The organism is Marisediminitalea oceani, from assembly GCF_003731635.1.
GTDB lineage: Bacteria > Pseudomonadota > Gammaproteobacteria > Enterobacterales > Alteromonadaceae > Alteromonas > Alteromonas oceani.
The window spans coordinates 115,343-172,598 of record NZ_RCUA01000012.1 but is presented as its reverse complement, the minus strand read 5'-3'; the positions used below and the strand labels follow the sequence as shown (position 1 = coordinate 172,598).

45 protein-coding genes (1 of these 45 only partly in view) are annotated in these 57,256 nt (G+C 50.0%); 16 read left to right on the top strand and 29 right to left on the bottom strand.

The window, feature by feature from the left end; translation table 11 throughout:
• Window positions 1-9: 9 nt before the first annotated feature.
• From D9T21_RS04155 to phoB, 13 genes are all read right to left on the bottom strand, one after another.
• On the bottom strand, window positions 10-1,338 hold the full coding sequence (locus tag D9T21_RS04155) for an IS4 family transposase (protein WP_105934698.1): 1,329 nt from the start codon (window positions 1,336-1,338) through the stop codon (window positions 10-12).
• Window positions 1,339-1,473: 135 nt separating this feature from the next.
• Window positions 1,474-2,793: a tetratricopeptide repeat protein gene (locus D9T21_RS04150; protein ID WP_241155613.1), complete on the bottom strand. Its 1,320-nt coding sequence runs from the start codon at window positions 2,791-2,793 to the stop codon at window positions 1,474-1,476.
• A 1-nt stretch (window position 2,794) separates the two neighbouring features.
• Complete coding sequence (locus D9T21_RS04145; RefSeq protein ID WP_123323854.1) at window positions 2,795-3,406, bottom strand: energy transducer TonB; 612 nt, start codon at window positions 3,404-3,406, stop codon at window positions 2,795-2,797.
• 13 nt (window positions 3,407-3,419) lie between these two features.
• Window positions 3,420-3,827, bottom strand: coding sequence for an ExbD/TolR family protein (locus D9T21_RS04140; RefSeq protein ID WP_105932915.1), 408 nt, complete (start codon window positions 3,825-3,827; stop codon window positions 3,420-3,422).
• Between the two features lie 60 nt (window positions 3,828-3,887).
• A complete protein-coding gene (locus D9T21_RS04135) occupies window positions 3,888-4,403 on the bottom strand; it encodes a MotA/TolQ/ExbB proton channel family protein (protein ID WP_105932916.1) in 516 nt (171 codons plus the stop codon).
• 5 nt (window positions 4,404-4,408) lie between these two features.
• The gene (locus D9T21_RS04130) at window positions 4,409-5,773 is read right to left on the bottom strand and encodes a MotA/TolQ/ExbB proton channel family protein (RefSeq protein ID WP_123323853.1); all 1,365 of its coding nucleotides are present in this window, start codon (window positions 5,771-5,773) and stop codon (window positions 4,409-4,411) included.
• 13 nt (window positions 5,774-5,786) lie between these two features.
• Window positions 5,787-6,542: a DUF3450 domain-containing protein gene (locus tag D9T21_RS04125; protein WP_123323852.1), complete on the bottom strand. Its 756-nt coding sequence runs from the start codon at window positions 6,540-6,542 to the stop codon at window positions 5,787-5,789.
• Between the two features lie 153 nt (window positions 6,543-6,695).
• Window positions 6,696-9,449, bottom strand: a complete 2,754-nt coding sequence (locus D9T21_RS04120) for a TonB-dependent receptor domain-containing protein (RefSeq protein ID WP_123323851.1) — start codon at window positions 9,447-9,449, stop codon at window positions 6,696-6,698.
• A gap of 105 nt (window positions 9,450-9,554) precedes the next feature.
• Window positions 9,555-13,619, bottom strand: coding sequence for a hypothetical protein (locus D9T21_RS04115; protein ID WP_123323850.1), 4,065 nt, complete (start codon window positions 13,617-13,619; stop codon window positions 9,555-9,557).
• A 214-nt stretch (window positions 13,620-13,833) separates the two neighbouring features.
• Window positions 13,834-14,652, bottom strand: a complete 819-nt coding sequence (locus D9T21_RS04110; protein ID WP_123323849.1) for a prolyl hydroxylase family protein — start codon at window positions 14,650-14,652, stop codon at window positions 13,834-13,836.
• Complete coding sequence (locus D9T21_RS04105; RefSeq protein ID WP_123323848.1) at window positions 14,652-15,605, bottom strand: PstS family phosphate ABC transporter substrate-binding protein; 954 nt, start codon at window positions 15,603-15,605, stop codon at window positions 14,652-14,654. The genes D9T21_RS04110 and D9T21_RS04105 overlap by 1 nt, the downstream gene beginning before the upstream one ends.
• Window position 15,606: 1 nt before the next feature.
• Window positions 15,607-16,911 carry a phosphate regulon sensor histidine kinase PhoR gene (gene phoR, locus D9T21_RS04100; protein WP_123323847.1) on the bottom strand — a complete coding sequence of 435 codons (1,305 nt, stop codon included), beginning with the start codon at window positions 16,909-16,911 and terminating at the stop codon, window positions 15,607-15,609.
• A 67-nt stretch (window positions 16,912-16,978) separates the two neighbouring features.
• Entirely contained in the window at window positions 16,979-17,668 is a 690-nt protein-coding gene (gene phoB / locus D9T21_RS04095) for a phosphate regulon transcriptional regulator PhoB (RefSeq protein WP_123323846.1), read from the bottom strand.
• A gap of 337 nt (window positions 17,669-18,005) precedes the next feature.
• Here phoB and D9T21_RS04090 point away from each other — a divergent pair, with 337 nt between their 5' ends.
• Window positions 18,006-19,733, top strand: coding sequence for a sensor histidine kinase (locus tag D9T21_RS04090; RefSeq protein ID WP_123323845.1), 1,728 nt, complete (start codon window positions 18,006-18,008; stop codon window positions 19,731-19,733).
• A 96-nt stretch (window positions 19,734-19,829) separates the two neighbouring features.
• Window positions 19,830-20,738 carry a recombination-associated protein RdgC gene (gene rdgC / locus D9T21_RS04085; RefSeq protein WP_123323844.1) on the top strand — a complete coding sequence of 303 codons (909 nt, stop codon included), beginning with the start codon at window positions 19,830-19,832 and terminating at the stop codon, window positions 20,736-20,738.
• On the opposite strand, the gene D9T21_RS04080 is transcribed toward rdgC, so the two are convergent.
• Window positions 20,735-21,970: a DUF418 domain-containing protein gene (locus D9T21_RS04080; protein ID WP_123323843.1), complete on the bottom strand. Its 1,236-nt coding sequence runs from the start codon at window positions 21,968-21,970 to the stop codon at window positions 20,735-20,737. The two genes, rdgC and D9T21_RS04080, sit on opposite strands and share 4 nt — an antisense overlap.
• Before the next feature lie 256 nt (window positions 21,971-22,226).
• Between D9T21_RS04080 and D9T21_RS04075 the strand changes: the two genes are divergently transcribed.
• Window positions 22,227-23,405, top strand: a complete 1,179-nt coding sequence (locus tag D9T21_RS04075) for a benzoate/H(+) symporter BenE family transporter (protein ID WP_123323842.1) — start codon at window positions 22,227-22,229, stop codon at window positions 23,403-23,405.
• 36 nt (window positions 23,406-23,441) lie between these two features.
• Here the strand turns inward: D9T21_RS04075 and D9T21_RS04070 are convergent, their stop codons facing one another.
• The gene (locus D9T21_RS04070; RefSeq protein WP_123323841.1) at window positions 23,442-24,278 is read right to left on the bottom strand and encodes an HDOD domain-containing protein; all 837 of its coding nucleotides are present in this window, start codon (window positions 24,276-24,278) and stop codon (window positions 23,442-23,444) included.
• A gap of 390 nt (window positions 24,279-24,668) precedes the next feature.
• Between D9T21_RS04070 and D9T21_RS04065 the strand changes: the two genes are divergently transcribed.
• Window positions 24,669-26,339, top strand: a complete 1,671-nt coding sequence (locus tag D9T21_RS04065; RefSeq protein ID WP_123323840.1) for a dipeptidyl-peptidase 3 family protein — start codon at window positions 24,669-24,671, stop codon at window positions 26,337-26,339.
• A 148-nt stretch (window positions 26,340-26,487) separates the two neighbouring features.
• The gene (locus tag D9T21_RS04060) at window positions 26,488-27,072 is read left to right on the top strand and encodes a hypothetical protein (protein ID WP_123323839.1); all 585 of its coding nucleotides are present in this window, start codon (window positions 26,488-26,490) and stop codon (window positions 27,070-27,072) included.
• Window positions 27,073-27,921: 849 nt separating this feature from the next.
• Here D9T21_RS04060 and D9T21_RS04055 read toward each other — a convergent pair.
• From D9T21_RS04055 to folB, 4 genes are read right to left on the bottom strand one after another with little or no spacing between them, the layout of a single operon-like run.
• Window positions 27,922-28,290, bottom strand: coding sequence for a histidine triad nucleotide-binding protein (locus D9T21_RS04055; protein ID WP_123323838.1), 369 nt, complete (start codon window positions 28,288-28,290; stop codon window positions 27,922-27,924).
• A gap of 29 nt (window positions 28,291-28,319) precedes the next feature.
• Entirely contained in the window at window positions 28,320-29,120 is an 801-nt protein-coding gene (locus D9T21_RS04050) for an undecaprenyl-diphosphate phosphatase (RefSeq protein WP_123323837.1), read from the bottom strand.
• A complete protein-coding gene (gene folK / locus D9T21_RS04045) occupies window positions 29,117-29,623 on the bottom strand; it encodes a 2-amino-4-hydroxy-6-hydroxymethyldihydropteridine diphosphokinase (RefSeq protein WP_123323836.1) in 507 nt (168 codons plus the stop codon). The genes D9T21_RS04050 and folK overlap by 4 nt, the downstream gene beginning before the upstream one ends.
• Window position 29,624: 1 nt before the next feature.
• Entirely contained in the window at window positions 29,625-29,981 is a 357-nt protein-coding gene (folB, locus tag D9T21_RS04040; protein WP_123323865.1) for a dihydroneopterin aldolase, read from the bottom strand.
• Window positions 29,982-30,178: 197 nt separating this feature from the next.
• Here folB and plsY point away from each other — a divergent pair, with 197 nt between their 5' ends.
• The gene (gene plsY, locus D9T21_RS04035) at window positions 30,179-30,781 is read left to right on the top strand and encodes a glycerol-3-phosphate 1-O-acyltransferase PlsY (RefSeq protein WP_123323835.1); all 603 of its coding nucleotides are present in this window, start codon (window positions 30,179-30,181) and stop codon (window positions 30,779-30,781) included.
• A 3-nt stretch (window positions 30,782-30,784) separates the two neighbouring features.
• Here the strand turns inward: plsY and D9T21_RS04030 are convergent, their stop codons facing one another.
• Genes D9T21_RS04030 through tsaD form a run of 4 tightly spaced genes read right to left on the bottom strand, consistent with a single transcriptional unit; the run spans window position 30,785 to window position 34,275 of the window.
• Entirely contained in the window at window positions 30,785-31,609 is an 825-nt protein-coding gene (locus D9T21_RS04030; protein WP_123323834.1) for a TlpA disulfide reductase family protein, read from the bottom strand.
• Window positions 31,610-31,632: 23 nt separating this feature from the next.
• Window positions 31,633-31,983, bottom strand: a complete 351-nt coding sequence (locus D9T21_RS04025) for a carboxymuconolactone decarboxylase family protein (protein ID WP_105932749.1) — start codon at window positions 31,981-31,983, stop codon at window positions 31,633-31,635.
• 16 nt (window positions 31,984-31,999) lie between these two features.
• Window positions 32,000-33,214 carry an alkaline phosphatase family protein gene (locus tag D9T21_RS04020; RefSeq protein WP_123323833.1) on the bottom strand — a complete coding sequence of 405 codons (1,215 nt, stop codon included), beginning with the start codon at window positions 33,212-33,214 and terminating at the stop codon, window positions 32,000-32,002.
• Between the two features lie 44 nt (window positions 33,215-33,258).
• Window positions 33,259-34,275, bottom strand: a complete 1,017-nt coding sequence (gene tsaD / locus D9T21_RS04015; RefSeq protein ID WP_123323832.1) for a tRNA (adenosine(37)-N6)-threonylcarbamoyltransferase complex transferase subunit TsaD — start codon at window positions 34,273-34,275, stop codon at window positions 33,259-33,261.
• 250 nt (window positions 34,276-34,525) lie between these two features.
• On the opposite strand from tsaD, the gene rpsU reads away from it, so the two are divergent.
• The 4 genes from rpsU to rpoD all read left to right on the top strand — a co-directional run bounded on the left by rpsU (window position 34,526) and on the right by rpoD (window position 39,414).
• Window positions 34,526-34,741 (top strand): 30S ribosomal protein S21, encoded by a 216-nt coding sequence (gene rpsU / locus D9T21_RS04010; RefSeq protein ID WP_012517258.1) that lies wholly within the window; start codon window positions 34,526-34,528, stop codon window positions 34,739-34,741.
• A gap of 73 nt (window positions 34,742-34,814) precedes the next feature.
• Entirely contained in the window at window positions 34,815-35,258 is a 444-nt protein-coding gene (locus tag D9T21_RS04005) for a GatB/YqeY domain-containing protein (protein WP_123323831.1), read from the top strand.
• A gap of 110 nt (window positions 35,259-35,368) precedes the next feature.
• Window positions 35,369-37,159, top strand: coding sequence for a DNA primase (gene dnaG / locus D9T21_RS04000; RefSeq protein ID WP_105932753.1), 1,791 nt, complete (start codon window positions 35,369-35,371; stop codon window positions 37,157-37,159).
• A 416-nt stretch (window positions 37,160-37,575) separates the two neighbouring features.
• Window positions 37,576-39,414, top strand: coding sequence for an RNA polymerase sigma factor RpoD (gene rpoD / locus D9T21_RS03995; RefSeq protein WP_105932754.1), 1,839 nt, complete (start codon window positions 37,576-37,578; stop codon window positions 39,412-39,414).
• Here rpoD and D9T21_RS03990 read toward each other — a convergent pair.
• Window positions 39,336-40,286, bottom strand: coding sequence for a pepsin/retropepsin-like aspartic protease family protein (locus D9T21_RS03990; protein ID WP_123323830.1), 951 nt, complete (start codon window positions 40,284-40,286; stop codon window positions 39,336-39,338). The two genes, rpoD and D9T21_RS03990, sit on opposite strands and share 79 nt — an antisense overlap.
• A 245-nt stretch (window positions 40,287-40,531) precedes the next feature.
• Here D9T21_RS03990 and D9T21_RS03985 point away from each other — a divergent pair, with 245 nt between their 5' ends.
• The 4 genes from D9T21_RS03985 to D9T21_RS03970 all read left to right on the top strand — a co-directional run bounded on the left by D9T21_RS03985 (window position 40,532) and on the right by D9T21_RS03970 (window position 46,122).
• Window positions 40,532-42,946 carry a S9 family peptidase gene (locus D9T21_RS03985; protein ID WP_123323829.1) on the top strand — a complete coding sequence of 805 codons (2,415 nt, stop codon included), beginning with the start codon at window positions 40,532-40,534 and terminating at the stop codon, window positions 42,944-42,946.
• A gap of 65 nt (window positions 42,947-43,011) precedes the next feature.
• Window positions 43,012-43,707: a 3-keto-disaccharide hydrolase gene (locus D9T21_RS03980; protein WP_105932757.1), complete on the top strand. Its 696-nt coding sequence runs from the start codon at window positions 43,012-43,014 to the stop codon at window positions 43,705-43,707.
• Window positions 43,707-45,380, top strand: coding sequence for a GMC family oxidoreductase (locus D9T21_RS03975; protein ID WP_123323828.1), 1,674 nt, complete (start codon window positions 43,707-43,709; stop codon window positions 45,378-45,380). Before D9T21_RS03980 ends, D9T21_RS03975 begins: the two co-directional genes overlap by 1 nt.
• Before the next feature lies 1 nt (window position 45,381).
• Window positions 45,382-46,122, top strand: a complete 741-nt coding sequence (locus tag D9T21_RS03970) for a gluconate 2-dehydrogenase subunit 3 family protein (RefSeq protein WP_123323827.1) — start codon at window positions 45,382-45,384, stop codon at window positions 46,120-46,122.
• 12 nt (window positions 46,123-46,134) lie between these two features.
• Here the strand turns inward: D9T21_RS03970 and tsgA are convergent, their stop codons facing one another.
• Together tsgA and D9T21_RS03960 are read right to left on the bottom strand one after the other, a co-directional pair.
• Complete coding sequence (gene tsgA, locus D9T21_RS03965; RefSeq protein WP_123323826.1) at window positions 46,135-47,373, bottom strand: MFS transporter TsgA; 1,239 nt, start codon at window positions 47,371-47,373, stop codon at window positions 46,135-46,137.
• A 44-nt stretch (window positions 47,374-47,417) separates the two neighbouring features.
• Entirely contained in the window at window positions 47,418-47,951 is a 534-nt protein-coding gene (locus D9T21_RS03960) for a DUF3750 domain-containing protein (protein ID WP_123323825.1), read from the bottom strand.
• 233 nt (window positions 47,952-48,184) lie between these two features.
• Here D9T21_RS03960 and D9T21_RS03955 point away from each other — a divergent pair, with 233 nt between their 5' ends.
• A complete protein-coding gene (locus tag D9T21_RS03955) occupies window positions 48,185-49,693 on the top strand; it encodes a sodium:solute symporter family transporter (protein ID WP_377907578.1) in 1,509 nt (502 codons plus the stop codon).
• Window positions 49,694-50,276: 583 nt separating this feature from the next.
• Here D9T21_RS03955 and D9T21_RS03950 read toward each other — a convergent pair.
• Complete coding sequence (locus tag D9T21_RS03950) at window positions 50,277-53,378, bottom strand: efflux RND transporter permease subunit (RefSeq protein WP_123323823.1); 3,102 nt, start codon at window positions 53,376-53,378, stop codon at window positions 50,277-50,279.
• A gap of 3 nt (window positions 53,379-53,381) precedes the next feature.
• A complete protein-coding gene (locus tag D9T21_RS03945) occupies window positions 53,382-54,449 on the bottom strand; it encodes an efflux RND transporter periplasmic adaptor subunit (RefSeq protein ID WP_123323822.1) in 1,068 nt (355 codons plus the stop codon).
• A 747-nt stretch (window positions 54,450-55,196) separates the two neighbouring features.
• On the opposite strand from D9T21_RS03945, the gene D9T21_RS03935 reads away from it, so the two are divergent.
• The gene (locus D9T21_RS03935; protein WP_123323821.1) at window positions 55,197-56,957 is read left to right on the top strand and encodes an acyl-CoA dehydrogenase family protein; all 1,761 of its coding nucleotides are present in this window, start codon (window positions 55,197-55,199) and stop codon (window positions 56,955-56,957) included.
• Window positions 56,958-57,008: 51 nt separating this feature from the next.
• On the opposite strand, the gene D9T21_RS03930 is transcribed toward D9T21_RS03935, so the two are convergent.
• Window positions 57,009-57,256 carry the final stretch of a DUF3016 domain-containing protein gene (locus tag D9T21_RS03930; RefSeq protein WP_105932767.1) on the bottom strand. It continues 289 nt past the right edge of the window, so the window shows 248 of its 537 coding nt (coding positions 290-537); the start codon falls outside the window, past its right edge — the gene reads right to left on this strand; it ends in the stop codon at window positions 57,009-57,011.

Genomic DNA, 57,256 nt, shown 5'->3' with positions numbered 1-57,256 from the left:
TAATGCCAGTCAGTTAAGCTGACTGGCATTTTTCTTTGAGGGGTACTTAGCCGGTCTCTTCCTTACCACTCGTGGATAATACCTGTCAGGTCGTTTGTCCGGTAACCTCATCATCCTCAACGATTCCATCAGGTATTCATAGTGAACTGGCAGCTTGGTCACTGTGTCTGGGATAGTAGTCAGGAAGAACACGATGATATGCCTCATGCAGAGTCCGAAGCTAAGCCTGGAGGGTGATAGCTCCGGCATATCTTTGACGGCATCAAGCATCATCAACCTAATCAAGTTGTAGGCGAGCAACAGCCCCCACAGTTCCTGACGCACCATCTCAGGCTTCTTGCTACGAAGCGTCAGTTTTGCCTGATGCAGAGTCTGTTTCATTTCCCTGAAACCCAACTCTATTTCCCAGCGCTGAACATACACATCAACAACTTCTGCATAGGGAAACTGCATCGCATCAACCATTGAACTAAGTACGCGATAGGTCTTCCCGTCGACTTCGTAGCGGGTAAGTCTCGCTTCAATAGTTTCAGGTAAACCATCAAACTTCTTTCGTGCCTGAGGCGATGTCTCAAGGGTCACTAAAGCATCATGTTCGCTTAGTTGATGTTTCACTGTGTACTGTAAATCTTTACGGGCGGGAAGCATCCAGTGCGTGTTAACCCCTTTAGTCATCCACAAGTACAGTAGCCCTAGCGAGTAATAGCCTCTGTCGAACAGGGTCAGAGAGTGATCAGGAACCGAAGGGATAAGCCGCTCTGCGAGAGACATCTCTCCCACATTCCGGCTGTCAAATTCACTGGCCAGAAGAAGGTGACTGGACGTTTCCATCAGACTGCACATGCGTACCTGCGGGTACGGATTATCCCCCCTGGCATTCCGGTCGCAACCAAATGCATCAAGATTCTCAGCGGTATCCTGAGCACGAAACATCACGCCATCAACCGCCAGTACATTTAAACCACACCACTGCTCAAAAGCGTACTCGCCAAATGCCCGCTGTGCCATCAGTTTAAAAGTGTGTCCGACGGCATCTTCCCCCAGTCGTTGGCGGGCTTGTACTAGCGCACTAGGCGCAACAAAACGGTTTTTGCCCGGTAGCGAAACATCGAGTTTATTCGCAATGTCCCAGACAGGATCGTTACGGAAAAGACTCATACCAACAATGGTAAAAACGACCGAATCCAGAGGTAATCGACGACGCCTGACGGTCGCTACACCTGATAATTCATAAGCTTGCTGGAGAAGTTCAGGGTCAACGAAGGACTTCAATTTATCGATAGCATTCAAGTCTTCCGCATGACTAAATGTATCATCGAGGTGTGTAAGTAAAGACATAAAAAAATCCGATACCAGAGACTGATATCGGATTGTGAACCCGTAGAAAGATCGGTCAACCGATCAGTATAAATTTCTTAACTGATCGGCATTAAGCATATAGCTGGCTTTTCAATCGATTATGCGATGAACAACTTATGAGCCCAGTTCAGCCTGAATCTGCTCGCTGCTGCTCTTTTCTGACTCAACAAACTTTGACCACTGCTGCGCCATACCTTTGCTTGAGCTGAATTTCTCAGCTTCGGCCAGGGTATCCAGCGCCGCGGCATACTGTTTTTTGTTGTACAGCGCCATGCCTTTAATCAGGTACGGGATGCCCGGATTACGCAGCTCACCTTTATTAAGCGCATTGTCTGCCGCTTCGATGGCGTTGTCCCAGCTTTCCATGTTCAGATAAATTTGCGCCAGTTGTGCATCCAGCTCACCGTCATCGGATAAGTCGGCTGCCTGAGCCATAACCGGTACCGCTTTTTCCTGTTCTTTAGCCAGCGTCCAGCTTTGGCCGAGGAACTTAAGGTTACGCAGGTTCTTTTCCAGCACGCCATCATTTAACGCCTGTTCCATCAGTCGGGCACCTTTGTAAGGCGCTTTATGATAGTAATAAAGCTGTGCAAGGTTAAAGATATCGCCGCCATTGGTCACGTAGCCCTGCTGATAAGCCGCTTCCATGATCGCCAGCTGCGTTTTTTCTTCACCCAGCTCACCGTACATACCCGCCAGTTGGATCCAGTACTTTGGCTCGTTAAACAACTTCACCATTTTTACCAGCACGTCTTTAACCTTTTCAGGCTGCTTGAGCTCGTAATAAATAGCACGTTGTAAAATCAGCCAGCCTTCGTCCGGGATCATGCCTTCATCTTCGTGACCCTGAATGGCCCGATTGATGAATTCTGACGCCTCAGCGTACTGCTTATTCTGATAATAGGCCTGGGCTTTAATTACCAGATTCTTCGGTGGAATTTTACCGGTATTCAACGCTTCCCAACGCTCAAGATACTCAATACTCTGGCTGTAGTTGCCCTGCATAAGGTGTAGCTGGGCCAGACTGAACAGCGTACTCATCTCGAAGCTTTCCGGGATTGGCTGTTGCGCAACCACTTTGGCAAAGTTTTCCAGTGCTTTGTCGTACTGCTCGTCGTTGTAGTAAATAAAGCCGTAAAAGTTATACATCATGGCCAGCTCATAGCTGTTCATGGAACTGGCTTTGTCCTGAACCACATCCAGGATGTCCACCGCTTCAGCAATGTTGCCTGCATCCGCCTGTTCCTGGGCACGGGCTAACTGCTCGTAAACCTTCGAACGTAGGGCCGGCGTACGACGAGTGGGTCGCTCGCTGGCTTTTTGTTCTTCCTGGGCAACTGCAGGTGCTGCCACCAGCGAACTCGCGCCAGTGAACAACAAGCCTGCCACCGCCAGTGACAACAGGGATTTAGAAAGTGTCTGTTTCATACTCACCTTACCCGTCTATCTGGAACGTAATACGGTTTTGCACACCGGAAACTTCCGCTGGCTCACCATTTACAACCCGAGGCTTATACTTAAACTTCTTCGCTGCGTCCATCGCGGCCTGTTCAAAAATGCCTTCCGGATTCGCTTCGATAACGAACACGTCTTTCACGGCACCTTGTTTGGTTACGGTGAACTCAACAATAACAAAACCTTCGATACCACGTTGCAGCGCACGACGGGGATAAACCGGCGATACCTTCACAATTGGCAGGTACTCACCATCGCCGCCTTCCAGCGCTAAACCGCCGCCTTCCAGTGCCATGCTGTCGCCCACATCTGCGGCAAAAGACATTCCGCTGCTATCAGCATCCGGACTCGGCGAGTCCATTTGCGGAGAGTCCATCGGCGGTGGTGGCTCTTCTGGCTTGGGTGGCTTACGTGGTTTACGTTCTTTCTTCTGCACCTGCTCTTCAGGTTTAATGCGCACAAAGTCTAACACGCTGCCTTTAGGCGGCTCAGTGAGTGCACTGCCGCCCATTTTGATCAGCGACTGCATCAGAAAGAACAATCCCAACGTAATCGCCAGTGATACAACAAATGCGATTAAAAATCGTGACATGGTCTATGCTCGCTTATGGCTCTTGCGCGGCGATTGACACATCGTAAACACCAGCGGCCCGGGATGCATCCATCACTTTAATTAGCGTATCCGTAGTGGCTTTCTTATCGGCCTGAATAACTACGGTGCCCTGCGGGTTTTCCGCGTGTAAACGCTCAATATTAGCCTGTACAGCACGAACATCGATACGTCGCTTGTTAATCCAGATTTCGCCTTTATCCGTGATGGCAATCAGGATGTTAGCCCGATCTTTCTTAACCGCAGTGGCGGCTTCAGGACGGTTAACGTCGATACCCGCTTCTTTCACAAAAGAGGCCGTTACGATGAAGAAGATCAACATGATAAATACAACGTCCAGCATGGGCGTCATATCAATGGTGGCTTCTTCTTCATCCACCAGGTTTTGAAAATGCTGTTTCATAATTCTTTCTTACCTTTCTAGTGGGCGACTCGCAACGAGTCCCCCTCTCGGAATACCTTGTTAGCGCTTGACGAGTGCTTCTTCTAAGTGAGCACGTTCGGTTTTCACTTTGCGGTTCAACCAGGTTGACGCAAATACACCAGACAGTGCTCCAACCATTCCGGCCATAGTCGGAATAGTGGCTTTCGAAACACCAGACGCCATCGAACGGGCATTACCTGAACCTGAGATGGCCATAACATCAAAAACTTCGATCATTCCGGTTACCGTTCCCATCAGACCCAGCAGCGGACAAAGTGCTACCAGCGCCTGAATAATCGGGATGCTGCCATTTAAACGAATGGTCAGCGACGAAATGACTTTTGAGCGAACCTGCTCAGCGTACCAGGAAGAACGATCTTCGCGGGATTTCCACTGAGCGATTGCTTCTTTGCTTAAGCTTTTGTGCCAAATCAGCAGGTACAGAGCACGTTCGAGGATCAAGAGCCACATGACGAATATCAGCAACCCGATGACCAGGAGTACCTGGCCTCCGGTTTCTGTAAAATCACGAATTGCTTCCAGAAACTCAATCATGATGATTAGCCTTTCTCAGCGCGCTCAGCGATTACTCCGGCAGCTTGTTCCTGCAGAATGTAAACAATGTTCTTACTACGCGTATTCAGCATCGCGTACAGTAAGGTAGTCGGGATAGCTACTACCAGACCCAGTACGGTAGTTACCAGAGCAGTAGAGATACCACCAGCCATCAGTTTCGGGTCACCGGTACCAAACAGGGTAATCGCCTGGAAGGTGTTGATCATACCGGTAACGGTACCTAACAGACCCATCAGCGGTGCCACAACCGAGATAATCTTAATGATAGTCAGGTTACGGCCCAGCTTAGGTACTTCAGCCAGAATGGCTTCAGTTAAGTGCAGTTCCAGTGCTTCAGTGTCGGCATTAGGATGCTCATCACGTACTTTCAGTACACGGCCCAGCGGGTTGGTAGATTTCACTTCTTTTGACTTCAGCTGACGGTTTACCTTGGTACGAATGATAGTCAGGGTAAACAGACGCTCAATCGACAGTAACAGACCAAAGGCACCTACGATAAGAATGATGTAACCAACCACACCACCCTGCTCTACACGTTCCTGCAGATTAGGCGCTTGTACCAGCAGGCCAAGGATTGAACCACCAGTCGGGTCGATACCAAACTTAACCAGTTCGCCATTCGAAGCTTGCAGCTCAGCAGCTGACTCACCGTAACGACCAGCAGGCTGACGGATAAGCTCGGCAACAGTGCCAGTCAGGCCGTTGTAATCGAGGTATTTGCCATCTGAGACCAGCGCAAACGGACCAACACGAACCACTTCTTTAGATACTTTCGCGCCACCGGCTTCAACAACGTCGATAGTGAACTTGGTGACTTTGCCTGATTGGGTCATTTCGCGCTGAATTTCATACCAGACCTGTTCGATTTCATCGATAGAGGCCAGTTTTGAGCTTGAGCCCATGTCCTGAGCAAGCTGGTCTAAAAACGCAGCACGGCCCGGGATTTCAGCAGATACCACTGAGTTATAAAATTTGTTTTTAGTGTCGCCGGCAACCTGTTGCAGCACACCAAATAATTCTTTTAATGAACCTAAACGGTTGGTCAGCGCTTCATTTAAGTCTGCCAGTTTAAACTCGTTTTCTTCAAAGGTGGTTTCGAGCTGCTCTGACGTCGCCAGCGTGCGATCACGCAGCTGTGCAGTTTCACGCAGAATGCGGTCCTGCTCTGCGCGTTGCGCCATAAACTCTTGCTCGCGCTGCTTGTTTTGCTCAGTTTGCGCGAACTTACCTTCTTCCAGCTGCTTTAATAAAGCATCTAAATCTAATGCACGGTCATCCTGTGCGACAGCGCTTACGCTGATGCTCGCAGCAACCAGACCAAATACGATATTCTTAAACGATTTCAACATCATCTTCGTCCTCTTAGTCTGTAATCGCTACAGGCAGCATTAACAGATCAGGTGCAAGTTGCTTCTTGGCCATGCGTAATGCTTTGGTTACCTGGGTACGGTAAGAGCTGTCTAACTCTTCCCACTGACGGGTTTGCTTGTTCCACACGCCCTGCGTACCGGCATCACGTGTTTGATAAATCAGCGCAGTACGACCTAAGCGTAAAAACTCAACGTCACGCTCCTGACCGTTGATTTCATGGATACCCGTGTAGGCTTCCATAGTACGGCCATAATCCATCTCAACCTGATACGCTTCCATTACACGACGGAATTTTTCAGACGCTGCCACATCGGCGCGGTCCATCATGCTTTTCAGGCTGGCGATACGCTCAGCACGCTCTTGCGGCAGAAACGGCACGTCCAGTTCGATAAACTGTTCCAGGCCATCAATCATGCGGATCATCAGTGGCGTGATTTGACGCTCGATAACAGACACTTCATCGATTGCCGCATTCAGGTCAGCCATTTCCTGTTCCTGGTTGGCGATCTGTTTACGCAGCTGGTTGTTGTACACTTCCAGACCTTCGATCTCTTTGTTCAGCGTTTTAAACTGTTGCAGCTTGCTGTCAATCTGATCGGTAATGCCATCAATTTTTTGCTGCGATTTGGCAGCTGACTCGTTGATTTCCTTGGCAGTGTCAATGGCAGGCTTTAAGTCCTGCTCCTGAGCAAAGGCTGACGCCGACAATAAAGCCGTGCTCATCAGCAAGGTGTTAAAAAGCTTCATAGATTCAAACCTTTTGTTTTCAAGAAATCGGATGTACCGACCACTAAATTAGCTGCGGGTAGGATAGGGGGTTTCTGTGACAGTTTTATTACATATCTGTCATATAAATATGGCAGTAAAAAGGGGCCCTTACGGCCCCTTTGCTGATGCTGCTTAGAACTGGTAGCTGTAGCTTAAACCAAACTCTACGCCATCTTCCTGTAACAACAGGTTTAAGCCTTCCTGTTGAATTTGCTTGGATTGATCCAGCAGGTTTTTGATGCTGAATTTAATCCGCGTATTGAAGTCAGGATAGTAGGTATAGTTCATGTCCAGTGAATGGTAAGTCTGCTCTTCGGCATCCTCGTTACCACGCGTACCAGGCACGATAATCCGTGGTCCAAAGGCGTTGTAAACTAAGGTTGCAGAGTGCTCACCGTTATCTGAATCGTAACCTACCTGCAGGTTAGCTACCCATTCAGAGTGGCCTACCAGGCGACGTTTGTTGTTGGTCACCGTAATCGATGCAGAGGTTGCATTTAACGCATCGAGTAACTGGGTTTCAAACAAACTGGTTACGTCATCTTCTACCGCACCCAGCGTCACTTCTGAGTCTGAAATGGTCAGGTTACCGGTCACGAAGAAGTTACTTAAGTCACTGCTGATAATACTCAGGTCCTGCAGGAACTCTACTTCCAGGCCGTACAACTTACCTGATTCACCGTTGGCGGTTAACAGGTTAGGTGCTGCACCACCTACGGTGTTCAGCTCAATCAGTTCGATTGGCTTTTCGATGTCCTTATAGAACACCGCTACCGACAGGTTATTGCCCGCTTCACGATACCATTCCCAACGGAAATCGACGTTATCCAGCTTAGAGCTTTGCAGCAGTGGCGTACCACGTACCAGGAACTCAGTCAGCGGGTCGATAAAGAAGGTAACACTTACGTCACGCAGGTCCGGACGGATGGTCGTCTGACTCATGTTCAAACGGAACTGCATGTCGTTATCCATCATGTAGGTTAACGCCAGTGACGGGAAGAAGTCGTCTTCCTCAAAGAATAACTGCTCGATTTCTTCCGGGGTCACAGAAAACTGGTTCGAGTGTGCCTCAAACGGTACCGAAACCTGACGGAAGTCTTCGTAGCGAACACCGCCGCTTACCCGCCAGGTGTTGTCGATAAACGCATCCATCATCAGGTAGTAAGCATCTATCTTGGTCCCGGCCGCGAACTCATCACCATCAGCCATACCTGACTCTAAGATATTGGCGCCGGTTGCGCTGCGGTAGAAATCATCATTGTTGATGTTTTCATCTGAGAAAATCTCATCAATGCGGTTACCAAACAGGAAATCGCTTGAGATTGCCCGGTGAGTCACATTAATTGGAATATTCTCGGCCTTACGCGCTTTTTCAAAGAAGTCGGCACCGGCTTTAATTTCCAGCTCCAGGCCTTCGGCCATAATCGGATAGCCGGCGTTCCAGCCCCAGGTTTCCACTACGTCGCGCAGGTCCTGATAACCTCTGTTAACACTGGTAGCAGCAATAGGCTGCAATTGCTGATCAACAAAGGCACCATCTGCAAAGTTTTGCTGATAGGTCACATCCAGACTACCTGGTGCCGAACGACGCGCCCGGCTGGTGCCGGCGTACCAGTCGAGGTACAGGAAGTTAAGCTCGGGGAAGTTATGGGTACCTTTAATCTGATTTGAGTTCATGCGGCGCTCTTCAAACAGCATGTCCACACGTTGCAATTCAGTTTCGCCAAATACCGTTTCATTGATATCGATAAATTCACGTACCCGCACCCGGTCACTCATGTCGTGCAGGATCAGGTTAGTCATATCGATACGGTGGTTACTGTTGATTTCCCACCCGAGGTTAAGCATGCCGCTCCAGCGTACCTGCTGTTCGGTATCCACGCCTTCAAAGAACTGCGCGAAACATTTGCCGTCTTTAGAATAGCGATCCGGCAGGTCAGAACAACCCACGGTGCCCAGGTTATTCCCCTGGCTGCCCTGATTGATGTTCCATTCATTTTCATAAGACACTGCTGACAGGAAACCAAATACCCCGTAATCAGTATCGTAGTTATCCCCTAAGGTCATGCCCAGGTTAAAATCCGGATCGACACTCTTTGGATCAGGGCCGATATCCCAGAACATCGAGCTCAGCATAGCTTTGCGATCTTCCAGGGTTAAACGATAACTGTTGGAGCCCTGAATACCGGCGTCAGATTGTGCCCGGTCGAGGCTGTCTGAAATGACTGATGACAGTTCTCGCGTGCCATCGTCGCGGCCGGTCCAGTCGTCACCGCCGCCTGAATAAAAGAAACCATCATCAGAGTTATTGGTGTTGTACCCTAACCCACCACTTACGCGGAAAATAAAGTCAGTCGGAATGGTTTTGGTACGAATGTTTACGTTACCACCACCGAAGTGCGACGGCATATTCGGCGAGAAGGATTTCTGTACATTCAGGCTTTCGATGATGTCAGACGGGAATAAGTCTAACGGTACTACCGAGCGGGTTGGATCCGGGCTCGGTACGCCCATCCCATTTAACTGGGTACTGGAATAACGTTCACCCAAACCACGAACATAGATAAACTTGCCGTCTACCAGGGTCAGACCGGTTACCCGGCGCAGGGCGGATGCGGCATCGCCGTCACCGGTACGTGAAATCTGTTCTGCGCCCATGATATCGGCAACGAACGCCTGATTCTGACGTTCCTGCAGTACCGCTGCTGCCGTACCTTTTAAACGTGTACCCGTCGCAACAACTTCTTCGATAGCCTGCGCTTCTTCCTGTTCACTCTGCTGCGCAATCGCGGCGCTGAAAGGATGTAATGAACTTGCACAGAGCGCAAAGGCAACCGATTTATAAAGCCGTGACATCGACGGCATTGGACGGTCTGTTGAACTCATTATTTAAAACTCCACTGAAACTCAAATTTTTTGCTGGATTTTCAACAGGTCAGGCGCCATGCGGCGCCCTTCCTTTTTTATGACTTTACGTAAACGCGGTGCAGATTAATCCAGACCGACAGTTACCCATCCCTGCGTCCAGTCATTGCTGGCGTCCATGGCACCGATAAAGTCAGTGTCTTCCAGCAGGTCGTTACCGGTGAAGGTTAACGAAGAATCTAACAGTACCGAACCGGTAGCTGGCATATAACCGTTGTCAGCCAGACCCAGCTGGTCAGCGGTAGAGACCATGTTTGAGGCATCCGCCAGGAACCAGTCTTCTGCAAACTGGTCACCAAAGTTGCTGCCCGCTTCACAGGCTACGATTGAGTCAGCGATTGACAGGTCACCCGCAGTAGCCAGAGCCTGAGACTCGTCACCGTTCACACGCAGACAGTTGCTGTAGCCTGCCGGGCCAGTGATTACAAAGCCATGCAGTGAGCCAGCGGTACCAGCACGCAGACGTACACCGTTGGTTTGATCTGCACCCAGTATAGTTACGTTAGCAATAGTTGGGTTAGTCAGTGGCGTAGCCGACGCATCAAATTCACTGTTGTCTGATTCGAATGCGTTGTCGCCGCCTGCTGAATCCTGCTTAATCAGTACATACTGTGCAGTACCTGTCCAACCGAATGACCAGTCGAAAGAATCATCACCGTTAGCGGTCAGTACCACGTGCTTCACGCTTACTGAGCCACCGAAGAACTCGATACCGTCGTCCAGGTTCTGGTGAACCTGAATATAGTCAACCGAAGTACCAGAACCCACACCGGCAAAGCTGATACCGTTCAGTTCGTCACCGTTACCTAAGGTACGGCCGGCGTATTTAACCACCACGTACTGGATAGTGCCTGAATTATCTTCAGGTTGGTTACCACCGAACTGACCTGCGTCACCCTCGGCAGCTACACCACAGTTAGCCAGTTCAGATTCAGTGGCATCACCGGTAGTGTCGCCACAAGAGTTAGCTGGTGCATTACCCAGTAATACCAGACCACCCCATTGGCCAATGCCCGTTTCCTGACCCGTTACGTCTTGTACAGAAGTCATCACAATTGGCGCATCAGCAGTACCCATGGCGCGGATTTTTGAACCGCGACGCACTACCAGAAAGTCTTCACCCTGCTGACCGATTAGCGTAGTGCCTGCATCGATATAAAGGGTTGCAGAGTTCTGGTTATCACCACCTACCGCAGTACGACCGGTTAATACCCAGTGCGCATCGTTAGACAGCGCAACGTCAGCGTTAAATTCAACGTCTGCGTCAAGCTGATAAACCGGCTTGTCAGTGATTTCAGGGAAGCTGGCAGACACGTCAGTCGCCAGGCCTTGTTCAAAGGCGTTACTTACCAGTGACTGATCCATGCCGTAAGCCCAGCCTTCAGTCCAGTCGTTCTGACCATCAAATGCACCGATGTAATCGGTTGAGGCAAACCAGCTGTCGTCTTCAACATCAGCTACGTCTGCACCAGCACCTAACAGCGCAGAACCTGCACCTGGCATGCGGCCCATGGTACCTAAGTTAAGGTCGGCAGAAGTCAGTACCTGGTTGTTATTACCTGCAGTAAACCATGATTCAGCAAAAGCATCACCGAAGTTGCTGGCTGCAGCACAAGCGACTACTGAGTTAGCAATCGACAGGCTACCCGCAGTGGCCAGAGCCTGAGACTCGTCACCGTTTACGCGCAGACAGTTACTGTAGCCTTCAGGGCCGGTAATTGCGAAGTTATACAGAGCACCTGCAGTACCGGCACGTAAGCGTACGCCGTTTGTCATTGCTGCACCCTGGATAGTTACGTTAGCTACCGTCGGGTTAGTCAGCGGTGTGGCAGAAGCGTCGAATTCGCTGTTGTCAGATTCAAAAGCGTTATCACCACCTTCAGAGTCCTGACGGATATAAACGAACTGTGCTTTACCTGTCCAGCCGAATGACCAGTCGAAAGAGTCATCGCCATTGTCGGTCAGTACAACATAACGAACGTTAACAGTACCACCGAAGAATTCGATACCATCGTCCAGATTCTGGTGAACCTGAATATGGTGAACGTTAGTTTGTGAACCTACACCCGCAAAGCTGATACCGTTCAGCTCATCACCGTTACCTAAGGTACGGCCAGCGTGTTTAACCACTACGTACTGAATAGTACCTGAGTTATCTTCCGGGTTGTTGCCGCCGAACTGACCTGCGTCACCTTCAGCTGCTACACCACAGTTAGCCAGTTCGTCTTCAGTAGCGTCACCAGTAGTATCGCCACAAGAGTTAGCCGGTGCGTTACCCAGTAATACCAGGCCGCCCCATTGGCCAATACCGGTTTCCTGACCTGTTACGTCTTGTACAGAGGTCATGGTGATAGGTGAACCAGGCAGACCCAGTGCTTCAATCTTAGAACCACGACGAACGACCAGGAAGTCTTCACCCTGCTGACCGATAATAGTGGTGCCATTCTCGATGAATAAAGTAGCAGAGTCTTCGTTATCGCCACCTACCGCAGTACGACCGGTTAATACCCAGTGCGCATCGTTAGTCAGGGTAACGTCGGCAGTAAATACCACGTCTTCGTCGATTTGATAAACCGGCTTGTCAGTCAGTTCCGGGAAGTTAGCAGAAACGTCCTGCGCTAAACCTTGCTCAAAAGCGTTATCCACATCCGCAGGGAAACCACCGTTAACACCTGATGTCCAGCCAGACATCCAGTTAGTTGCGCCGTCAAACGCACCTACGTAGTTAGCTGAATCAAAGCTGCTGTGCAATGCGGTAGGATCAGAACCTGAAGTCAGCAATACAGAACCTTGAGCAGGCGTGTAACCGTCATCGCTCAGGCCAAGTTCAGCAGGTGTCAGCACCTGGTTGCCAGACTGTGAGGCAAACCACTCAGCAGTGGTCATGGTACCGATAGTGTCGCTACCAAAGTTGTTGTTGGCATCTTCACAGGCAACAATTGAGTTGGTGATAGCCAGTTCACCGTCCGCAGCCAGCTCCTGAGACTCAGAGCCGTTTACGCGCAGACAGTTTTGATAACCTGTAGGACCGGTTACTAACACGTTAGTCAGGAAGCCGGCAGTACCCGCACGTAAGCGCACACCGTTAGTTTGCGCATCACCAACGATAGTCACGTTAGCAATGTTAGGCTGAGTTAATGGGGTAGCAGCTGCGTCGAACTCGCTGTTGTCTGCTTCGATGGCGTTATCGCCGTTTTCGCTGTTTTGCTGGATATAAACGAACTGGGCAGAACCTGTCCAGCCAAATGACCAGTCTAAGCTGTCGTCACCGTTGTCAGTCAGCACAACGTGTTTAACGTTCACGGTACCACCAAAGAACTCAACACCATCGTCAAGGTTCTGGTGAACCTGAATGTAATCGACTTCGGTGCCTGAACCTACACCCGCAAAGCTGATGCCGTTCAGTTCGTCGCCGTTACCTAAAGTTCGGCCTGCGTGCTTAACCACGATGTAGCGCAGTACACCTGAGTTATCAGTTGGGTTGTTACCACCGAACTGACCCGCGTCACCCTCGGCAGAGACACCACAGTTATTCAGTTCGTCCTGGGTCGCGTTACCTTCGGTATCACCACAAGAGTTGGCCGGCGCTTTACCCAGCAGTACCAGGCCGCCCCATTGACCGATATCAGTTTCCTGACCGGTAACGTCCTGTACTGAAGTAAAGATGATTGGCTCAGCAGCGGTACCTTCGGCCATGATTTGTGAACCACGACGGACGACTAAGAAGTCTTCGCCTTCTTCACCAAAAATAGTGGTGCCGGCTTCAATGTTAAGCACAGTAGAGTTTTCATCATCGCCACCCACAGCAACACGACCGTCCAGCACCCAGTGTGCATTAGCAGTCAGCGTGGTTTCTTCGTTAAACTCAACGTTTTCGTTCAGGCGATAAACCGGCTTATCGGTGATTTCAGGAAACTCTGAAGACACATCAGTGGCCAGGCCCTGATCTAACGGGTTTTCTGCACCCGTTGGAGTGGGTGTAGGCGTTGGGGTTGGTGTAGGGGTTGGCGTAGGTGTTGGTGCAGGATTCGTTACCACATCACCTTCGTTGATATTAATATCCCCACCACAACCTGCCAGAATGAGTGCAGTTGCAATGGCTGATGCTCTGAATGTGTGCTTTATAGCCATTAAAATTCTCCAAAACCACTTTATGTCATTATTTCAATGGCTGAGAAGACTACCGGACTTGAATGACACTTTTGTTACACTATCTGGCTGTAACAAAAGTTTCTTATTTGTCAGTAGATGATTGTTTTTTAAACACTAGCTTGAAGTGGCAAAACCGCCGGCACTGGCGCGGTTGCGGGCTTATGGACAATTTTCGGGTGAATTATGACAGTGGTCAGACTGCCTCTCTGAACCACTTGGTGATAACCACTTTTTCACCTTTTATGACAGGATGGGCATGATGCAGGGTATTGGCATTAGGTCGCCCGTCCGGCAATAAATTATTCCAGATCACCGCCGTACCAGGGTGGGGGGTAAACGACTTACCCAGTTTAACAAATTCAGTTTCGCCACCCGCCTCAACTTCGTTCAGATACACCATGCATGTCCAGGTACGCTGTCCCAGCTGACTGGCAAACTGGCGGTATTCACTGGTACCGGGTTCAAAATAATCCGTATGGGCTTTAAATTGCTGACCAGGCGCATAGTGCTGAGCCTGGATAGGCTCGTTATTGCCTTTGGCAAAACCAAAATAATCAATAATGTGCGCAGATACCTGATGGGCGATCTCACTGTCGAGGCTAACCAAGTCACAGGTGCTCGAGGTTCTGAAAGCGGTATCTGCCTCAGTGCTGGCTGTGGTAATAGTGGATGGCCGGAGATGCTGTTTACTCAGCGCCACGATGTTTTCACAGGTCGGCAACGCCAGGAAATCCTTCACCACATACAGCTGTGCCTGCTCGGCTTCTACTATTTGTATATTGTCGGGCTGTACATTGCCGGGCAGCCCCTTTGCTATAAATTTCGGCTGGGGGTAGCGCGCTGCATATTGGCGGGCCAGCGACTGTTGCTGCGCGGGAGGCAGGTTATTTCCCAGCAGCGCGACAATTTCAGCGTGGGCAAACCCTTCGCCCAGCAACGTGGTATAAAGCTGCGTTACCGGTACATTGCGTAACAGATTGGTTAGTACCCACTGCTTCCACTGCGCTTGCATTAATAGGCCTCCGCTCCACCAATAACCCGCATCTGGCGGTTCAGCATATCTTCACGAATAGGGAAGTAGCCATCACGCGCTACCTGCTGCTGGCCGCGCTGGGACAGCACGTAACGCAAAAATTCACTCTCCAGTTTGGGCAATGGCTCGCCGGGAGCTTTATTTACCACCAGATACAAAAACCGGCTGAAAGGATAGGTTTCATTTTGCACAGTTTTGCTGGTCAGCGGCACCAGGTTATCAGGGCTATGCCCTAACGGCAGCGCTTTCACTCCGGCCGTTTTATACCCATACGCGGCATATCCCATACCGCCTTTACTGGACGCAACAGATAAGACCACCGAGGCAGAGCCCGGCTGCTCGTTAACCGATTTGGTAAAATCACCGTCGCATAACGCCATAATCTTAAACAGGCCGTAGGTACCCGACACCGAGTTTCGGCTGAATAACCTTATTGGTGCCGAATCGCCATAGTCACTGATCCCCAACTGCGACCATTTGGTGATGCGTTCCTCTGCGCCGCAATAACGGGTAACGGAAAAAATGGCATCCACCTGCTGCAGGGTTAATCCTTCAAGCGGATTACGGTGTTCAACAAAAATAGCAATGGCATCGATGGCTACCTTGATCACCGTAGGCGGGTAACCATGGGCCTGGATAAACGCGCGCCGCTCACTGGGCTTTAAATCACGGCTCATAGGGCCAATGGTCGCGGTACCTTCGGTAAGCGCTGGCGGCGCAGTAGAAGAACCTGATGCCTGGATCTGGAAGGTCACATCCGGGTAGAGAGTTTTAAATTCCTGAGACCACAGGGTCATTAAGTTAGCCAGGGTGTCGGAGCCCACAGAGGTAATATTACCTGCCACACCGGGCTTGCGCTCGTAGCCGGTTTCACTGGCTACAGCACTTACGGCAACTCCGATAAGCAGTAACAGAAAAGCAAACTTGTGCATATTACTCCTGGCTGGCAATCATCTCGGCATCAAATTCAAAAAAGAATTCGCTGCCTTGCCCTACCCGACTGGTGATTTGAAGTTTTGAATTATGATGATTCAGCACGTGTTTTACAATGGATAAGCCCAGCCCCGAGCCGCCGGTTTTTCGTGAGCGCGCTTTATCCACCCGGTAAAAACGTTCGGTCAGGCGCGACAGGTGGCGCTGCTCTATACCATCACCGTTATCTTTTACGGCAAACCGCACGCCGGCTTTGGTAACCGACCAGTACACGTCAATGTTGCCGCCTTCCGGCGTATAGTTGATGGCATTAAAAATCAGATTGGAACACGCACTGCGCAGTTCGGTTTCAATACCGTAAATACGCACTCCGGGAGTCAGGTGAAACTCAATGGTGTGGTGTTTGTCTTTATTCAGCGCATCGGCTTCAATTTTCACCTGATTAAGCATCGCCGCCATATCCACAGTGTTTTCGTACACGCGCTCGGAGCTTGCTTCAATTCTGGATAACACCAGCAGGTCTTCAATCAGGCTCTGCATACGCTGAGTCTGGGTACTCATTTCAAGATAAGCTTTTTTCACAAACGGATTAAGCTGTTCATCGGCATCCGGCAGTATTTCCAGGTAGCCGTTGATAACCGTGAGTGGCGTACGTAATTCGTGGGAAACGTTGGCGACAAAGTCTTTGCGCATTTCCTCGAGCTGGCTCAGACGCGTGACATCCCGGGCAATCAGCAACAAGTGCTCTTCACCATAGGGCATGATCCGGTATTCGAAAGATTTTAACGGGTTGAGCGGTGACGGTACTTCAATCGGAAAATGATATTTCCCGGCATGAAAATACTCGATAAATTCAGGGTGCCGGATAAGGTTATCCAGTCGCCGCCCCGCATCAGACGGCCAACGCAAGCCCAGCTCCAGGCGGGCCAGGCGGTTGCACCAGATAATACAGGCTTTGGAATCCACCACCACCGCAGCATCGGGCAAAGCTTCAGAACCCTCGCGAAAGCGTTTAACCAGCGCGCCCAACTCCTTGCGTTTGTTGCGGTTACGCCTCTGCAGGTAGTAAATCCCTTCGTAGATATGTTCCCATAATCCACTGACCGAGGGTGGCGACATCTTACGGCTGTGCCACAACCAGCGGTTTAATTTGAATAACTGCCAGTAGTTAACCAGCAACAAGCCTGTGGCGCCCATGGCTACAGCCAGCAGCATATCTTCCACATACCAGCCGATAATCGCAAAGAAGATAAGAAACAGGACGAGTCGCGCAACTGACTTTATCCACGAAAAGGGGTAATACATCCCGGTTGTTCCTTTCTTGCGCGCTGACGATGGGGCAGACTATACCTACCCCAAAGATGAAATCAAATTAAAGCTTAGTTGAAAAACGGTAACCTGCGCCTCTGACCGTTTGGATCATGGCGTCGTGTCCCTGACCACCAATGGCTTTGCGTAAACGGCGGATATGCACATCTACCGTACGATCTTCAACGTAAACGTTGGTTCCCCAAACATTGTCGAGCAATTGCTCACGGCTATACACCCGCTCCGGATGCGTCATGAAAAAGTGCAGTAACTTGTATTCTGTAGGCCCCATATCCAGCGCTTCGTCATTGGCCATTACCCGATGTGAGATAGGCTCTAACTTAAGGCCATTGAATTCAATGGGTTGCTCATTTGAGGTGGGTGTAACACGGCGCATCACTGCCTTGATACGAGCCACCAGCTCCTTGGGCGAAAACGGTTTGGTAATGTAATCGTCCGCACCGGCATCCAGACCACGGATTTTATCGTCTTCCTCACCGCGAGCAGTCAGCATGATTACCGGAATATCCCGGGTAAACTCATGTTGCTTCAGGCTTTTGGCCAGTTGAACGCCGCTACCACCGGGTAGCATCCAGTCCAGCAAAATTAAATCAGGATAAGGTTCTATCAGCTTTTGTTGCGCGATATCGTAATCTTCGGCTTCGATAGTCTCAAATCCCGACTGTTCCAGCACAAAAGATAGCATGTCGCGAATAGGCGCTTCATCCTCTACCAACAAGACTCTTCTTGACATAGATTTTTTCCAGCTCATAACAAAACGCCGCTATTATTATCAGGGTGTGTGACAATTTTATTAAACGATTACATTTATATGTCAAGTTTGTGACTGCGATTACCTGATTTATTGGGATGATTGCGTAAATAAATATGCCCGATAACTTACCTGGGCAAATAAATGTTAGCGAAAATGTAAAGATGATTTGAATATAAAAAAGCTTGGCGTAATATGAAGGCTATCAGGTCATTGCGCTAATCATTAAGAACTCGGGCTAAGAACTTGTCTATTCAGCAATTAACACATATTCTTGAAAGAGTTCAAAAACTCATCAGTATTATTAGATAGGTATCAGATGGCGTCGGTTCAGACAGGATTGTCGAGAAAGCTACTAACACGCGTGTTGTCGGTATACTTCTTTCTGACTTTCATTGTGACCGTTGGCCAGATTTTTACTGAATACCTCAGCACCAAAAGCCACATTGAATCTGAACTTCAGACCCTGAAAAACACGTTCTCCACCAGTCTTACCCGAGCCATATGGGAAGTTAACATCCCTCAGGCGCAGTCGATTGCCGAAGGACTCATGGAACTACCCATAGTTACCGGCGTACAAATTCGCGATGAGAATGGTGATTACATCGCTGATTTAGGCGTGACCATTGCGCAAATTCGCGCGCCCTTCACCAGCGGCGAACTGGAGGATCATGACGGCGGCCTGTTCAGTTACAGCTTTCCATTGATTTTTGAATTCTCCAACCGTGCCTCCACAGTGGGCGATGTGACCCTGTACTCCAACTTCGATATTATTTTCGGCCGTATCGAAGTGGGAATTTTCTTCTTAATCGGCAACGCGATTGTTAAAACCGCTTTTCTGGTGTTTTTGTTTATGACCGCCTTTCGCCGCATGCTGTCAGATCCGCTAATGGAAGTGACGCAGAAAATGAGTGCGTTTAATCCGGATAACCCGGAGCAGTCGAAAATCTACTTAACCCTGGACGACGAAAACGAACTGCGCCTGCTGCAATATTCCTATAATCAGGTAATTGATGATCTGATTGTCTCCCAGCAACAGCTGAAAAACACGCAAAGTGAGCTGCAGCGGGTAAATAAAAAACTCGACGACCAGAATCTTTTGCTGGAACAGGAAGTGGCTAAGAAAACCGCTTCGCTGAGTCAGATCATGCTGGACCTGGAGCGCCAGAAAGACGAACTTATTGCTAATCAGCGTGAGCTTCGCCAGGAAAACGAAAACCGTCAGTACATCGAAAACGTGCTGCGGGATAAAAACAAAGAACTGGCCCAGTCCATGGAAAACCTTAAGCTGGCTCAGGATCAGCTGCTTGAGTCAGAGCGGATGGCCTCGCTGGGCGGTCTGGTAGCCGGTATTGCCCACGATGTAAACACGCCACTCGGCGTTGGCGTTACTGCCGCCAGTTTCCTTAATGAGCGCCTGGCTGAAGTACGCAAAAACTATGAGGATCAATCCCTCACGAATAAAACCATGGCCTCGTTTTTGGATGAGGCGGAACAAACCACTAATCTGTTGCTGACAAACTTAAACCGCGCATCTGACCTGATCACCAGCTTTAAACAAGTCGCGGTAGACCAGACCAGCGAGGCAGAGCGGGTATTTAATTTAAATAATTACCTGCATGAGATTTTGCAATCACTTGGCCCGTCGTTTAAGCACACCCAGCACAAAGTAAATATACAGTGCCCGGATGACCTGTATATCCGCTCAGCGCCCGGCATTATTGCCCAGATCATCACCAATATGATCATGAACTCCATTATTCACGGCTTTGAAAACAAGCCCGATGGCCACATTGATATTGCCGTGCAACAGGTCGGTGAAGACGTCTTACTATCCTACCAGGACGATGGCTGCGGTATCCCGACCGATCAACTTGGCCACCTTTTTGATGCGTTCTTTACCACCAAACGCGGCCAGGGTGGTAGCGGACTGGGCACTCACATTATGTATAACCTGGTTACCCAGGCGCTCGACGGCAATATCGAAGCCAGCAGTGAACCTGGCCAGGGCCTGCGCTACGAAATCCGCTTCCCGGCCCGAACCTGATACACATTCTGCGGCCGGCAAAATCACCTGCAGTAGTTGCGCAGTTACCAGCGCACTGCTAACCTTTCGGCCTTTTCAAAATGACAGATCTTCTTTATGTGGTTTAAGAATATAAAAGCCTACCGGCTCACCCAGCCGCTGGCCCTCAATGATGATGAATTACAAACGGCGTTAAATGAACTCGCCTTTCGCCCCTGTGGCAGCCAGGAAAGTGCCACCATGGGCTTTGTCTCGCCGTTACACGACGCCGGCCAGAACACCCTGCTATTCCACCAGACTCAGTTGCGTTACTGGATCACGCTGAAGAAACAGGAACGCTTACTGCCTTCTTCCGTAGTCAATTCAGAGCTGGCCGACAAAGTCGCCCAGATTGAGGCAGAAACCGGCTCACCGGTGGGTAAAAAAGCTCAGTCGGATCTGAAGCAGGAAATTATTACCCGCCTGCTGCCCCAGGCCTTTGTGAAGAACTCTTATACCAACGGTTTTATCTCAATTGCTGATAATTTAGTGATTGTGGATGCCAGCGCCGACGGCAAAGCCGAAGCGTTTCTGGCCATGGTCCGTAAGGCCCTGGGTTCTTTGCCGGTAGTTCCGCTGGTTCGTCACAGCCTGCAAAGTGAACTGACTCACTGGTTAACCGATAAGCCACCCGCCAAAATTGAGTTACTGGAAGAAGCCGAGTTTAAATCTACCGATGAAGTAGGTAGCGTTATTCGCTGTAAAAATCAGCCGCTGGACAGCGAAGAAATTCAGCTCCACCTGGATGCCGGTAAGCTGGTACAGAAAGTGGCTTTCGATTTCGATGAAACACTGGAAGCGGTCATTCAGGAAGACGGTTCAATAAAACGCATTAAGTTTACCGACCGGATCAAAGAAGAAACCCAGGATATTCCTAAGGATCAGGTAGCAGCTCGCCTGGACGCAGAGTTCAGTCTGATGTCTGCTGAGATGTGCGCCTTTGTTAATTTCCTGAGCGAAGCGCTGGACCTCGATAAAGACAGTTAAACAGCCTGCCGGGCCCTGCGCTGCAGCACTGGTTGCCAGCGGCGTTGGGTCAGGTTGCGCCATATTCGCTCCATAGGCCCACTGGTGAAGCGGTTAAGCCACCAGCGTGAGAGGCCCAGCTGCACGGCCCATATAGCCAAAACGATCAGGGTAAGAGAGCTACGTTGTAACTCACCAAATAAACCCAGCCCCCAGCCATAAAAAATGGCACAACAGAGCAGCGTTTGCAGCAGGTAATTGGTCAACGCCATTTGCCCTACCGGCGCCAGATAATTTATCACCGCAGCTTGCCAGTTATTGCCGGCGACTTTCACCAGCCACATTACCAGGCACACATATCCCCAGGCTAAAAACAGTGCGCCCCAGTAATTGGGTAAACGATACACAGTCATAAACTCAGGTATCACCACACCATTCTGTTTACTCAGCATAGCCCCCGCCCCACATATCAAAGCGCCGATAATTACGCCCAGTATGCCATTTAGCTGGTAAAATTTAAGCGAGCGGCTCGCGGTTAAAATTCCGAGCTTGTACAGCGCCATGCCGACCAGCATTAAGCCGCACATGCGAAACTCCACTGCGATCAGCGCATTAACATGAAAATCCAGTGTTGTATCAACCCGCATAGACGCCCTTTGCCACCAGTTGCCCTGATAGGCGGCTATTTCTTGCTGGAGCTGTGCCAATGGCGGGCTGATACTGTGAATAACCTCCTGTTGCTCGCCGTCAGACATGCCGCCCCAGGAGTAGTACACCAGCAATAACAACAGCATCAGAATGCTTTGCAGGAACAAGCCAAAGCCGAATAGCTTTTTCACCGACCAATTTCTGCACTTAAATATCAGCATGCCGCCAATAGCGTAGGTCACCAGAATATCTCCCCACCACAAACCATAGGCATGCAGCAAGCCAATCAGCAACAACCAGAACATACGACGATAGTGCACCTGCTTAGCAGTTATGGGATCGGGCTGGCGCTCTGCCATCATGGCAATACCTGCGCCGAATAAAGCAGCAAACAAGGCGTAAAATTTTTCTGCGAAGAACACCTCTGCCAGGAACCACTGCCACTCATTTACGGGGCTTAACGGCCCCAGTGCGAAAGGATTATCATAAAGCGCCCTAGGATACGCAAAAGCAATAATGTTCATCATCAGAATGCCAAGCAAGGCAACGCCTCGCAGCGCATCAAGACTTATAATGCGGTTGGCTGGTGATATCTGCTGACTCATTGCTTGTCCTTAAGCATCGGCGGTTTCCTTTAGGTTTGATTGGGAGTTTTGGCAATTAGCTGCTGCCTGTGCTGACAGTATACATCAATCGATCACAGTAAACCCTGCCCCAACGAATAGAAACGACTTTTGTTCAGACCTTCACACTGACAATTGATTGGCCCACCAGTTGTGCGCTATAGCGCACAATGCTATATTAACTTTACTTGTACGTTATAACGCACAAGAATAATTAAATACACAGGTAAATTTGGCCATGAAACACAATCGCTCGCTTCAGCTTAGTCATATAGCCGCCGGCTCCACTTCTGTAATTGTGGGTTACAGTAGCTCGGTGGTTATAGTGATCGAAGCGGCCAGACAGGCCGGCGCCAGCGAATCTCAACTGATAAGCTGGTTACTGGTGCTTGGTCTGGCAATGGGCCTGAGCACCCTGTTTTTTTCGTGGCGTTTTAAAATGCCGGTGATTACGGCATGGTCGACGCCCGGCGCAGTTTTTTTAATTTCTACCGCAGGTGATTTCTCACTGGCTGAGATTACCGGTGCCTTTTTATTTGCCGGGCTCCTTAGCCTTTTGGCTGCACGCAGTCGTTTACTGATGCGCGGCATTGAACGTATTCCCCCGGCACTATCCGCCGCTATGCTGGCAGGCATCTTACTGCCCTACTGTCTGGGTGTTTTTAGCAGCGCTCAGGACTATCCGTTGCTGAGTATGCTGTTTATTCTGATTTACCTGCTTGGCAGTCGCTGGTTTCCCCGTTACCTGATGCTGGTTTTACTGGTGGTTGCAGCGTTGGCCGCACTGATGCTAACCGGCACCAGCAGCAAGCCAATCCGCTTTGCCCTGCCGGCGCTAGAGTGGGTTATGCCGGCTTTCAATGGCGCCGCACTTATCTGTATTGGTCTGCCGCTTTTTCTCATTACTACCTTGTCGCAAAACCTGCCGGGGATCAGTATTCAACACAGCCATGGCTATAAGCCAGACAACCGGTTTGTATTAACTGGCATCGCACTGGTGCAGCTTTTGAGTGCCCCGTTTGGCGGTTTCATGATTAACCTGGCGGCGATAACCGCTGCTATTTGCATGGCCGACAATGTGGATGAAAACCCGGCCAAGCGTTATCTGGCAGGCGTAGTGGCCGGGGTTGGCTATTGTCTTGCCGGCCTGTTTGCGGTCACCATTACATTGATTTTTACTCAGATGCCGCAGGTGGTAACCAGCTTACTGGCGGGCATTGCGCTGTTATCCACCCTACAGTCAAGCTTGTTGCGCTGTTTGCAGGATGCGCAATTCAGGCAGGGAGCAATACTCACCTTGCTATGCAGTGCGTCAGGATTAAGCCTGGCAGGAATTAGTGCACCGGTTTGGGGGCTACTTGCGGGAGTAATAACGCTTTGGCTGCATCCTCAATGGAAACAGCCGGCGAAGTCTTAAAAATATAAACGGGGCCGTTAAACTGGCCCCCGGGGATCAGGCAAAGATTTGCTTAGCCGCCGCCCGCATTTCAGCAAAGTCGTCAGACAGCAATGAGTTTACATCTTCCACCACGCCACGCTGAATGGCCAGGTTAAGGACGGCGTCTTTTTTACTGTCTATCTGCCCGGCTAATGCCGCGCCCACTCTGACAAAGTCGATATAGCCGAGCTTTTCAGGAATATAAGCCAGATCGTGCCAGCGCTCAGCTACCACAACAAAGTCTTCACCAAACTCCCAGCTTCGCATAATGCTACCGCCCACTTTAGGGGCCAGTTTGTCAATGGCGTCATCGAGGAAACTTGGACTGGCAAAAACCTCAGTGTGACGCTCCGCCTCGGTCAAAATAGGCAATACACCAATACTGTGAATTAATGACATCAGCGTCATGGTATCAATGCTAAGGTCGCGCTTTTTCGTGCGAGCTATATACATTTGCAGTGCTGCCATGGCATTGGCCACCACTTCGACGGTGTTTGCCCATTCTTTTTTCATGTACTCGCCAACCAGCTCGTTTTTTGAAACGAACAGTTGTTCCATTGCCAGCGCGGTTGAAATGTTTTTGATTTGTCTCAGACCAATGCGGGTAACAGCCTGCGAGATAGAGGTTACTTTAACCGCTCGCCCCATGTAGGCACTGTTTGAAATCTTGATCATCCTCGCACTCAGCGATGGATCCTGGCCAATCACCTCACCCATATCCTGTAAGTTGATATCCGGATCATCTGCGGCTTTGCGCACTTTTAACGCCACAGCGGGTAACGTTGGCAGCACCAACGTATCGTTTTTAATCTTTTCAACCAGAATGGTGAGTAGCGCATTTTGTGTAGACATATTCCTACCTTTGTCGATGGTCAGTGTGTTCTCGCATCCGTTGCGGTTAACAGTAACGGAGCGCGCTGCCTTTTATATTGTTGAAAATCAATGTTTGTTGCTGTTGTATAACCATAACATAGTTCAAATTTCTGTCATGCGACCAGTCCGGATAAAGAAAAAATGACTTTCAGGGAATTTTCGTGCGGTCGGCAAAAGAAATTTAGTTGCTTAACTGAGTATAGCATCTGCTTTACGGCTTGGTTATGCTAGGGAGAGTTTCTGCTTTTCACCGCCCGGGCAGCTAATTAAAAATTGCCCTGCGAAATTAAAGATAGCGGTAGAATCAGTTTCACGGATAAAAATGCTAAACAATAACAACAACTTTTATTAAACGACGGACGAATCAATATGCGCAAAGCACTGCAAAAAACATTTGCCCTCACCGCCCTGGCCAGTTCACTTCTTTTCGCTGGTTGTTCAGAGCCACAGTCACCGCAATCAACAACTCAGGCAACGGCGCCCGAATTGCTGGTTGATGACAGTCGCCTGGGGATCTATCACCAGGTCCCGCTAACGGCTGATTTATCCCACTTGAGTGATAACCAAAAACAAATGCTCAGCAAGTTAATAGACGCCTCTGAAATTATGGATGACCTGTTCTGGAAACAGGCCTTTTTTGGCGATAAAAAAGCATTTCTGCAGCAGTTTAGCAATGAGGAACTCAAAGCTTTTGCGGCCATTAACTATGGTCCCTGGGATCGCTTAAATGGTGATGCGCCGTACCTGAGTGGCTACGGCGAAAAAGCCGCCGGCGCTGAGTTTTACCCTCAGGACATGACCAAAGCGGAGTTCGCAGCGGCCGAGTTTGCCGATAAAGATGGCCTCTACTCAGTGGTCGAACGCACTGAAAGCGGCGATTTAACTGCCACGCCCTATTCTGAGAAATATCAGGCAGAGCTGACAAAAGCCGCAGCTTTACTTAAACAGGCATCTGAACTGGCAGATAATGAGACCTTCGCAAACTACCTGAAACTGCGTGCCGAAGCGTTGCTGAGCGATGATTATTACGCATCGGACATGGCCTGGATGGATATGAAGACCAACCCCATTGAGCTGGTGATTGGCCCCATCGAAACCTATGAAGACCAACTCTATGGCTATCGCGCCGCCTTTGAATCTTATGTACTAATCAAAGATATGGCGTGGAGCGAGCGATTAGCAAAATATGCTCAATTCCTGCCTGAGCTACAAGAAGGATTGCCAGTCGATGAGGCCTACAAGCAGGAAACTCCCGGATCGGATGCCGATCTTAATGCTTATGATGTGATTTATTATGCCGGGCACTCAAATGCCGGTAGCAAAACCATCGCCATCAACCTGCCCAATGATGAGCGGGTTCAGCTTGCTAAAGGCACCCGCCGCCTGCAGTTGAAAAATGCGATGCAGGCCAAGTTTGATCATATTCTTAAGCCCATTTCAGAGGTACTAATTGCCCCTGAACAACGCGAACACATTACCTTTAACGCCTTTTTTGCCAACACCATGTTCCACGAGGTGGCCCATGGTCTGGGGATCAAAAACACTATTACCGATAAAGGCACCGTTCGGGCTGCTCTTAAAGAGCACGCCTCGGCACTGGAAGAAGGAAAAGCCGATATTCTGGGTCTGTACATGGTCCAGAGCCTGTTGGAAAAAGGTGAAATAACCGAGGGCACCCTGGAAGATTATTACGTTACCTTTATGGCGGGTATCTTCCGTTCAGTGCGCTTTGGTGCATCCAGTGCCCACGGCAAGGCCAATATGATTCGGTTTAACTATTTCGCCACCATGGGCGCTTTTGACCGCAATGAAGACGGCCTGTACAGCGTAAATATGGATAAAATGTCGGAAGCGGTTTCTTCCTTATCTGAGCTCATCCTTACCCTGCAAGGCAATGGCGATTACGATGGCGTAGCTGAGCTGGTTGCGGATAAAGGTATTATTAAGCCTCAACTGGAAGCCGATCTGGCCCGATTAAAAGCGGCCAGTATTCCGGTTGATATTGTATTTGAGCAGGGAAAAACACAACTCGGTTTATAAGGAAAAACCTGGCACTTATATTCATCCCGGTAACTATTAATCTACCGGGGTGGTATATCGCCCGCGTTCAGGCAGACAAGGAACACAGTCTGCTAGTTAACATCTGGCCTGATCATTCAGGCCGATTCCATCTGACAAGGAGTCCTGTATGAAACAAATCGCAGCACTATTTCTACTCGCAATGTCGCTTTATTATATCTATTTGGGCTGGCGGGTACTTTCCACCAAACGGCCTTTTATTGTCTCAAGCGGTCTGCTGTTCAGCTTTGCCCTGCTGATAAACCTGGTTCTAGCAGTGCGGGAAGCAATTCGAGTTTGGCAAACCAGTAGTGTAGAAGGCAAAGAAATTATACTGCTGGCGCTAATCATTTATCTAGGTGCTAAATGCTGGCAACTAAGGCGGTCATACCAGGTTATAGGTCTGGCTGATGACCTTTCGCCGGCACTTAAAAATGCATTGGCTCATAACCAGCTGAATTATTGTGAGCAACCCGGAATTATCAAAGTGCCAACCCTGCCCGGCGCCATTGGATATGAATTCAAGGATTCAAAAAACGAATCATCGTTTAATTTTAAGGGCAGCTTTTCAGCTACGACAATCATTAACGTTCTTCAACAACTCGAAAAGTACTTCACGACACACCCTTTCACCATTAATAAAAAATCAGCATATGAAATGTGCGGATTGGGCGTGATATCACTGGCTCTTTCACTTGGCCTGCTGTTCTACTAACTATAAACCGGCTTGGAATATCGACCTGGAGTATCCGCAGGTGACGCTAGTTCAAAACTGGTATGAAGGGTAGATTCAAATAAGACAGTTTTTGGAAGTTGAATGCCTGAACAGGTGTGCTTTTACAGCCTACGATTGCACGATGGAGATCCCGGATAAGTACTGCGTCCTTTCCGGGATGACAGGATATTTTATGATTCTAATAAATCATCGTCATCTCGAATTTCCGCAGGAAATATCCGGGATCTCCTGAGCAGCATTCCTGTTTTAAAAAGACTAGTCAGCCGTGAAAGACTGTTTAGAAGATACCGGCTCAAGGCCGGTATGACAGTAAGGGATAAATTCTATTATCAGATTAAAACAACCTGCTTTTTATTTGGTTCTTTGTATTGCGAAATACTGAGGCCGGGCAGATTAAGTAAAAGCGTAGAGGCGTCATGGATGACGGCTCCGGCCAGTGCGGGCAGGACGCCCGCTCTGGCCGATAGGTTTTATCTGCCCGGTCTAAGTATGCTACTTCGCGATTAAAGAACTGGGGGTGTCCAGAGGGGAGCCACCTCCCCTCTGGGTGCAGTCGGCACCCCGACAAAATGTGGAGAAATGAATGGTGGTGGAAGTGCCTACATTCTGTAGTTAAGCAGAGAGCAGTATTTTTTAGTCCACAATATCAGTCAAGGAGATCCCGGATAAGTACTGCGTCCTTTCCGGGATGACAAGATATAAAGCGGATAGCGCCTTTGGCGCTTCCGGAAGAAAAAAAGCGATACTGTTTAGGTTAGTCAGCCTTCTCAGGAGATCCCGGATAGCGCCTTTGACGCTTCCGGGATAACAAAAAGCTTTAGCTTTTTGTTACTCCAAATGCTTGGGTTTATCTGTGTATGGAGGCCAGCCCATCATTTTCCCGGCCAGAACATGTAAATGGATGTGATAAACGGTTTGGCCACCAAACTCATTACAGTTCATTACCGCGCGGTAACCCTCCTCGGCAAAGCCCATCTCATGAGCCAGTTTGGCTGCTACTGTGTAGAGATGGCCAACCACCGCTTCATCTTCTTCGCTGATGTCATTAATGGTGGCAATCTGCTTTTTAGGAATGACCAGAAAATGAATCGGTGCCTGCGGATTGATATCTTTGAAGGCTAACGCCTTGTCGTCCTCGTACAGAATATCTGCCGGGATAGACTTATCAATAATCTTATCAAAAATAGTTTCAGCCATTTGTTATCTCCATCAAATCGATACAGGGCTTACCAGAATATAAAGGCAATCAGCACGGCGCCAAGCAGTAAGCGGTATATCACAAACGGTAACATACCGATGCGGCTTATCCAGCTCAGGAACAAAAAGATACACAGATAGGCACTAACAAAGGAAAAGCCTGCACCATATAGTAACGCCGACCAATCCACTGCTTCATTAGCTTCGAGCAGGTCTTTTACTGCTAATAAACCGGCACCGAGGATCACCGGAATAGACAGTAAAAACGAAAAGCGTGCCGAACTTTCGCGGTTTAGGCCCAACATTAAACCCGCTGTCATGGTAATACCAGAACGGGATGTACCCGGAATTAACGCCAGCATTTGGGCCAGGCCAATGGTAATGGTCTGACGTAGTGTCAGTTGTTCCAACTTCTGCACATGCTTAGCTTTTACATCGGCGTACCACAGTAGTAAGCCAAACAGGATTGTTGTAGTAGCAATTACAGCAGCGCTACGCGCATGGGTTTCGATCAGGTCTTTCAATAAAAAGCCTGCTATCACCGCCGGAATAGTGCCGATGACTACAAACCACGCAAGCTTGCTGTCGGTGGTTTGTTGTTTGCTGAACCCGTGCTTAAAAAAGGCCCCTGTCATTTGCAGGATGTCATTACGGAAGTAAATCATTACCGCCAGTAAACTGCCCACATGTACAGCTACATCAAATGCCAGGCCCTGATTACGCCAGCCGAGCACTTCGGCAGGTAAAATCAAATGGGCAGAACTACTGATAGGCAAAAATTCGGTAAGGCCCTGGATAATGGCCAGAACAATAATTTCGAAAAGCGTCATCCCTGGGGTGAACTCCATGTAAAATCGATAGGTGTGGTTGGCTGTTTGCTATGATCAAAGGCCTGCCAGAGTTGCGAGAAAGTTTTTCCTACTACCGGGTGGCGCATATCCGGGGCAATATCAGCCAGCGGTCGCAGTACAAACGCGCGCTGTAGAATTTCCGCTCTGGGCAGCGTCACCGGTGCATCGCACACCATTTGATCGAAGCACAATAAATCTAAATCCATTGTGCGTGAACAGTGCTTTTTATACCAGTCTTTTCGGCCGTATTCGGCTTCTAATTGTTTGAATAACTGATAAATAGCCTCCAGCGATAAGCTGGTATCCACTCGCGCCACCCAATTGTAAAACCCCGGCCCGTCAAAGCCCTCTGCCGGGCAATCATAAACCGGCGATACCACCACGTTGTCAAAGTACTGGTGCAGCAACCGGTAAGCTTCGCGGGTATGAAACTCACGCTCAATGTTTGAGCCAATACCAATAAAAACCTGATGCAGGCTCACTTTATTTGCCTGCCTCGTGGGTAATACGGATACCGACCTTACGGGCATCGGGTAATATCCCCGGTTTTTCAATCGTCAGTACCAGTTTTTGTACCTCAAACGCCTGGCAAACAGCACGGATAATGGCATTGGCAAACGCCTCAAGTAACTCAAAGGAAGAGTCGCTACCCACCTGCTTAACGGTTTCTGCAACCGCTGCATAATCGATAGTGTGGGCCACATCGTCTGACTGCATAGCTGCGCTCAGGTCGGCATCGATTAACAAATCGACGATTAATACCGTATTTTGCGTGCGTTCCCAGTCATATACGCCTATCAGGGTGGGCACTTCCAGCCCTTCGATAAATATTTGCTGCATTGTTTGCTGCACCTTAAAACTCATTTTTTGCGAGTATAGCATTGGCGTTGCAGATTACGCGATCCCGGTAATCATGGCCAGTCCGGCCAGCTCTTAGCACGCTTTATAACTGTCACACATAGCGTCACAATGTCTGGCTTTGCGGGCGATATTCTAGTAGTGTGTGCACACTTTTCATACATAGTTGGAGCATTGGCTTGATTGCACTCAGTCTGTTAATGATTGGCGTTGCCTACCTGATAGGCTCTGTTAGCAGTGCAGTATTGGTCAGCCGTGCTTTTCGATTACCCGATCCGCGCCGACATGGCTCTGGCAACCCCGGTGCCACCAATGTTTACCGCCTCGGTGGCCGTGTTCCGGCTTTGCTGGTGCTGGTTATCGACGTATTAAAAGGTACCATTCCGGTGTATTCGGCCTATTTTATGGGGCTTGCCCCGGTGGCCCTGGGTTTTATTGCCATTGCTGCTTGTCTTGGTCATATCTTCCCGCTCTATTTTAATTTTGCCGGCGGTAAAGGCGTCGCTACGGCATTTGGCGCTATGTTGCCAATTGGACCAGCGCTGGCCGGTTCGCTGATTGCCAGCTGGGCGGTTGTGGTGTTTATCTGGGGATATTCTTCACTGGGCGCTATTGTTACCGTGTTACTGGCGCCAGTGTTTACCTGGTTTATCAAGCCCATTTACACCATACCGGTGGCCATGCTGTCGGTGCTGATCATATTCAGGCACAAAGAAAATATTCAGCGCTTGCTCAAAGGCGAAGAGAGTAAAGTCTGGGATAAAGGCAAAGCCAACGAGTAGTCGTTACTCTTCAGGCGTGCTTTGCGTAATCTGTTGCAACGCGTAATCAAGGCTTGCTGTTGAGACACCGCCGACATGACGATACAGCAACTTACCTTGTGGAGAGTAAAACAGCGTGGTGGGCAATACAGCCACGCCGAAAGCTTCACTTACCGCTCCGCTGGAATCAAGCAAGACATTTTCGAGTTTAAGGCCCTGGCTGCTAAGAAATTCATTAACTTCGGCGGCCGACTCGCCCTGATTTAAAAAAATAAAATGCAAGTTAGGGTAGTTTTGCTGGGCCTGCTCAAGCACTGGCATTTCGCGGCGACATGGCGGGCACCAGGTAGCCCACACATTCAGTACTATGGGCTTATCCGTAAAGGCTGCAAAGTCTACCGTTTGAAGAGCATTATTCTGCACCACAGGTAACGGCATGGTCGCGCTGCGATTTACCCAGTTAATCCCAATATAAACCGGCAGCATACAAGCGGCGGTAAGCAGAACAACTTTCACTGAGGCATTGCGGGTAACGGGCAGTTTATGAACGCGCCATATCAGCACCAGTGCCCCGGCTATCAACCCGGCCTGGGGCACAAAGCCGCCATCGCGAATATCCAGCATGGCCAGCCAGTCAGATTGATACTGGGGCCACATACGCCAGATAAATCCGGCTCTGGCGCCCAGGAGTGCCGCCACAAAAACACTGAACAGGGTGTTTTCCACCTGCGCGCGTAGTGGCTTTTCTTTTACTACCAGACGAAGCCAGATAAGCGCAAGGAACAAAGCTCCCCACACCAGCACATAATCAATGGCCAGGCCCACCGGCCCTATCGACAGGCTATGCAAGCCGGTGCAACCGGCAAGAGTGATTAAGCGCTGGCTTCACTGAACTGTTCATAAGCCAGCATGGCATCTGCGGCATACATCAGTGACGGGCCACCGCCCATATAAACCGCCATGCCCAGCGTTTCCTCAATTTCCTGTTTGGTTGCGCCAAGTTCTACCAGCGCTTTAACGTGAAAGCCGATGCAGCCGTCACAGCGGGTAGATACGCCAATTGCCAGGGCGATGAGTTCTTTGGTCTTCTTGTCCAGCACGCCGTCTTTGGTAGCGGCTTGCGCCATAGCAGAGAATCCCTGCATGGTATCGCTGATGTCACTGCGTAACGCTTTTAAATTACTGGAAATACGTTGGGTAATTTCAGGGTAAGACTTACTCATTATCAAGACCTCTTGGTTATTGTTCCGCCAGCGCCTGATTGAGCACATCCAGTTTGCCGTCGATGGGACGGAGCAACTCAAGCCCCAGCACTTTAGCCAAAGCCGGGTATACTTCCAGATTGCTGAAGCGCGGCAGTCGTGCACCCTGTTTGAAAGCAGGACCTGCAGCAACAAAAGTGGCGCCCATATCCGGATGTTCAGGCAAATAGCCATGACCGCCGGGGCCGATACGACTGTCTTTATTTCTGGCAAAACGGGCCGGCGCATCAATGGTAATAATGATATCACCGGTACGCGGATTACGCGGCATGTGATAATGCTTTCGTTGATGCTCATCAAACACTTTTACACCGGGTAACGCCAATGCGCGCAACGCCTCTTCCTGCGCTTTAACGGCCGCCTCGCTAACGCCGTCTTTGGCGTACAACAGTATTTGTTCGCCTTCGTTGAGCACCAGAAAGTCATCGCTGATATTCAGCTCGTCCTGATAAATTATCCGGCTGGTATCTACTGCGTTCATGCCGTGATCAGACACCAGGATCAGGTTGACCTTAATTGGCAAGGCCTGAATACGTTCATACAACTGGCCAATCAGCGCATCAATTTTTTGTACCGCTGCAAAAGTCTGCGGTGCATCCGGGCCATAATCGTGCCCTACGGTATCAATTAACGAGAAATAGCCGGCGATAAACACCGGTCGGCTGGCATCCGGATAGCTCAGCCATTCAATAATCTGATCAACACGCTGCTGATAATCTGAATATTTAGAATAGTGAAAATGATAAGAGGGTAGCTGCCCGCCAATCCGTGCGTCTGACTCCGGCCAGAAGTAAGTGGCTGCAGGGTAACCATGAGTTTCCACCAGATTCCAGAACGGCATCGCCGTGATCCAGGTGCTGTCTTTATACGCTTCCCCCATGGAGTAGTAAGCATGACGGCTTTTATCGTAAAAACGGTTATTCACAATACCGTGATTAACCGGCAACAGGCCAGTCAGCAGTGAAATATGATTAGGAAAAGTATTGGCTGGATACACCGGCTGCATGCTTTCAGCTCGCACACCGCGAGCGGCAATACTGGCCATCGCCCGGGCCTGATGCTTTTCGATATAGTCGTGGCGGAAGCCATCGATTGAGATTAATACCACATGCTGTTCCGGGCGTTCAGCATGTACATTCAGGCTTACGAAGATCAGACAGCCAAGTAGACTGCGCCAGCTAAAAAATGTCATAAAAGGCTTTGATATCAATTAAAAAGCATAAGATAACACCTTTTTTATGACACTGGTGTTAACGAATCAAGCGGCCAGCGAGGAACTACCGATTCTGACAGAGGAGTGGTTTCACCTGCTTTGAGTCGCTGCAAGCCTGCATACGCTATCATTGCGCCATTATCGGTACAAAAACTTAAGCCCGGGTAATACACTTCGCCGTTGATATCCTGCATTAATTTGGTCATGGCAGTACGTAGCGAAGTGTTGGCACTCACGCCCCCGGCTATCACCAATCGTTTCAGTCCGGTTTGTTTAAGTGCCCTTTTACACTTAATAATCAGGGTATCGATTACCGCTTCCTGAAAAGCAAAGGCAATATTGGCCTTGGTTTGATCACTGCCGTCGGCGTCGCGAATAGTATTGGCAGCAAAGGTTTTAAGGCCACTGAAGCTAAAGTCCAGACCAGGGCGGTCGGTCATCGGGCGCGGAAAACTGTAGTGGCCGCCTTCACCCTGATCGGCCAACTTTGCCAGCAGCGGCCCACCCGGATAATCCAACCCCAGCAGCTTGGCCGTTTTATCAAAGGCTTCACCGGCGGCGTCGTCGATAGACTCACCGAGTAATTCATAACTGCCGATACCATCTACGCGCACCAGCATGGAATGACCGCCAGACACCAGCAGCGCAACGAAAGGAAACGGCGGCGGGTTATCTTCCAGCATGGGGGCTAACAAATGCCCTTCCATATGATGCACGCCAATGGTCGGCACATTCCAGGCATAGGCTAACGAACGTCCTACTGAGGCGCCCACCAGTAATGCGCCAACCAGGCCGGGCCCGCGGGTATAGGCAATACCATCGATATCATCAGAAGAGGAACCTGCATCGCTCAACGCTTTTTGAATCAGCGGGACGATTTTGCGCACATGGTCTCGGGATGCCAGCTCGGGAACTACGCCACCGTAATCGGCGTGCAACTTAACCTGACTATATAAGGTATGCGACAGAAGCCCCTGTTCGTCGTCATAAACAGCAATACCGGTTTCATCACAGGATGTCTCAATACCTAATACGCGCATAGTGTTCTGTTTGCCTTTAGTTGATCAGATTTAGCAGGGGTGACTGGCAGCGAAGTTTAACCGAATTGGTGAATTCAGGCCACTACGGTGCATTGGGTGTATTATATGGGGCGTTTTGGCTATTTTTTTAACACTAAGACTTTACATCCTGGGCGTGAATGATTAGAATTTCGCACCATTTTTAACCCGGGTGGTTTAAAAGTACCTATTTTAACCCGGACATCCTGTTAAGTTTTGAGGTGAATTTTTAATGCCTATCGTTAAAGTTAGAGAAAACGAGCCATTTGACGTAGCACTGCGTCGTTTTAAGCGTTCTTGTGAAAAAGCCGGTGTTCTGTCAGAAGTTCGTCGTCGTGAATTTTTCGAAAAGCCAACTTGGGAACGTAAGCGCAAGAAAGCAGCTGCTAAAAAGCGTCACCTGAAAAAGCTGGCTCGCGAAAACGCACGTCGCGTAAAACTGTACTAATACACCTTTAGTCCAGTTTAGCTGCAATAACATGCAGCAAAAAACCTGTAAGCAACTATCGACTGAGTAACTTATGGCGCTAATTGACGATTTAAAAAATGCACAAAAAGATGCAATGCGGGCAAAAAACAAGGTCCGTCTTGGCACTATTCGCATGGCGTTAGCAGCTATTAAGCAAAAAGAAATCGATGAGCAGGTAACTTTAGGCGATTCTGATATCCTGGCAGTGTTAACCAAAATGGTTAAACAACGCCAGGATGCTGCCGCGCAGTACGATTCGGCAGGTCGTGAAGACCTGGCGCAAACTGAGCGCTCAGAGATTGTCGAACTCGAGTCTTTCCTGCCCCAGCCTCTTACAGAAGAGGAAATTGCCGTGCTGATCGATGAAGCTATGACTTCAACCGGTGCCAGCGGCATGCAAGATATGGGTAAGGTGATGGGTGTGTTAAAACCCCAGGTACAAGGCCGGGCCGATATGGGCGCACTGAGCGCCCAAATCAAACAGCGTTTAGGGTAAATTACCCAACCCACGCTGGCATTTATGGTAGCGGCGCAGATCGTTGCGCTTACCACATATCCTGATAAAGTATCCGCAATCCAATACTTCATGGCAGCGTAGTACAATCTATGGCAGGTAAAATCCCTCGCGAATTTATCGACGACCTGTTGGCCCGTACCGACATCGTTGAAATTGTTGATAGCCGTGTCCGGCTCAAAAAAGCGGGGAAAAACTATTCAGCCTGCTGTCCGTTCCACGACGAAAAAACGCCCTCTTTTACCGTAAGCCAGGATAAACAGTTTTATCACTGCTTTGGCTGTGGTGAGCATGGCAATGCCATTTCGTTTCTGATGGACTATGACCGGCTGGAGTTTGTTGAAGCTATTGAAGAACTGGCGAAGATGCACGGCCTGGAAGTGCCAAGGGAGCAAGGTTCAGGTCGTTTTACCAGTAACAAAGAGAAGCAGCAGAACGAGTCAGACTTCCAGTTAATGGAAAAGGTCACACGCTTTTTCCAGCATCAGCTTAAACACCATGCCCAGGGCAGTAAAGCGGTGGAGTATCTCAAGCAGCGCGGTTTGTCTGGCGAAATTGTTAAGCAATGGGAAATTGGTTACGCGCCGCCGGATTGGGATGCGGTACTCAAAACCTTTGGTACCGACAACGCGTTAAGAAAACAGTTACTCGATCTTAAACTGGTAAACCAAAACGACAACGGCAAACAGTATGATTTTTTTCGCGACCGGATCATGTTTCCGATTCGTGATAAGCGTGGCCGGGTGTGTGGCTTTGGTGGCCGGATTATGGAAGGCAATGGCCCGAAATACCTGAACTCACCGGAAACACGTATCTTTCATAAAGGATACGAGTTGTTTGGCTACTACCAAACCCGCCAGCAACGTAACTTACAGCGCATCATGGTGGTTGAGGGTTATATGGATGTGGTAGCGCTAAGTCAGTATGGCATCCAGTATGCCACCGCTGCACTCGGTACCGCGACCACTCAGGATCATATGACCATGCTGATGCGTGGTACGCAGGAAATTGTGTGTTGTTACGATGGCGACCGGGCTGGTAGAGATGCTGCATGGCGCGCGGTGGAAAATGCCCTGCCAGCCTTAAAGGATGGCGTACAATTAAAATTCCTGTTTCTGCCGGATGGCGAAGACCCTGATACCATGGTACGTCAGATTGGTCAGGAAGCCTTTGAGGAAATGGTCGCCAGGGCAACGCCGCTATCGACCTTTTTCTTTGATGCCTTACTTAAGCAGCATTCTGTTGGTACCCCGGAAGGTAAAATTGCCCTGAAATCAGCCGCCCAGCCACTGATAGACCAGGTAGCCGGCGAACAACAAAAGCTGATGCTGAGTGAAGAACTCAGCAAACACGTAGGTGAGTACGACCGTTTTAAGCTCGATAGGGATATTCGCGCCGCCAATGCCAGCCCTGGTTCAGCGGCCCCCAGACAGCAAAAAAATGACGGCGGCAATATCAATAAAACCCGCCTGTCGCCGATAAGTGTAATGATTAGATTGTTGCTGGAACATCCGTCACTGGCAGCAGAGTGTAGTGATTCCGTACAGCCTGAATTTCTCAACGGTTCAGGGATTGCCGGCCTCAATGTTTTACAGGATGTGTTCAGTTTTTGTGCCAGCCATCCGCAGGCTAAAACTGCACAAGTGGTTGAAAACTTCCGCGAGCACCCTTATTCAAAGAGTCTGGGTCGGTTACTCGTGCAGGAGCACTTCATTGATGAGGCCGACGCACAAAGGGTATTTCGGGACTGCTTTGCCCGCCTGTTAGACTGGCATTTCGATAGCCGCATTGACCAATTGTTGTCAAAATCAAGAATTCAGGCGCTTAGTAGTGACGAAAAACAGGAATTAAATATGCTCATGCGGGAACGGCAAAGCAGTTAATTCATCACAGCAATATATGCATTGGGTATAAGTATTGAAAGTTGCGGTGAAGGCTTTAAACCTAAGCAACAACGAACCCGGAGCAGACTTCGGCATTAATCGCAGGCAACGGGCCTGCGACCGACAGACCAGTTAACGGCGAATTAGCACCACATTTACAGCAGAACCGGCAAGTTTTGAAAGGCTTATCAGCAAAATTAGATGCGGTAAAAGTAGCCGCCGTAGTAGTCAAAATAACCGTGTTTCTGTTATACTGTGTAATTCGCTGCCGTCGTCGCAATGGGCAGGCAATTAAACGTAAACCAACAAAAGCAGTCTACCGTAGGTAAGTTGTAACGTTATTACCTCGGTCCGTCATAGATTTACATTTGGACGGGTCATATTGCAATGGTTAATTTTTGAAAAGTGTAGGGTATATGGCGCAAAGCAAGCAGTCTCAGATTAAACTCCTGATTGCGAAAGGTAAAGAACAAGGTTATTTGACGTTTTCTGAAGTCAACGACCATCTGCCTCAAGACATTGTCGATTCGGATCAGATAGAAGATATCATCCGCATGATCAATGACATGGGTATCCAGGTAGCAGAATCAGCACCGGATTCCGATGAACTGTTAATGCAGGAAACCACCACTGACGAAGAAGTTGCAGAAGCGGCAGCACAAGCGCTGGCTACTGTTGAAAGCGAAATTGGACGTACCACCGACCCGGTCCGCATGTACATGCGTGAAATGGGTACCGTAGAACTCCTTACCCGTGAAGGCGAAATCGAAATCGCCAAACGTATCGAAGACGGTATTAATCAGGTTCAGTGTTCTGTTGCAGAATACCCTGAAGCCATTACTTACCTGCTCGATCAATGGGACCTTTACGAAGCAGAAGAAATTCGCTTAAGCGATATCATTTCTGGCTTTGTTGATCCGAATAACGAAGAAGACCTCGCCCCCACCGCCACACACGTTGGTTCAGAACTTTCTCAGGAAGAGCTGGACGACGAAGATGATGACGATGATGACGACAACGATGATGATGACGAAGATGATACCGGTGTTGATCCGGAAGAAGCTCGTCAGAAGTTTGCAGAATTACGCGATCAGTATCAGGTTGCCCGCAAGGTCATTGAAACAAAAGGTCGTACTCACGCCGATTCGCGTAAAGAAATTAACGCGCTGAGCGACATCTTTAAAGAATTCCGCCTGGTGCCAAAACAGTTCGATCGTCTGGTTCGCAATATGCGTGAGATGATGGACCGCGTACGCATCCAGGAACGTCTGGTAATGAAGTACTGCGTCATGCACGCCAAAATGCCGAAGAAAGACTTCATCAAAGCTTTCGCCGGTAACGAAACGTCTACCGCATGGCTGGATACGATTCTGTCTGGCAACGCACCTTATGCTGGCTTGTTACAGTCGTACAAAGAAGAAATCGAGCGCAGTGTTGGCAAGATTTCTCAGGTTGAGCAAGAAACCGGTTTGGTTGTTGCCGACATTAAAGATATCAACCGTCGCATGTCGATTGGTGAAGCTAAAGCCCGTCGTGCCAAGAAAGAAATGGTTGAGGCAAACTTACGTCTGGTTATTTCAATTGCTAAGAAGTACACCAACCGTGGTCTGCAATTCCTCGACCTTATTCAGGAAGGTAACATTGGTCTGATGAAAGCGGTGGATAAGTTTGAATACCGCCGTGGTTATAAATTCTCAACCTATGCAACCTGGTGGATCCGTCAGGCGATTACCCGTTCGATTGCCGACCAGGCGCGGACCATTCGTATTCCGGTTCACATGATCGAAACCATTAACAAACTGAACCGTATCTCTCGCCAGATGCTGCAGGAAATGGGTCGTGAACCAACGCCGGAAGAACTGTCTGAGCGCATGCTGATGCCGGAAGACAAAATTCGTAAGGTACTGAAGATTGCGAAGGAGCCAATCTCGATGGAAACCCCCATCGGTGATGATGAAGATTCGCATCTGGGTGACTTTATCGAGGACAGCACCATTATTCAGCCCCTCGATTCAGCTACCGGCGGCAGCCTGAAAGACGCCACTCAGGAAGTTCTGGCTGGCCTGACTGCCCGTGAAGCAAAGGTACTGCGTATGCGTTTCGGTATCGACATGAATACCGACCACACGCTGGAAGAAGTGGGTAAACAGTTTGATGTAACCCGTGAGCGTATCCGTCAGATCGAAGCTAAGGCGTTGCGTAAACTGCGCCACCCCAGCCGTTCTGAACAGCTGCGCAGCTTCCTCGACGAGTAAATCGTCTTGCACATAACCATCAAAAGCCAGTCCTCGTGACTGGCTTTTTTGTTTATTTCAACAAAGTGCATCTGGTGATTAAACGGGTTAATAATCACCTTATAAAGATGCAGTAAGTCACTACCCAGAATACCGACTACCTCTAAATCGGCCAGCACTGCCAGGTCCTGCTCGTAACCGGTTAGGGTTATCGCCTCGCCGCCAAGGGTAAAACTCACTTCGTTGTGTTTGCCAAACTTAACCAATTGGGGATCAAACACCGATACGCTTGCACCAGTATCCAGCATCACGCGCTGCATTTTGCCTTCCAGCATCACCTCGATAATAAGCGGGCCATACTGATCTTCATAGGCCAGCGTCGTGGTTGGCAGCAAACCGTGCGGTGGCTGTTCGTACAGGCAGATGAATTTGTTTCGGTAATCGAACTCCACGATATAATCCTGCAGAAAGCCCCACCCGATAACCGCCTCAAAATCCGTAGAAATTTGCTCTGCCACACCTTCGATATCGCCGCGGGAACTGCTGAAACTAACGTCTGAAAACATGCGTTCGCCAAGCTTAAGCGTGCTTAACGTGCCCTGATATACGTCCCATTGATTGCCGTTAATATCACCGGCCTTAAAACCGGCCTTTTCGAGTGGAATCGCCAGGGCCTCAGCGGTAGAAAAAGCAATTTGCAGATTTTGCTGATCGCCAATATCAATCATCGCTAACATTGGCTCACCGTTAGCCTCGATGTCGGTAAAAATCAGTCCATAAGGGCTGATTTCAAATTTAAACGTTATGGGTTCATCGGCTGCATAAGCCGCATTAACTGCGGCTAAGGTAGCCAGCAAAAGATACAAAAGCTTGTGGATAAGACGACGTTTCATGGGTATTCATCCTTGAATAATTCTCAACGTAAAGCACCTTAAAATATAATCATCACTGTATAAAATTTCAACGCATGGGTGCTTGCATGGCTGCGTCTTGAGAGAAGTTAACCGTATGTAAATGTTATTCAGCCCTGATTTATTCACCTGCATGAATAAATCAGGCTAAGATGCACAGTGGTTAAAGTCACTTTACCACTAAAAAAACGACAGATACGAAATACTAATAACGAAAAGGGAATCACATGCAATTTCACAGGTTAAGCCTGAGAGCTGCTGCACTCTGTTTTGCAGTCATCCTCTCTCCCACCGTTCCGGCTGCCACCGAATATCAAAAACCGGCAGAAGAAATTCTCCAGCTCGTCGATGTAAAACGCGCCCCCTATTTTCTGATGAATGATAGTCAGGATACCGCGTTGATGCTGTACCGCGATACTTATAAAACTATTGCCGAGTTATCCGAGGAGGAGCTGCGACTGGGCGGATTACGCATTGATCCCAAAGCGAATATCGGCAGTCGAGATACTTTTTATAACGATTTAAAAATTCAGCGAATCAACAGTCAACAAACGGTAGACATCGCCGGATTACCCGATAGCCCGCGTTTATCCAATTTTGCCTGGTCGCCGGATCAGCAAAAAATGGCCATGACCCACAAGACCCCGAACGGCATTGAGTTATGGGTTGTAGATTTAAAAACCGCTAAGGCCAAGCGCCTTACTAAAGCAACCCTTAACGCCAACATGCGTGATGTAATCAACTGGTTTGCTGACGGCTCTGCACTGCTGGTAAAAGTGGTACCCGAAGACCGCCAGCCGCTGATTAACACCGAATCCGCCACCCCGACCGGCCCAACGGTATCGGTGAGTGACGGCAAAAAAGCTCAGAATCGTACCTATCAGGATCTGCTGAAAAACAAAAATGACGAATTTAACTTTGAACAGTTAACCCGCTCTACGCTGGTAAAAGTCGACCTTAACGGCAATGCATCCAACTGGCTGGCGCCTGCGATGTACGGCAATATTGATGTCTCACCCGATGGCCAGTATGTACTGGTTACCCGTTACAAAAAGCCATTCAGCTATCTGGTGCAATATAACCGTTTTCCATCGGTCACCAGTGTCTATACCCAACAGGGCAAATTTGTTAATGACATTGTCTCGGTACCGCTAATTGAGGATCTACCCAAGGGCTTTATGGCCACTCGCGAAGGCCGCCGCTCTGTCCAGTGGCGTGACGATAGGCCTGCAACCCTGGTCTTTGCCGAAGCGCAGGATAAAGGCGATCCGGCTGTTGAAGTTGACTATCGCGATGCGGTGTACGCGCTGGAACCGCCATTCGACGGCACTCCGTCGCTGCTACTTAAAACCCATAACCGTTTTTCACGCATTATGTGGGGTGACGACAATCATGCTATTGCCCAGGATTACTGGTGGAATACCCGTAATACTAAAGCCTATGCGTTTAACCCGAGCGACAGCAATACAGAGCCTACGGTTATTTTCGACCGCAATTATCAGGATGCCTACAGCGATCCGGGCTCTTTTGTAACTGAGCGCAATGAATTTGGTCAGAGCGTACTGGCAATGGATGGCGCGAAGGTCTTCTTACTAGGCGATGGCTATTCAGATAAAGGACAATTTCCTTTCCTCGACAGTCTTAATCTTAAAACGCTCGAAAAAGAGCGCCTCTACCAATCTGCCTATACCGATAAACTGGAAGAGTTATACGATTACAAAGTTGATGAGCAAAAACTCACCGTGAGTATCGAGTCGAAAAGTGAATACCCGAACCGCTACTTCCGTCATCTAACCGACCAATCGATTACGCAGTTAACAGACTTTGAAAATCCGTTTAAAGCCATTCAGAGCGTTAAAAAGGAAGTCATCACCTATAAGCGTGACGACGGGCTGGAGCTTTCCGGCACGCTTTATTTGCCGGTTGGCTACGAGGAAGGTAAGCAATATCCGATGATCCTGTGGGCATACCCCCGGGAGTATAAAGATCAAAACAGCGCCTCACAGAATACAAGTAATCCCAATGAGTTTACCTATCCGTTCTGGGGCTCACCGATTTACTGGGTAAACAAAGGCTATGTGGTACTCGATGGCGCGGCCTTCCCCATTGTTGGCGAAGGCGATGAAGAGCCCAATGACAGCTTCCGCAGCCAGTTAGTAGCTAACGCCAGGGCCGCCATTGATGCCGTTGACGCGCGCGGGCTTATCGACCGACAGCGCGTAGCAGTGGGTGGTCACAGCTATGGTGCCTTTATGGTGGCTAACCTGCTGTCTCATTCTGATTTATTTGCTGCCGGTATCGCTCGCAGTGGTGCCTATAACCGCACCCTCACGCCCTTTGGATTCCAGTCTGAAGAGCGCTCTTACTGGGAAGCTCCAGAGGTGTATTACACTATGTCGCCCTTTATGCATGCCGACAAAATGAAAACCCCGTTATTACTTATACATGGCGAGGCTGATAACAACAGTGGAACCTACCCCATGCAAAGTGAGCGCTACTTTAATGCCCTTAAAGGCCTTGGTGCCACAGCACGACTGGTAATGTTACCCAAAGAGTCCCACGGCTACCGCGCCAAGGAAAGTATCCTGCACATGCTGTGGGAACAGGACCAGTGGCTGGAACAACACGTAAAGGCTAAGTAACCCCTGCAGCGCGCAGGTCCGGCGGGCCTGTGTGCTCAGCAGCCTATTTCAACAGGAAAACAACAATGAAAAAACTGATTACACTTTTAACAGGATTATTTGTAAGCGCTTCCACCGCGGTACTCGCCAGTGATAACACACTCTCAGCTATAGAACAGCAGCAGGGTTGGGAAAGTTTGTTCGACGGTAAGTCACTTAAAGGCTGGCGTAATTATCAAAAGGACGAAGCAGGCAGTAACTGGCAAGTCACTAACGGCACCATCACCCTTACAAAAGGTGGCAGTGGCGACCTGATTACGGAAAAGCAGTATGACGAGTTTGAACTGAGCCTGGACTGGAAGATTTCCGAGGCCGGAAACAGCGGTGTTTTCTTTCTGGCTGATGAGAGTGAGCAGTATATTTTCTTCCATGCCCCTGAAATCCAGATCATCGACAATGAAAAACATCCCGACAGCAAGCTCGACTCTCATCGCTCTGGCTCACTGTACGATATGGTGGTTGCACCGCCTGCGGCCTATAAGGACGCGGGAGAATGGAATAACCTGCGCATTAAACTGCACAATGATGTGCTGGAAGTCTGGCAGAATGGCGTAATGACCGTTCACATCGTGATGCATTCGTCTACCTGGGACAAACTTGTAGCAGCCAGTAAATTTGCCAAATGGGAAGGCTTTGGCGACCAGACCAAAGGCCATATCGGGCTCCAGGATCACGGCGACAAAGTGTGGTTTAAAAAAATAAAAATCCGGGAGTTACGCTAATGACAGAATTTGCCCATCAGGTGGTTATTGTCGGCTCAGGTGCTGGCGGCGCGATGGCCGCCTACGAGCTGACCAAAGCAGGCATCAATGTACTGATGCTCGAAGCTGGCCGTGACTATAACCCCAAAACCGAAACGCCGATGTTTAAGCGCAATGCCGATGCGCCATTAATGGGCGCGGCCACATCAGACAAGAACTTTGGCTACTACGACGCCACCGTTGATGGCGGCTGGTCGGTCATTGATGAGCCCTACACCACCGATGATGACTCCGATTTCTTATGGTGGCGAGCGCGAATGCTTGGCGGCCGCACTAACCACTGGGGCCGTTATTCCCTGCGTTTCAGCGAACATGACTTCAAAGGTAAAACCCGCGACGGTCTGGGCGCAGACTGGCCCTTTGAGTATGCCGATCTTGCGCCGTGGTACGATAAAACCGAAAGCCTGGTAGGGGTTTGTGGTACCAACACCGGGCTTGATGATATGCCCGACTCCCCGCCCGGCGTGCTGCAGCCACCGCCCACCCCGCGGATCCCCGAATTGCTGGTGGCCGCTGCCGCGAAAAAGCACGGCATTACCGCGGTTCCCATGCATCGCGCGGTACTGACCCGGCCTAAAGACGACCGGGCAGCCTGCTTTTATGCCACGCCCTGTGGTCACGGCTGCTCCATCGGGGCGGCATTTCAAACCACGACGTCGTTAATTCCAATGGCCCACAAAACGGGACATTTTAAGCTCATCACCAATGCCATGGTCAAACAGGTAAATACCAATGACGAGGGTAAGGTCACGGGACTGACTTACATAGATAAAGCCAGTAGCGAAGAGGTAACGCTGGACTCGCCAGTGGTTATCCTGGCAGCCAGCGCCTGTGAATCGGCCAGAATTATGCTGAATTCAGCGTCGCCTGGTCATCCCAATGGCCTGGCGAATTCAAGCGGCCAGCTGGGCCGTAACCTGATGGACTCTACCGGTGCCGGGCTGGGTGCGACCATACCGGCATTGAAAAACCGCCCGCGCTACAACGAAGATGGCCATACTGCCAACCACCTGTTCATTCCCTGGTGGGGTCACAATGAGCAACATAAACTGAATTTTCCCCGTGGTTATCACTTTGAACTGGGTACCGGTTTCAGAGAACCGGGCGCCTGGGTATCCGGCGATTTCTCAGGGTATGGCGAGTCATTAAAAGATGAAGCCAAGGCCAATTATGGCGCCAGTGTGTACTTTGCCCTGCGCGGCGAAATGCTGCCTAATGAACACTGCTACATGGATATTGACCCTGACGTTACCGACAAATGGGGCATTCCGGTTGCCCGTTTCCACTGGCAGTGGTCAGAACACGAACTTAATCAGGTAGCCCACGGCCTGCAAACCGCTAAAACTCTGCTTGAAACCATGGGCGCAACCGTGGGTGAACTGCCTCAGCCAGAACAAGCCATTGCCAAAGGCGGCCAGATCATCCATGAAGTGGGTACTGCCAGAATGGGCGACTCACCAACAGATTCTGTGACCAATCAATGGGGGCAAACCTGGGACTGCCCGAACCTGTTTGTGATGGACGGCGGCGTATTTGCTTCCAACCCACATAAAAACTGCACGCTCACTATTATGACGCTGGCCATGCGTAACGCTAACTGGCTGGCAGGCCAGATCCAACAGGGAGCTTTGTAATATGACAAATTCTAACCCTAACAATTCTTCTCACGGCTTAACCCGTCGTCAGTCGTTAAAACTGTTTGGCATGATGCTGGCCAGTGCTGCCGTACCCGCCCTTAGCGGATGCGCCACCAGCGAAAGCAAAGTCAGTGCTGCTGCCTCAGACTGGCCAACGCTAAACATAGAACCCATTAGCGTGGCCGGTTACGGGCAGGATCCCAATCTCATTATGCCCCCACCCTCGCCGTGGCCAAAAACCCTGACTCAGGAGCAGATTGGCCTGGTCTCCCGGTTAACGGATATTCTGGTGCCAGCGAGCAACGGTCAGCCCGGCGCGCTACAAATAGGCGCTGTGGATGTGATTGATGAGTGGGTCAGTGCGCCCTATGCTCAGCAACAGCGGGATCGGGACAGTATTTTGCGTTTGCTGATCTGGCTTGATGAAGAGTCGGTCCGCCGGTTTGACCAGCCGTTTCTGGCGGTTAACGAAAGCGAACAATTTGCCCTGCTCGATGACATTGCCTACGACAGAAACAATATCGAACAGCGCCTGCAACAACCCGCGGCGGTATTTAACCGCTTACGTTCACTGGTGCTGGCGGCATATTTCTGCTCTGAAGCAGGCAGCCGCGAGATTGGGTATCAGGGGAACGTAGCGATAAGTGGAGACTACCCGGGCCCAACAGAGGAAGCCAAAGCCCATCTTGATGAAGTTCTTGATGAGCTTGGTTTAAGCGAATACGCCTACCAGCCATAAAAATGTCTCTGGCTAAACACTCTCTGGCTGAGTAGGGTCCGGGAGTGTTTGTCGCTTTGCCAGGCGCTCCAGAAACATGGCCGCAATAAACAGCACGAACATCGCCACAAAACCAGCCAACGCCAGCATCAGTGCGCCTTTTTCGTCGCTGCTTTCCACCACTAAACCGGAAACCACCGGCGCCAGTGTGCTACCTATACTGCCGCTAAATAACATCAGCGTAACCAGCATTGGGGGCGAATCTGCTATCTGCTGGGTGCCCACAGAAATCGCAATCTTATAAATGCAGGTGGTCAGTAACCCAAAGGCCAGGCCCAGCGTCAGAAACGTCTCCACCGACTCAATGAGCAGGAAGGCCGTTGTGCAGGTAATAGCAATGCCAGACACCACCAGCAACATGGTGCGGGTGGGGATAAAGTTCACCAATACCACCGAGGTGAGTAAACCAAAAATAGAAAAGCCCCAGTAATTGCCTACCACCTGCCCGGCCATTTCTGGCTTGGCGTCAAAATAGGCCATCAGGTAGTTCGGCGCCCAGGTTAAAAAGGTTGTCTGGGCAATAAGATACAGGCACACGCCAATAGCAAAACACACTACCCGCGGTGTAAGAATACGCTTAAACTGCATCAGCGCCGTCTCGCGCTCATGGGCAGGCTCATCGCTCCTGTCGGTTGATGTAGCATGATGCGTGTCGGGGAACGCAGAGGTGGCAGCCAGGATCAAAATAATAATCGCAAGGGAAGCTACTGCCAGATAACTCAGCGTCCAGTCCAGCTCCCTGACCAACAGCCAGCCTGCCAGCGTAGGAAAAATAAAACCGGCTGCACTAAACGCACAGTCTGTGGCGATAAAAGCCGAGGCTCTGCGCTGTGCCCGATAGATGCGGGAGATAATAACGGCTCCACCGGATAATCCACAGCCACAGCACACGCCTAAGCCAAGAAATACGACCGCTAATGTGGAATATCCGGCCCCGGTTAAAAACGGTAACGCCAGACCCAGCAGCAACAATACCGAATATGTGGTTATCAGCAAGCGGCGCACACTAAACCGGGTATATAGATACATAGACAAAAGCGTACCGATAAGCGCGCCGCCGGTAAGCCAGGAGAAAATACTCACGGTCCTGGCGGCGCTCATGTCAAGCTGGGCAGCTATGGCATTAAGGATCACGCCAGCCTGAGTTAACAAACCAGACATGATCATATAGCTTAAAAACGCAATGAGGGTTAACCGAATCTGGCTGCTCAACTAAGTGTTATCCTGTTGCTAAACGAGAAAATTAAAAGGGAAAGCTAATCGGCATAGCCCGCTCCGATAGCGTTAAACGGCATATCAAGCTCCAGCTCAGGTACCTGTAATCCTACCCAGGCAGGAAAGGTATTACTATTGGGCCCAGGGAAAACAGTATATTCGTTAGCCCAGGGATATCTGTCGATAGCCGCCACGATATCCGGGATCAAGCGATGCGCCTTATCGCCCTGAATCGACAGCACCTTTTCTGGTCTGGCGCCATACCAGTAGCGGTCCGGACTGGCAGTTTTGAAGTTACGCAGCGCCGGAAGGCCGCTTCTGACGCGCCAGCCTACTACTTCATACACCTGATACTCTTTGGCACCCTGCTCTTTAAATGCCAGCCAGGTATGCACAGCAAACCAGCCACGCCAGCTAAAGGCATCGGCAGCATAAACCTCGATCACCGCATCCTGAACCAGTTCTGGCGAAGGCGCGATCCCCGCCGGCTCACGACTGGCAGTACGCCAGTCACTGTTGCTACAGGACGTGGTGGCAAACAATATTAATAAAACAGCGGCCAGTTGCCTGCCCATTCATTAAACCTTTTGTCGTATAAATAATCCGATAACTATCTAATCAGCAGCCGTGGGGTTATGCAAGCCAGTGCCGACCAAACTACCAGTGGTCAGGATAAACTTTAATCAGCACAACTGGAATTTGTACTGCTAAATCAGCATACTGGTTTAACAAACAGCAAATCAGGGAGCGTGTTTTGGGCTGGATTGATTACACAATCATCGCGATTTACCTTGTTGGCTTACTCGCCATGGGACTGGCTTTTCGTCATCAGCATAACAGCCGGGAATATTTTCTTGGCGGCCGGACGATTCCGTGGCCGGCATTATCGCTGTCGGTGATGGCCACCCAGCTCTCTGCTATCAGCTTTATCTCCGCCCCGGCATTTGTGGGGTTGCGGGAAGGCGGCGGCCTTATCTGGTTGTCTTATGAACTGGCGTTGCCCATTGCCGTGCTGCTAATGCTATGGCGTTTGTTGCCCACATTACACCAAAGCGGTGTGGTGAGTGTGTACGACTTCCTCGAACGCCGCTTTGAACGCTCCACCCGTTTGCTGATTAGTTTTGTGTTCCAGCTCAGCCGCTCCTTTGCCACCGCCATTATGATTTACGCCATTTCACTCATTTTGCAGGGCACCATGGGGCTGGAGCAATGGCACAGTATTGTGGTGATTGGGGTAATTACGCTAATTTACTCCGCCATGGGCGGCATGAAGGCAGTGGTGTTCGGTGATGCGATACAGATGATTATCATCCTCGCCGGTGCGCTCACCTGCCTGTTTGTGGCATTGGACATGATTGGTGGAGTGGACGCTGCACTGGCGCTTATCGACAGTGATAGAATGGAAGCGGTTAACGTGAACTCACTGGGCCTGAGCGGGAACGATTTCGGGCTCCTGCCCATGCTGTTTGGCGGTATTGTACTTTACGCTTCCTATTACGGCTGTGACCAGTCGGAAGCCCAGCGTTCGCTTTCGGCTCATAGCGTAATGGATCTGCGCAAGGTGATGTATACCGTCGCGCTCAGCCGCTTTCCTATCACGGTGATTTATTGCACCACGGGTTTAGTGATAGGCGCACTGGTACTGAATACACCATCGCTGGCAGCGCAGATCCCGGCAGAACAACCCGACTGGATGATGCCGGTTTTCATTATTAACTATTTGCCCGAAGGCGTTATTGGCTTACTGGTAGTGGCGATTATGGCGGCTGCCATGTCGTCGTTAAGCTCAGCCATTAATAGTCTGGCAGCGGTGACCACCGAAGACTTCTGTCGCTACAAAGGTCACGAGCCCAGTGATGACGAATACATGCGTTTCGCTCGCACCGCCGGCATCGGCTGGGGGCTGGTAACACTGGTATTAAGTTTATTTGCCGGTGACATCGCACCCACCATTATCGAAGCCATTAATAAAATCGGCTCAGTGTTTTACGGCCCGGTACTGGCTACCTTTTTACTCGGGATCCACAGTAAAACCATTACCGCAAAGGCCGCTAATATTGGCTTATTACTGGGCGTATTCAGCAATACCTTTTTATGGCTCAGCGACAACCCTATTTTCTGGTTCTGGTGGAATGCTATTGGTTTTGCGGTCACGGTTCTCAGCGGCCACCTCGCGAACCGCTTAATCCCCACCAGCAATAAGGCCACACCGCAAGCCAGTTATGCCGGATTGAATACCCGTATGATTGTAGTGTTGTCGGCCTGGAGCGCTGTTTTACTCTTCATTTGTTTTAATTTATCCAGCTGGCTGGCCTGATGACAGGGAATTTAGTAGCCCTACAACGTACTCATCATACCGGCCTATGAGCCGGCATCTCCTATAGAGGCTATCGGCAGATAAACAACTGATGCGAAGGAGCCAATACATCCCTCACGTCATCCCCGAATTTGCGCAGCAAATATCGGGGACCCCCTACCATGATATCGTAGAGTTTAAATAACCTGTGCTGAAAAGCTATGTCACATAAGTCAGACTTTTAAGGAGATCCCGGATAGGTCCGCTGGACCTTCCGGGACGACAGGATTTCTAAAAGCTGTAAAAAGTACTCGTCATACCGGCCCACGAGCCGGTATCTCCCCAAAAGGCTATCGGCTGATAAACAACTGATGCGAAGGAGCCAATTCATCCTTCACGTCATCCCCGAATTTGCGCAGCAAATATCGGGGACCCCCTACCATGATATCGTAGAGTTTAAATAACCTGTGCTAAAAAGCTATATCACACAAGCCAGACTTTTAAGGAGATCCCGGAAAGGTCTGTTAGACCTTCCGGGATGTCAGGGAATTTTTTAGCCCTAAAACGTATTCTTCATACAGGCTCGAGGGCCAGGATGAAAATATCACTCTCCTTTCACATAAGGAATGTCTTCGTCCAGCTCTTCCAGTTTATGCGTACGCTTAAGCGGTGAGCCGGTGTGACGTGCCATCCAGTAATAGGCGGTGGGCACTATATACAGCGTTAAAAAGGCCGAAACCAGCACCCCGGCGAAGATCACCATACCAATTGCCATACGACTCTCTGCCCCGGCACCGCTGGCCATTACCAGCGGAATACTACTGAAAACAGTAGTAAAACCGGTCATCACAATAGGCCGTAAGCGCATTGCTGAGGCTTTACGTAAAGCCTGTTCAAATTCCTCACCAGCATCGCGCAACTGGTTGGCGAACTCAACAATAAGAATACCGTTCTTGGCCGCCAATCCAATAAGCATCACCAGGCCTATCTGACTGTAGATATTGAGCGTCATACCAGCAAAATACAGTCCGATAAATGCCCCCAAGAGGGCCAGCGGTACGGTCATCATGATCACCAGTGGATGTACCCAGCTTTCAAACTGGGCGGCCAGAATAAGGTAGGTGATCGATAACGCCAGTAGGAAGACAAACACAAACGAGTTACCAGACTCCTGATACAACTGAGACTCGCCTTTATAATCAATCGACACCGAATCAGGTAATTCGGTTTCTACGATATTTTCCAGATACGCCAGCGCTTCTCCCAGCGAATAGTCGCCTGCCAGGTTGGCCGAAATAGTCACCGAGCGCATACGGTTATAGCGGTTAAGCTGTGCCGAAGTCGCCTGCTCCTTGAAGGTCAGCAAGTTATCCAGCGGGATCAGCTTGCCGGTATAACCAGAACGAACATAGAGGTTTTCAATGCTGTTGGGGCTTCTGAATTCAGACTCTACCCCTTCCATAATTACATCGTATTCTTCGCCACGATCGAGGAAAGTGGAAACCCGACGCTGGCCCAGCATGGTTTCTAGCGTGCGGCCCACATCACTTATTGATACGCCCAGATCTGCGGCGCGGTCGCGGTCTATCTCAATCAGTAATTGCGGTGAGGTGGATTTATAATCGGAATCAATACGCACCAGTTTAGGATTCTCTGAGGCTTTTTCGATGAGGATATCGCGCCACTCCGCGAGGTTTTCATAAGTATCGCCCTGCAACACAAATTGTACCGGCCGGTTAAAGCCGCCACCGCCTATACCTGAGCGCATAATCGCAAAAGCTCGCACATCAGGAATAACATTCAGCCGTTCACTGATTTCATCCATAATGTCAAAAGTGCTACGGTCCCGCTCGTCCCAGGGCACAACGCCTACAACCACAATGCCAGCCCGGCCGCCCCAGCCTGGTGCGCGCACTAAGACGCGGTCGAGTTCACCGGCATCACGGTACTCCATCACAATGTCTTCGACTTGTTTGAGGTTACGTGAATTACTTTCAAAGCTCGCGCCTTCCTGCGACTGCATTATAATAAAGAAGTTACTGCGGTCTTCTTTAGGTGTGAATTCGGCCGGAATACGTTGCTGCAACTGATAAATTAAGCCTACTGCCACAGCCAGTAGCAGCATCATCATGATTGGCTGATGAATGGTTTTACCCAGACTGTTAAAGTAGCCACCTTCCAGTTTTTTGAAGCTGTTATCCAGCCAGTTGCCAAACCCGGAGCGTTCGCTTTTCTTCAGCAGGATAGAGCCCAGCATGGGTGACAGGGTAAGAGCCGTAACACTTGAGAAAGCCACTGCCGCGGCGATGGCCAGGGCAAACTCGGTAAACAGGCGGCCCACGTTACCTTCCAGGAACACCAATGGCACAAACACCGAAATCAATACCAGCGTAGTAGCGACAACCGCAAAGCCAACTTCCCGGGTACCACGATATGCCGCCAGTATGGCGGGCTCACCCATTTCGATACGGCGGTGAATGTTTTCCAGCACTACGATAGCGTCATCCACCACCAGACCAATCGCCAGCACCATGGCCAGCAACGTCAGCAGGTTAATGGAAAAGCCCAGCGCCAGCATCACGATAAACGCCGCAATCAGAGAAACCGGTACTGTGACAGCGGGGATCAGAGTGGCGCTTACATTTCCCAGGAATAAATAAATCACCACGACCACCAGCAACATGGCAATGCCCAGAGTGTTGTATACCTCTGAGATAGACTGCTCAATAAATACCGAGGAATCGTAGCTTGGCACAATAAAAATATTGTCCGGCAGGCTTTGTTCGATGCGGGCAATTTGTTCGCGGGCCGCGCGCGCCACTTCCAGCGTATTGGCCTTGGACTGTTTGATTATGCCCAGGCCAATCATGTTCACGCCGTCACCGCGAAACTCGGTTTCATCCTCTACCGCAGTAAGCTCAACTTTAGCGATATCGCCTAAACGTACCAGGTAGCCGTCGGCACCAATGGCTACAGTGAGCGCCGCAAAATCTTCCGGGGTCAGGAAGCTACGCGCCACCCGTACCTCAAAATCGCGGTTTAACGACTCAACCTGCCCAGCCGGTAACTCGACGTTTTCTGAGCGGATCACCGACTCAACATCGGCCACGGTAACATCTCTGGCGGCCATGGCGGTTCTGTCGAGCCACACTTTCATAGCGTAGGTTCTGCCGCCACCAATGCGCACCCGGGCCACGCCGTTAACAATCGACAAGCGATCGACCAGATACCGCTCGGCGTAATCAGTTAGCTCCATGGTGTTGAGGTTGGTACTTCGCAGGTTAAACCACATTACCGGCTGTTCATCGGAGTTGGACTTCGACACCTCCGGCGGATCGGCCTGATCCGGCAGGTTATTCAAAGCCCGGCTAACTCTTTCCCGCACATCATTAGACGCCGCGTCGATATCCCGCGACAGTTCAAACTCAATGGTAATATCGGAGCGCCCATTACGGCTGGTAGAGGTAATATTTTTAATTCCCTCAATCCCGCTGATACGGTCTTCGAGTAACTGGGTAATGCGGGTTTCAACAATGTTTGCAGATGCGCCAGGATAGTTAGTATTAATGCTGACGATAGGCGGATCGATATCCGGATATTCGCGCAGTGACAACATAGAAAAAGACACGATACCAAAAATAATCAGCAGCAGATTGACTACCGAGGCAAAAACCGGTCGCTTTACCGATACGTCTGATAACCACATGATTTAGCTCTCCAGCGTATCGCGATTAAGTACTCTTACCTCAGAGCCGTCGCGTACCCGCAGCGTGCCTTCAACGATAATTTGTTCGCCCGCATTCAGGCCATTAACGATTTGCACCCAGCCAGGGCGACGCTCGCCAACCATGACCTCGCGCTCGGAGACGACGTTATTCTCGGCCACCACGTATACAAACTGCTTATCGGCATTGGGCACCAGGGCTTCTTCCGGGATCACCAGCGTATCAAGTACCTGCTTTTCGATGGTGACCTGCATTAGCATGCCCGGGCGCAGCTCTGCCTCGGGGTTATTAATTATCGCCCGGGATAAAATAGAGCGGGTAACCGGGTCGATACGCGAGTCTATGGCCGTAATCTCGCCACTGAATTCCCGGCCCGGATAAGCTACTGATGTAGCCGTTACTTTTTGGCCTAGCGCCATACTGGCTAAATGATTTTCCGCCACGTTGAAATCCACCTTGATAACGCTGATATCATCCAGCGTGGTAATTTCATCGGCGGGACGAACCAGCGAACCAACGCTGACCCGGCGAATACCAAGACGACCATTAAATGGCGCTTTGATTTGCAGGTCATCAAGTTGCGCATTGGCTACCGCTATTTGCGCTTCAAGGGATTTTACCAGGGCCTGCTGCTCATCGAGTAACTGCTCCGAAGCTGCGCTGGTGCTGGCCAGGTTTTTAATTCGGCTCAGTTGGCGTTTAGCCTCTTCCAGACTTACCTGTAACTGCGCCACCCGGGCGACTTCTTCTTTATTGTTCAGTTGTACCAGCAGTTGACCGGCTTCGACCTTATCACCGTCATCAAATAACACACGGGTTACCGTGTCGGCGACCTGGGCCGTAAGGGTTACGGATTCATTCGCAGTGGCGGTTCCCAGCGCATCGATGGTAACCGGAAACAATTTATTGCTGACCTCGTAAACCTTAACCGGCGTCAGTTTTTTTGTCATCGTTTGACCGGCTTGCTCCTGAGGCCAGTTTAAAAAAGCCAGCAACCCAACCAGTAACACCAAACCCAACAACAGCGGCGACAGCTTTTTACCCAATGCCATAATCAATCCTGCTATACTGGTACCCAGGATTATTGTCATCAGCGGGCACCGGAACTTAATAATAAATGTTAACCAACGGCTTAATTTTACCCGATAACCTCAGTAAGAGAGCGCGTTTAACAGCAATAATCTGTGTTTTAACGTTTTTCGGTTGCCACCCCCTCCCTCCGCCTGCGCCAAGCTGCAGAATTTCTGAAAATATCAGCCCGTTACCCGACTCAACCAAACTCAATGCCACAGCATGTCTTATTCGCATAAACAACAGCGTGTTGATGGTCAGGCACCGATTGTCCGGCAAACTGGATTTGCCGGCAGGCGGCGTACAGGGCAATTAAAGTCTTCGCTGTACTGCACACCGGGAAACCTGGGAGGAAACCGGGTTTAATCACGAGGTAGGCAAGCTGCTTACCTATTCCTCTTCAGGAATGCCGGTGTTCCGGTGTAAAGGCCAGGCCTCCATGGCGGCACTGGCCGAGCAGGTAGCGGCGCCAGAGTAGGCTAAAGTAGAGGTAACCGAACTGATTCGGATAAACTCATTTGAGATATCCGACGAAGCATTAAGGTTTAATGATGATCTGATCCCGCTCCGTGATGCGTTTGTAAAGGCTGGAGAGGAAGAGTAGCCAGCAGGTTGTTGCTTTATTGCGCTGGCTCAAGTTAATAACACACTGTGATTTTGCTTTTCATACAGGCGTTGTATGGTAACACCACCACACAATCAGACCTGATTGAACAAAGGAGAATGGTATGCCGGCATACACCCCACCACTCGCTGATTTTACTTTTCTGGTAAAAGATTGGCTGAAAATTGATGCGCTTTATCAATCGTTAGGGCTGGAAGAATTCGATGCAGAACTGGCACTGGAGGTGATAGAGCAAGGTGGTAAATTTGCCACCGACGTAGTCGCACCGCTCAATCGTGAGGGCGACGAACAGGGTTGTAAGCTAAGCAACGACCAGGTGGTAACCCCTGATGGCTTTGCTGCAGCTTATCAAAGTTATGTGGACAACGGCTGGAATGCCATGCTTGGCGACATTGAATATGGCGGACAAGGGCTGCCTTACTCAATGGCTGTACCGGTACACGAAATGCTTAATTCGGCCAATCTTAGCTGGCGCTTAACTACCATGCTTACCGAAAGTGCGGTGCTTGCAGTCACCAAGCATGCTTCTGATGAACTCAAAGCACAGTATCTGGAAAAGCTGGTCAGCGGCCAGTGGACCGGCACCATGAACCTCACCGAACCGCAGGCCGGCAGCGATCTGAGTCTGCTATCGACCAAAGCTGAGCCGAATGATGACGGCAGTTACAAGATTACCGGCAGTAAGATCTTTATTACCGCCGGCGATCACGACTGGACCGAAAATATCATCCATATGGTACTGGCGCGCTTACCGGATGCGCCAGCCGGTGTGAAAGGCATCAGCCTGTTTCTGGTACCCAAATTCCTGCTCGACACCAACGGCAATCCGGGCGAGCGTAATGCCCTGGCGCCCAGTGCGCTGGAAAAGAAAATGGGCATTAAAGCCAGTCCCACCTGCGTCATGAACTTCGACGGCGCTAAAGGCTGGCTGGTTGGCGAACCGCACTGCGGTCTGGCCTGCATGTTTACCATGATGAACGATGCCCGCTTTCAGGTGGGGCTTGAGGGGCTCGGCGCTTCAGAGGCCTCTTTTCAGGGCGCATTAACTTATGCACGGGAACGTCTTCAATCCCGCGCACCACAAGGCGTTCAACAACCGGGTGACAAAGCAGATGCAATTGTCTACCAACCCGACATTGCGCGGATGCTGCTCACCCAAAAAGCATTGACCGAAGGTAACCGGGCACTGGCTATGTTGTATGCCAAATATATGGATATAGCGCATAACTCAAGCGGTGAAGCCCATGACAATGCCGAGGCCATCCTGCAGTTTCTAACACCTGTCTGTAAAGCCTTTATGACCGACACCGGTTTAGAGTCCACCAGCCTGGGCATTCAGATATTCGGCGGTCATGGTTATATTCGCGAATGGGGCATGGAGCAGCTCATGCGTGATGTGCGCATTGCCATGCTCTACGAGGGCACCAATGGTATTCAGTCACTCGACCTGATTGGTCGCAAACTGACCCGCGACCGGGGCGACATGCTGGGTGCGACTCGTAACGCTTTTGCAGAATTAGTAGCCAGCATGGCCAGCGGCGAAGCCCGGCAATACGCTGCGGCCTTACTGGACGAGTGGTATCAGACTTCGTTACAGGTAAAAGCCTTTTCGGCGGTGGATGCTGCCGGTGGCGCTTGTGATTATCTGGCATACACGGGTTACAGCCTGCTTGGCGTTTTATGGTATTCCATGGCAGATTGTGCGGCACAGGGCGATAACCCGGTGCTGGCCGCTGGCAAACAAAAAACCTGTGATTTCTACATGCAACGGCTGCTGCCGCGTACCGCCGCCCATAAAGCTGCGCTGTTAGAATCTGCAGACACCTTACTGGCCGTTGTGGGCAGTGAGTTTGATTATCTGTAAGCCGGATTGAGACCCGTAAAAAAGGCCGCTACAAGCGGCCTTTTTTAACAATTAGTTTTTCGCGATAGTATCTTCAAATTCATCATCAAACCAACGTTTGATCATGTCTTTTTCATAGCGGAACTGATCACTGCTGCGAGCGCGGCTTATACGGTTCATAAAAGCCATTTCTTTTATCTTTACATCAGCAGACTTCACCACTTTGTCGCCTTCTTTCAGTTGGTAACTAAACTCCATCCGCGGGATATACACTGTATCGATAATACGGATATCGAAAGCTCCCGCGCGCATGGTTGGCC

Bases quoted from the DNA above. Each gene is read 5' to 3' on its own strand.
- D9T21_RS04155 (WP_105934698.1), bottom strand. From the start codon at position 1,338: ATGTCTTTACTTACACACCTCGATGATACATTTAGTCATGCGGAAGAC.
- D9T21_RS04145 (WP_123323854.1), bottom strand. From the start codon at position 3,406: ATGTCACGATTTTTAATCGCATTTGTTGTATCACTGGCGATTACGTTG.
- D9T21_RS04140 (WP_105932915.1), bottom strand. From the start codon at position 3,827: ATGAAACAGCATTTTCAAAACCTGGTGGATGAAGAAGAAGCCACCATT.
- D9T21_RS04135 (WP_105932916.1), bottom strand. From the start codon at position 4,403: ATGATTGAGTTTCTGGAAGCAATTCGTGATTTTACAGAAACCGGAGGC.
- D9T21_RS04130 (WP_123323853.1), bottom strand. From the start codon at position 5,773: ATGTTGAAATCGTTTAAGAATATCGTATTTGGTCTGGTTGCTGCGAGC.
- D9T21_RS04125 (WP_123323852.1), bottom strand. From the start codon at position 6,542: ATGAAGCTTTTTAACACCTTGCTGATGAGCACGGCTTTATTGTCGGCG.
- D9T21_RS04120 (WP_123323851.1), bottom strand. From the start codon at position 9,449: ATGAGTTCAACAGACCGTCCAATGCCGTCGATGTCACGGCTTTATAAA.
- D9T21_RS04115 (WP_123323850.1), bottom strand. From the start codon at position 13,619: ATGGCTATAAAGCACACATTCAGAGCATCAGCCATTGCAACTGCACTC.
- D9T21_RS04110 (WP_123323849.1), bottom strand. From the start codon at position 14,652: ATGCAAGCGCAGTGGAAGCAGTGGGTACTAACCAATCTGTTACGCAAT.
- D9T21_RS04105 (WP_123323848.1), bottom strand. From the start codon at position 15,605: ATGCACAAGTTTGCTTTTCTGTTACTGCTTATCGGAGTTGCCGTAAGT.
- phoR (WP_123323847.1), bottom strand. From the start codon at position 16,911: ATGTATTACCCCTTTTCGTGGATAAAGTCAGTTGCGCGACTCGTCCTG.
- phoB (WP_123323846.1), bottom strand. From the start codon at position 17,668: ATGTCAAGAAGAGTCTTGTTGGTAGAGGATGAAGCGCCTATTCGCGAC.
- D9T21_RS04090 (WP_123323845.1), top strand. From the start codon at position 18,006: ATGGCGTCGGTTCAGACAGGATTGTCGAGAAAGCTACTAACACGCGTG.
- rdgC (WP_123323844.1), top strand. From the start codon at position 19,830: ATGTGGTTTAAGAATATAAAAGCCTACCGGCTCACCCAGCCGCTGGCC.
- D9T21_RS04080 (WP_123323843.1), bottom strand. From the start codon at position 21,970: ATGAGTCAGCAGATATCACCAGCCAACCGCATTATAAGTCTTGATGCG.
- D9T21_RS04075 (WP_123323842.1), top strand. From the start codon at position 22,227: ATGAAACACAATCGCTCGCTTCAGCTTAGTCATATAGCCGCCGGCTCC.
- D9T21_RS04070 (WP_123323841.1), bottom strand. From the start codon at position 24,278: ATGTCTACACAAAATGCGCTACTCACCATTCTGGTTGAAAAGATTAAA.
- D9T21_RS04065 (WP_123323840.1), top strand. From the start codon at position 24,669: ATGCGCAAAGCACTGCAAAAAACATTTGCCCTCACCGCCCTGGCCAGT.
- D9T21_RS04060 (WP_123323839.1), top strand. From the start codon at position 26,488: ATGAAACAAATCGCAGCACTATTTCTACTCGCAATGTCGCTTTATTAT.
- D9T21_RS04055 (WP_123323838.1), bottom strand. From the start codon at position 28,290: ATGGCTGAAACTATTTTTGATAAGATTATTGATAAGTCTATCCCGGCA.
- D9T21_RS04050 (WP_123323837.1), bottom strand. From the start codon at position 29,120: ATGACGCTTTTCGAAATTATTGTTCTGGCCATTATCCAGGGCCTTACC.
- folB (WP_123323865.1), bottom strand. From the start codon at position 29,981: ATGCAGCAAATATTTATCGAAGGGCTGGAAGTGCCCACCCTGATAGGC.
- D9T21_RS04025 (WP_105932749.1), bottom strand. From the start codon at position 31,983: ATGAGTAAGTCTTACCCTGAAATTACCCAACGTATTTCCAGTAATTTA.
- D9T21_RS04020 (WP_123323833.1), bottom strand. From the start codon at position 33,214: ATGACATTTTTTAGCTGGCGCAGTCTACTTGGCTGTCTGATCTTCGTA.
- tsaD (WP_123323832.1), bottom strand. From the start codon at position 34,275: ATGCGCGTATTAGGTATTGAGACATCCTGTGATGAAACCGGTATTGCT.
- rpsU (WP_012517258.1), top strand. From the start codon at position 34,526: ATGCCTATCGTTAAAGTTAGAGAAAACGAGCCATTTGACGTAGCACTG.
- D9T21_RS04005 (WP_123323831.1), top strand. From the start codon at position 34,815: ATGGCGCTAATTGACGATTTAAAAAATGCACAAAAAGATGCAATGCGG.
- dnaG (WP_105932753.1), top strand. From the start codon at position 35,369: ATGGCAGGTAAAATCCCTCGCGAATTTATCGACGACCTGTTGGCCCGT.
- rpoD (WP_105932754.1), top strand. From the start codon at position 37,576: ATGGCGCAAAGCAAGCAGTCTCAGATTAAACTCCTGATTGCGAAAGGT.
- D9T21_RS03990 (WP_123323830.1), bottom strand. From the start codon at position 40,286: ATGAAACGTCGTCTTATCCACAAGCTTTTGTATCTTTTGCTGGCTACC.
- D9T21_RS03985 (WP_123323829.1), top strand. From the start codon at position 40,532: ATGCAATTTCACAGGTTAAGCCTGAGAGCTGCTGCACTCTGTTTTGCA.
- D9T21_RS03980 (WP_105932757.1), top strand. From the start codon at position 43,012: ATGAAAAAACTGATTACACTTTTAACAGGATTATTTGTAAGCGCTTCC.
- D9T21_RS03975 (WP_123323828.1), top strand. From the start codon at position 43,707: ATGACAGAATTTGCCCATCAGGTGGTTATTGTCGGCTCAGGTGCTGGC.
- D9T21_RS03970 (WP_123323827.1), top strand. From the start codon at position 45,382: ATGACAAATTCTAACCCTAACAATTCTTCTCACGGCTTAACCCGTCGT.
- D9T21_RS03960 (WP_123323825.1), bottom strand. From the start codon at position 47,951: ATGGGCAGGCAACTGGCCGCTGTTTTATTAATATTGTTTGCCACCACG.
- D9T21_RS03955 (WP_377907578.1), top strand. From the start codon at position 48,185: ATGGGACTGGCTTTTCGTCATCAGCATAACAGCCGGGAATATTTTCTT.
- D9T21_RS03950 (WP_123323823.1), bottom strand. From the start codon at position 53,378: ATGTGGTTATCAGACGTATCGGTAAAGCGACCGGTTTTTGCCTCGGTA.
- D9T21_RS03945 (WP_123323822.1), bottom strand. From the start codon at position 54,449: ATGGCATTGGGTAAAAAGCTGTCGCCGCTGTTGTTGGGTTTGGTGTTA.
- D9T21_RS03935 (WP_123323821.1), top strand. From the start codon at position 55,197: ATGCCGGCATACACCCCACCACTCGCTGATTTTACTTTTCTGGTAAAA.